Origin of the sequence: Methanobrevibacter sp., from assembly GCA_022775905.1 — an archaeon.
Classification (GTDB): Archaea; Methanobacteriota; Methanobacteria; order Methanobacteriales; family Methanobacteriaceae; genus Methanocatella.
Window position 1 is genome coordinate 57,672 of record JALFJX010000027.1, and the last position, 44,982, is coordinate 102,653.

53 protein-coding genes (1 of these 53 cut by a window edge) are annotated in these 44,982 nt (G+C 30.9%); 8 read left to right on the plus strand and 45 right to left on the minus strand.

Annotation, left to right across the window (positions count from 1 at the left end; translation table 11 throughout):
* Together MR875_08295 and MR875_08300 are read left to right on the plus strand one after the other, a co-directional pair.
* Nucleotides 1-290: the end of a hypothetical protein gene (locus MR875_08295; protein MCI6994834.1), read on the plus strand. It extends 361 nt beyond the left edge of the window; only the last 290 of its 651 coding nucleotides appear in the window; its start codon lies off the left edge, out of view; it ends in the stop codon at nucleotides 288-290.
* A gap of 51 nt (nucleotides 291-341) precedes the next feature.
* Nucleotides 342-1,139: an amidohydrolase family protein gene (locus MR875_08300; protein ID MCI6994835.1), complete on the plus strand. Its 798-nt coding sequence runs from the start codon at nucleotides 342-344 to the stop codon at nucleotides 1,137-1,139.
* Nucleotides 1,140-1,161: 22 nt separating this feature from the next.
* On the opposite strand, the gene MR875_08305 is transcribed toward MR875_08300, so the two are convergent.
* Genes MR875_08305 through MR875_08315 form a run of 3 tightly spaced genes read right to left on the minus strand, consistent with a single transcriptional unit; the run spans nucleotide 1,162 to nucleotide 3,315 of the window.
* The gene (locus MR875_08305) at nucleotides 1,162-1,578 is read right to left on the minus strand and encodes an NUDIX domain-containing protein (protein ID MCI6994836.1); all 417 of its coding nucleotides are present in this window, start codon (nucleotides 1,576-1,578) and stop codon (nucleotides 1,162-1,164) included.
* A 40-nt stretch (nucleotides 1,579-1,618) separates the two neighbouring features.
* A complete protein-coding gene (locus tag MR875_08310) occupies nucleotides 1,619-2,620 on the minus strand; it encodes a GGGtGRT protein (GenBank protein ID MCI6994837.1) in 1,002 nt (333 codons plus the stop codon).
* A 2-nt stretch (nucleotides 2,621-2,622) separates the two neighbouring features.
* Nucleotides 2,623-3,315 carry a hypothetical protein gene (locus tag MR875_08315; GenBank protein ID MCI6994838.1) on the minus strand — a complete coding sequence of 231 codons (693 nt, stop codon included), beginning with the start codon at nucleotides 3,313-3,315 and terminating at the stop codon, nucleotides 2,623-2,625.
* Between the two features lie 120 nt (nucleotides 3,316-3,435).
* Between MR875_08315 and MR875_08320 the strand changes: the two genes are divergently transcribed.
* Nucleotides 3,436-3,732 (plus strand): antibiotic biosynthesis monooxygenase, encoded by a 297-nt coding sequence (locus MR875_08320; protein ID MCI6994839.1) that lies wholly within the window; start codon nucleotides 3,436-3,438, stop codon nucleotides 3,730-3,732.
* A gap of 157 nt (nucleotides 3,733-3,889) precedes the next feature.
* Here MR875_08320 and MR875_08325 read toward each other — a convergent pair whose 3' ends face one another.
* Both MR875_08325 and MR875_08330 read right to left on the minus strand, forming a co-directional pair.
* Complete coding sequence (locus tag MR875_08325; GenBank protein ID MCI6994840.1) at nucleotides 3,890-4,117, minus strand: 4Fe-4S binding protein; 228 nt, start codon at nucleotides 4,115-4,117, stop codon at nucleotides 3,890-3,892.
* A 59-nt stretch (nucleotides 4,118-4,176) separates the two neighbouring features.
* The gene (locus tag MR875_08330) at nucleotides 4,177-4,719 is read right to left on the minus strand and encodes a flavodoxin family protein (protein ID MCI6994841.1); all 543 of its coding nucleotides are present in this window, start codon (nucleotides 4,717-4,719) and stop codon (nucleotides 4,177-4,179) included.
* Nucleotides 4,720-4,859: 140 nt separating this feature from the next.
* Between MR875_08330 and MR875_08335 the strand changes: the two genes are divergently transcribed.
* Nucleotides 4,860-5,567, plus strand: a complete 708-nt coding sequence (locus MR875_08335; protein MCI6994842.1) for a PD-(D/E)XK nuclease family protein — start codon at nucleotides 4,860-4,862, stop codon at nucleotides 5,565-5,567.
* On the opposite strand, the gene MR875_08340 is transcribed toward MR875_08335, so the two are convergent.
* The 9 genes from MR875_08340 to MR875_08380 all read right to left on the minus strand — a co-directional run bounded on the left by MR875_08340 (nucleotide 5,568) and on the right by MR875_08380 (nucleotide 14,562).
* Nucleotides 5,568-5,720 (minus strand): hypothetical protein, encoded by a 153-nt coding sequence (locus tag MR875_08340; protein MCI6994843.1) that lies wholly within the window; start codon nucleotides 5,718-5,720, stop codon nucleotides 5,568-5,570.
* A 3-nt stretch (nucleotides 5,721-5,723) separates the two neighbouring features.
* Nucleotides 5,724-6,050: a hypothetical protein gene (locus MR875_08345; GenBank protein MCI6994844.1), complete on the minus strand. Its 327-nt coding sequence runs from the start codon at nucleotides 6,048-6,050 to the stop codon at nucleotides 5,724-5,726.
* Nucleotides 6,051-6,122: 72 nt separating this feature from the next.
* On the minus strand, nucleotides 6,123-7,856 hold the full coding sequence (locus MR875_08350) for a Na+/H+ antiporter NhaC family protein (GenBank protein ID MCI6994845.1): 1,734 nt from the start codon (nucleotides 7,854-7,856) through the stop codon (nucleotides 6,123-6,125).
* Between the two features lie 334 nt (nucleotides 7,857-8,190).
* Nucleotides 8,191-8,469 carry a hypothetical protein gene (locus MR875_08355; protein MCI6994846.1) on the minus strand — a complete coding sequence of 93 codons (279 nt, stop codon included), beginning with the start codon at nucleotides 8,467-8,469 and terminating at the stop codon, nucleotides 8,191-8,193.
* The gene (locus tag MR875_08360; protein ID MCI6994847.1) at nucleotides 8,470-8,913 is read right to left on the minus strand and encodes a hypothetical protein; all 444 of its coding nucleotides are present in this window, start codon (nucleotides 8,911-8,913) and stop codon (nucleotides 8,470-8,472) included.
* A 2-nt stretch (nucleotides 8,914-8,915) separates the two neighbouring features.
* A complete protein-coding gene (locus MR875_08365; GenBank protein ID MCI6994848.1) occupies nucleotides 8,916-9,404 on the minus strand; it encodes a hypothetical protein in 489 nt (162 codons plus the stop codon).
* A gap of 192 nt (nucleotides 9,405-9,596) precedes the next feature.
* Nucleotides 9,597-10,547, minus strand: coding sequence for a ketopantoate reductase family protein (locus tag MR875_08370; GenBank protein MCI6994849.1), 951 nt, complete (start codon nucleotides 10,545-10,547; stop codon nucleotides 9,597-9,599).
* 51 nt (nucleotides 10,548-10,598) lie between these two features.
* On the minus strand, nucleotides 10,599-14,051 hold the full coding sequence (locus tag MR875_08375) for a hypothetical protein (protein ID MCI6994850.1): 3,453 nt from the start codon (nucleotides 14,049-14,051) through the stop codon (nucleotides 10,599-10,601).
* A gap of 256 nt (nucleotides 14,052-14,307) precedes the next feature.
* Nucleotides 14,308-14,562 (minus strand): transcriptional regulator, encoded by a 255-nt coding sequence (locus MR875_08380; GenBank protein MCI6994851.1) that lies wholly within the window; start codon nucleotides 14,560-14,562, stop codon nucleotides 14,308-14,310.
* A gap of 129 nt (nucleotides 14,563-14,691) precedes the next feature.
* On the opposite strand from MR875_08380, the gene MR875_08385 reads away from it, so the two are divergent.
* Complete coding sequence (locus MR875_08385; GenBank protein MCI6994852.1) at nucleotides 14,692-14,976, plus strand: transcriptional regulator; 285 nt, start codon at nucleotides 14,692-14,694, stop codon at nucleotides 14,974-14,976.
* 254 nt (nucleotides 14,977-15,230) lie between these two features.
* Here MR875_08385 and MR875_08390 read toward each other — a convergent pair whose 3' ends face one another.
* The 8 genes from MR875_08390 to MR875_08425 all read right to left on the minus strand — a co-directional run bounded on the left by MR875_08390 (nucleotide 15,231) and on the right by MR875_08425 (nucleotide 24,686).
* Nucleotides 15,231-17,876, minus strand: coding sequence for a PEP/pyruvate-binding domain-containing protein (locus MR875_08390; GenBank protein ID MCI6994853.1), 2,646 nt, complete (start codon nucleotides 17,874-17,876; stop codon nucleotides 15,231-15,233).
* 23 nt (nucleotides 17,877-17,899) lie between these two features.
* On the minus strand, nucleotides 17,900-19,387 hold the full coding sequence (locus MR875_08395; GenBank protein ID MCI6994854.1) for a glutamate synthase-related protein: 1,488 nt from the start codon (nucleotides 19,385-19,387) through the stop codon (nucleotides 17,900-17,902).
* Entirely contained in the window at nucleotides 19,388-20,461 is a 1,074-nt protein-coding gene (locus tag MR875_08400) for a Coenzyme F420 hydrogenase/dehydrogenase, beta subunit C-terminal domain (GenBank protein MCI6994855.1), read from the minus strand.
* Nucleotides 20,462-20,472: 11 nt separating this feature from the next.
* Nucleotides 20,473-21,126, minus strand: a complete 654-nt coding sequence (locus MR875_08405; protein MCI6994856.1) for a tributyrin esterase — start codon at nucleotides 21,124-21,126, stop codon at nucleotides 20,473-20,475.
* A 13-nt stretch (nucleotides 21,127-21,139) separates the two neighbouring features.
* Nucleotides 21,140-22,057: a glutamine amidotransferase gene (locus MR875_08410; protein MCI6994857.1), complete on the minus strand. Its 918-nt coding sequence runs from the start codon at nucleotides 22,055-22,057 to the stop codon at nucleotides 21,140-21,142.
* Nucleotides 22,058-22,431: 374 nt separating this feature from the next.
* Nucleotides 22,432-23,769: a type I glutamate--ammonia ligase gene (glnA, locus tag MR875_08415; GenBank protein MCI6994858.1), complete on the minus strand. Its 1,338-nt coding sequence runs from the start codon at nucleotides 23,767-23,769 to the stop codon at nucleotides 22,432-22,434.
* Nucleotides 23,770-24,218: 449 nt separating this feature from the next.
* Nucleotides 24,219-24,488, minus strand: a complete 270-nt coding sequence (locus MR875_08420; protein ID MCI6994859.1) for a hypothetical protein — start codon at nucleotides 24,486-24,488, stop codon at nucleotides 24,219-24,221.
* 9 nt (nucleotides 24,489-24,497) lie between these two features.
* A complete protein-coding gene (locus MR875_08425) occupies nucleotides 24,498-24,686 on the minus strand; it encodes a hypothetical protein (protein MCI6994860.1) in 189 nt (62 codons plus the stop codon).
* Between the two features lie 78 nt (nucleotides 24,687-24,764).
* On the opposite strand from MR875_08425, the gene msrA reads away from it, so the two are divergent.
* Together msrA and MR875_08435 are read left to right on the plus strand one after the other, a co-directional pair.
* Entirely contained in the window at nucleotides 24,765-25,646 is an 882-nt protein-coding gene (gene msrA / locus MR875_08430) for a peptide-methionine (S)-S-oxide reductase MsrA (protein ID MCI6994861.1), read from the plus strand.
* Between the two features lie 12 nt (nucleotides 25,647-25,658).
* Entirely contained in the window at nucleotides 25,659-26,054 is a 396-nt protein-coding gene (locus tag MR875_08435; protein MCI6994862.1) for a hypothetical protein, read from the plus strand.
* Here MR875_08435 and MR875_08440 read toward each other — a convergent pair.
* Together MR875_08440 and MR875_08445 are read right to left on the minus strand one after the other, a co-directional pair.
* Nucleotides 26,041-27,021, minus strand: coding sequence for an Mrp/NBP35 family ATP-binding protein (locus MR875_08440; protein ID MCI6994863.1), 981 nt, complete (start codon nucleotides 27,019-27,021; stop codon nucleotides 26,041-26,043). The genes MR875_08435 and MR875_08440 overlap by 14 nt on opposite strands.
* A gap of 23 nt (nucleotides 27,022-27,044) precedes the next feature.
* Nucleotides 27,045-28,376, minus strand: coding sequence for an FAD-dependent oxidoreductase (locus tag MR875_08445; GenBank protein MCI6994864.1), 1,332 nt, complete (start codon nucleotides 28,374-28,376; stop codon nucleotides 27,045-27,047).
* A gap of 74 nt (nucleotides 28,377-28,450) precedes the next feature.
* Here MR875_08445 and MR875_08450 point away from each other — a divergent pair, with 74 nt between their 5' ends.
* Nucleotides 28,451-29,074, plus strand: coding sequence for a CatA-like O-acetyltransferase (locus MR875_08450; GenBank protein MCI6994865.1), 624 nt, complete (start codon nucleotides 28,451-28,453; stop codon nucleotides 29,072-29,074).
* 5 nt (nucleotides 29,075-29,079) lie between these two features.
* On the opposite strand, the gene MR875_08455 is transcribed toward MR875_08450, so the two are convergent.
* From MR875_08455 to MR875_08555, 21 genes are all read right to left on the minus strand, one after another.
* The gene (locus tag MR875_08455; GenBank protein MCI6994866.1) at nucleotides 29,080-29,334 is read right to left on the minus strand and encodes a hypothetical protein; all 255 of its coding nucleotides are present in this window, start codon (nucleotides 29,332-29,334) and stop codon (nucleotides 29,080-29,082) included.
* Nucleotides 29,335-29,342: 8 nt separating this feature from the next.
* Nucleotides 29,343-29,828, minus strand: coding sequence for a hypothetical protein (locus MR875_08460; protein MCI6994867.1), 486 nt, complete (start codon nucleotides 29,826-29,828; stop codon nucleotides 29,343-29,345).
* A gap of 9 nt (nucleotides 29,829-29,837) precedes the next feature.
* A complete protein-coding gene (npdG, locus tag MR875_08465) occupies nucleotides 29,838-30,524 on the minus strand; it encodes an NADPH-dependent F420 reductase (protein ID MCI6994868.1) in 687 nt (228 codons plus the stop codon).
* Between the two features lie 8 nt (nucleotides 30,525-30,532).
* Nucleotides 30,533-31,084 (minus strand): DUF2284 domain-containing protein, encoded by a 552-nt coding sequence (locus tag MR875_08470; GenBank protein ID MCI6994869.1) that lies wholly within the window; start codon nucleotides 31,082-31,084, stop codon nucleotides 30,533-30,535.
* Nucleotides 31,085-31,257: 173 nt separating this feature from the next.
* Entirely contained in the window at nucleotides 31,258-32,625 is a 1,368-nt protein-coding gene (locus MR875_08475; protein MCI6994870.1) for an MATE family efflux transporter, read from the minus strand.
* Nucleotides 32,626-32,629: 4 nt separating this feature from the next.
* Nucleotides 32,630-33,985 (minus strand): CCA tRNA nucleotidyltransferase, encoded by a 1,356-nt coding sequence (cca, locus tag MR875_08480; protein ID MCI6994871.1) that lies wholly within the window; start codon nucleotides 33,983-33,985, stop codon nucleotides 32,630-32,632.
* A 4-nt stretch (nucleotides 33,986-33,989) separates the two neighbouring features.
* Nucleotides 33,990-34,547 (minus strand): RNA 2',3'-cyclic phosphodiesterase, encoded by a 558-nt coding sequence (gene thpR, locus MR875_08485; protein MCI6994872.1) that lies wholly within the window; start codon nucleotides 34,545-34,547, stop codon nucleotides 33,990-33,992.
* 9 nt (nucleotides 34,548-34,556) lie between these two features.
* Nucleotides 34,557-35,687 (minus strand): 3-dehydroquinate synthase II, encoded by a 1,131-nt coding sequence (locus tag MR875_08490; GenBank protein MCI6994873.1) that lies wholly within the window; start codon nucleotides 35,685-35,687, stop codon nucleotides 34,557-34,559.
* Nucleotides 35,688-35,697: 10 nt separating this feature from the next.
* The gene (locus MR875_08495; GenBank protein MCI6994874.1) at nucleotides 35,698-36,492 is read right to left on the minus strand and encodes a 2-amino-3,7-dideoxy-D-threo-hept-6-ulosonate synthase; all 795 of its coding nucleotides are present in this window, start codon (nucleotides 36,490-36,492) and stop codon (nucleotides 35,698-35,700) included.
* Nucleotides 36,493-36,695: 203 nt separating this feature from the next.
* Nucleotides 36,696-37,226: a class I SAM-dependent methyltransferase gene (locus MR875_08500; GenBank protein MCI6994875.1), complete on the minus strand. Its 531-nt coding sequence runs from the start codon at nucleotides 37,224-37,226 to the stop codon at nucleotides 36,696-36,698.
* Nucleotides 37,219-38,061 (minus strand): pantoate kinase, encoded by an 843-nt coding sequence (locus MR875_08505; GenBank protein ID MCI6994876.1) that lies wholly within the window; start codon nucleotides 38,059-38,061, stop codon nucleotides 37,219-37,221. Before MR875_08505 ends, MR875_08500 begins: the two co-directional genes overlap by 8 nt.
* A 35-nt stretch (nucleotides 38,062-38,096) precedes the next feature.
* Nucleotides 38,097-38,471 carry a hypothetical protein gene (locus tag MR875_08510; GenBank protein ID MCI6994877.1) on the minus strand — a complete coding sequence of 125 codons (375 nt, stop codon included), beginning with the start codon at nucleotides 38,469-38,471 and terminating at the stop codon, nucleotides 38,097-38,099.
* Nucleotides 38,472-38,798: 327 nt separating this feature from the next.
* Nucleotides 38,799-39,284 carry a hypothetical protein gene (locus tag MR875_08515; protein ID MCI6994878.1) on the minus strand — a complete coding sequence of 162 codons (486 nt, stop codon included), beginning with the start codon at nucleotides 39,282-39,284 and terminating at the stop codon, nucleotides 38,799-38,801.
* Nucleotides 39,285-39,677: 393 nt separating this feature from the next.
* Entirely contained in the window at nucleotides 39,678-40,055 is a 378-nt protein-coding gene (locus MR875_08520) for a response regulator (GenBank protein MCI6994879.1), read from the minus strand.
* Between the two features lie 21 nt (nucleotides 40,056-40,076).
* Complete coding sequence (locus tag MR875_08525) at nucleotides 40,077-40,361, minus strand: hypothetical protein (protein ID MCI6994880.1); 285 nt, start codon at nucleotides 40,359-40,361, stop codon at nucleotides 40,077-40,079.
* A gap of 167 nt (nucleotides 40,362-40,528) precedes the next feature.
* A complete protein-coding gene (locus MR875_08530) occupies nucleotides 40,529-41,662 on the minus strand; it encodes a hypothetical protein (GenBank protein MCI6994881.1) in 1,134 nt (377 codons plus the stop codon).
* Nucleotides 41,659-41,925, minus strand: coding sequence for a hypothetical protein (locus MR875_08535; GenBank protein MCI6994882.1), 267 nt, complete (start codon nucleotides 41,923-41,925; stop codon nucleotides 41,659-41,661). The genes MR875_08530 and MR875_08535 overlap by 4 nt, the downstream gene beginning before the upstream one ends.
* 459 nt (nucleotides 41,926-42,384) lie before the next feature.
* Complete coding sequence (locus tag MR875_08540; protein ID MCI6994883.1) at nucleotides 42,385-42,720, minus strand: hypothetical protein; 336 nt, start codon at nucleotides 42,718-42,720, stop codon at nucleotides 42,385-42,387.
* A 29-nt stretch (nucleotides 42,721-42,749) separates the two neighbouring features.
* Entirely contained in the window at nucleotides 42,750-43,112 is a 363-nt protein-coding gene (locus tag MR875_08545; protein ID MCI6994884.1) for a hypothetical protein, read from the minus strand.
* Between the two features lie 31 nt (nucleotides 43,113-43,143).
* Nucleotides 43,144-43,545: a hypothetical protein gene (locus MR875_08550; protein MCI6994885.1), complete on the minus strand. Its 402-nt coding sequence runs from the start codon at nucleotides 43,543-43,545 to the stop codon at nucleotides 43,144-43,146.
* 585 nt (nucleotides 43,546-44,130) lie between these two features.
* Nucleotides 44,131-44,982, minus strand: an 852-nt coding sequence (locus tag MR875_08555) for an AMP-binding protein (protein ID MCI6994886.1), incomplete at its 5' end; no start/stop codon positions are given.

Here is a 44,982-nt window from a genome sequence, read left to right on the forward strand (position 1 = left end):
CAGAACAAGACTTAAGCAGATTGGCTGTTCATTCAACAAAAATGTACGACCCTAAAGATAGCTTTAAAAATGGTTCAGAAAATGGTGAAGGTGAACTGTTCATATACACACCTCATGGAATGTGGTATATCATAAACAATTCGGGCGAATTTTCTGACAAATCATTAAATAATGTTCAAACTACACAAGGAGGTGCTGTAGGCCATAGATTAATGTATGACGATTTAGTTGACAGATTAATTAGAATCTACACAGAAGAAAATTTATACACTGGTGCAAAATTATATTAAGTTTATTGAACAAATCATTATATTTATTATATTAAATAGAAGGTTAATTTTATGCAAAAGATTATAAATTCACATTGTCACATTTATCCAGAAAAAATAGCTTCAAGAGCTGTTGTTGGAATTAAAGACTTTTATGATTTAGATATGTCATTAAACGGAAAGGTCAGCGGTTTAATAGAAGATGGTAATAAAGTTGGTGTTACCCATTATCTAGTTCATTCTGTTGCAACAACTCCAAAGCAAGTAAAATCAATTAATGAATTTATTGCAGAATCCGTAAATACCAATCCAGAATTATTCACAGGATTTGGAACATTACACCCAGACAGTGAAGATATACAAGCTGATTTCGATTATTTAATTGAACTTGGTCTTAAAGGAGTCAAATTACATCCCGATTTCCAATTATTTTCAATGGATGGAGAGAAAGCATTTAAAATTGGAGAAATTGTAAACGAAGGAAATGTACCTTTAATGGTCCATTGTGGTGATTTTAGATACAATTATTCAAATCCTGATCAAATTAAACCATTTTTAGAAAAATTCCCAGATTTAACTGTAATAGGCGCTCATTTTGCAGGTTGGAGTGTATGGGAAGAAGCTACCGAAAAATTAGCTGGAGCACCTAACTTATATGTTGACTTAAGTTCAAGCTTATATGGATTAAGTCCTGAAAAAGCTGTAGAATTAATTCACGCATATGGTGCAGATAAAGTTTTATGGGGAACAGATTATCCTATGTGGGAATCAGTTAGTGAAATGGAATATTTCAACAAACTTGATTTAACCGAAAAGGAAAGATCCCAAATCCTATATGACAATGCTGCAAAATTATTAGGTTTAATTTAAAAAAAAGTTATAAAAAAAGCATTTAATTTTTAAATGCTTCAATTGCTGGTTGAGTTAATAATTCATCAGCAATCATTTTATCTATTTCCTCTAAAGAAAACCAACCATAATCATCATGTTCCCTGCTTATTTTCACTACATCACTATCGCAGGTAACATTCATAACTAATTGAATTGATTTAATTTCTTCTTTTGTCTTACATGTAGTGTAATCTTTTCTAACTACTGCATGAAGTTCTTTAATATCAATTTCAAGACCAGTTTCTTCTGCATATTCTCTTTTTAGAGCATCATCAAAGAATTCTGATTTTTTAACTTTACCACCAGGAATCTCCCATTTTTCAGCATCATGTGATGAATGAGATCTGATTTTTAAAAGTAGAATTTTATCATTGAATTCACAGATTCCTCTTATGGTTAATCCCCATTTAGTACTCATAATAGTACCTCCAAAAAATAGTTAAAAGGGAAATATTCCCTTATTGTTTCATTGCTTTTTCAACAGCTACTGCAACTGCAACAGATGCACCAACCATTGGATTGTTACCCATACCGATTAATCCCATCATTTCTACGTGAGCAGGAACTGATGATGAACCAGCAAATTGAGCATCAGAGTGCATACGTCCTAAAGTATCGGTCATACCATAGGAAGCAGGACCTGCTGCCATGTTATCTGGGTGTAAAGTTCTTCCTGTTCCTCCACCAGATGCAACAGAGAAGTATTTTTTACCTTGCAAGATGCATTCTTTTTTATATGTTCCAGCTACGGGGTGTTGGAAACGTGTTGGGTTGGTTGAGTTACCAGTGATGGATACATCAACTCCTTCCAAATGCATAATAGCTACACCTTCACGCACATCATCAGCACCATAACATCTAACTTTTGCTCTTTCACCGTCAGAGTATGCTTTTTCTTTAACTACTTTCACTTCACCTGTAAAATAGTCAAATTCAGTTTCAACATGAGTGAATCCGTTGATTCTTGAAATGATTAATGCAGCATCTTTTCCAAGACCATTTAAGATTACTCTTAAAGGTTTTTCACGTACTTCATTTGCAGAATTTGCAATACCTATTGCCCCTTCAGCTGCAGCGAAACTTTCGTGACCTGCAAGGAATGCGAAACATTCACTTTCATCGCTTAAAAGCATTGATGCTAAGTTACCATGACCTAAACCTACTTGTCTGTCATCTGCTACACTTCCAGGAATACAAAATGCTTGTAAACCTTCACCAATTGCTTTTGCAGCTTCAGATGCTTTTACACATCCTTGTTTTATAGCAATTGCAGCACCAAGAGTATATGCCCAGCATGCATTTTCAAAACAGATTGGTTGAACACCTTTTACGATTTCATATGGGTCAAAATCTTTGTCAAGACAGATTTGTTTTGCTTCTTCAAAGTCTTTGATTCCATATTTTTCTAAAACTGGAGTGATTTGGTCGATTCTTCTTTCATAACTTTCAAATAAACTCATAATTATTCACTCCTCGGATCTATTTTTTTAACTGCATCATCAAATCTTCCGTATTGCCCAGTAGCTTTTTCTATTGCTTCTAATGGATCAACACCATCTTTAATGGAATCCAACATAACTCCAAGATTGATGTATTTGTAACCGATGATTTCATTATCTTCATCAAGGCCTATTTCAGTGATGTAACCTTCAGTTAATTCCAAGTATCTTGGACCTTTTTCTTTTGTAGAATAAATTGTTCCGACTTGGCTTCTGTGGCCTTTTCCTAAGTCTTCAAGTCCAGCACCAATTTGAAGACCTCCTTCTGAAAATGCAGATTGAGTTCTTCCGTAAACAATTTGTAAGAATAATTCACGCATTGCGGTGTTGATAGCATCACAAACAAGATCAGTGTTTAATGCTTCAAGGATTGTTTTTCCAACTAATATTTCACCAGCCATAGCTGCTGAGTGAGTCATACCAGAACATCCTAAAGTTTCAACTAATGCTTCTTCAATGATTCCATCTTTAACATTCAAAGTTAATTTACAACAACCTTGTTGCGGTGCACACCAACCAATACCGTGTGTAAAACCAGAAATATCACTTATTTCTTTTGCTTTAACCCATCTACCCTCTTCAGGGATTGGAGCAGGGTCGTGATTTGCACCTTTGCGAACAAGACACATATTTTCAATTTCTGTTGAATATATCATCTTTTTTCTCCAATATTTTACTAATTTAATATATTTCTTTTTTTATTAATGTATTTTATGAAAAATCAATTAAAATAATTTAAGTATAATAAGAATTAAATTTCTAATTGGTGTTTATCTATGGATTTCATAGTTGTTTTAGCAAAAATCCAACCTAAAGAAGGTTGCCAAGACAGTATATTAGAACTTTCCGAAGAGTTAATTTTTGAAACTTTACAGGAAGAAGGAAACATCGATTATCAATTATTAAAATCAAATGAAGATGATTCATTAACTTTTGTTGAAAAATGGGAAAGTCCAGAAGCTCTTAAAAAACACATGGCTTCACCACATTTCTTAAACTTCCATGATGAATCTGGCGAATTTGTTGAAAGTAATGATATTCAAGTTCTAAAAGCTAGTGAAGTCAAATTTTAATTAACTTGTAGTAGATTACTAACTTTAAAATCACTGCTTTTTTTATTACTTTTTATTATTTTAAAAAAATAAATAATTAAACTAACTATTTTTATAATAACTATAAGAATAATTAATCCTATTTTTAATATATTAAATATGAATTTTCTCATCAAAACTAGTTAACTGTTATACAGTCATTAGGACAAATTGCCATACAGACTTTGCAGCTTTTGCAGACTTGAGAGTCACGCACAGTAGCGACATCATCCACCATCACAAAAACATTGTTTGGACATGCAATGCCACATTTTTCACAGCCATCACAGCTATCCTCGTTAATGTCAATATGACATTCTTCAACTATCTCTTTCTTATCTCTCTTAAAAAATGAAAATAATCCCATAAATGATTATCTATAAAAATAGTTATTAAAAGTTATCTAAAAAAATAAAAAAAGTTGGTTTAGAATTTTAAACCAAGTTCGTAAGCTTCTTTCAATTTGTTTTCTTGTTCTTCAGCAACGATACCTGCAGGACCAGCACTACCTGCGTCAACATGACCAATTACTTCATATCCCATGAATCCGAATGGAGATGCTTTGGTAAGTTCAATGTATGTGTCATATGTGTGTTCAGGTTGGTTTTCAGTAAAGATTAATGCTGCTTTACCAGATAAGCTTTTATCTGGGTTTTGACCAATGCTGTAGAAACGGTCAATGATTAATTTACCTTGAGCAGACATTTGTCCGTAGTAGATAGGAGTTGCAAATATTACACCATCAGCTTCAATCATTTCATCCAAAATTTTGTGTCCATCATCTGCACGTACACATTCAGGATTTTCAGCACAGTACATACATGCTTTACATGGAGCGATTTCTTGATCTTCTAAATAGTATTTGACAACTTCTCCACCGTTTTCTTCAATACCTTTAATCATTTCATCCATTAATACATCACAATTTCCGCCTTTACGTGGACTTCCTTGAAGTGCTACAATTTTCATTATATAATCCTCCAAAATAATTAATTATCATAAATTTTTACAAAAAAATAGCTAATTAAATAGCTATTGTATAATTATAATCTTTAAAGTATTTAAAACAATAATAATTTATTTAAAAAAGTTTCAATAAAATGATACATATGAAATTATCAAAGTCAAAAGTCAACACATATCTAAAATGCCCCCTTGAATTTAAATTTCAATATATTGATGAAATTGAAGTTCCTCAAAACAAGTACATGGCTCTTGGAAGCGATGTTCATTTAGTAGCTGAAAAATTCGCTGAAAAATTTGGTGATGACCTAGATGATATAAATATCGACAATGAACTCCTAAAAATCGCCCATGATGAAGATATTGGATATGACTTGACTGAACATCTTGATAATTTAGGATCTTTTTTTAAAAGAATATTTGTTGAAAACAAATATAAGCTATTTTCACAGGAAGAATACTTAATTGATGAAGACCATCGTTTTTCTGGAATCTGCGACATAATTCTAGAAGATGAAAATGGAGAACTAATTGTTATTGATTATAAAACTTCAAAATCCAGTTCTTTTTCAAAATATCGCCGTGAACTATGCTATTACAAATTGCTTGTTGAAAATGTATATGGAAAAACAGTTTCACAAGTTGGAGTATACTTTACAAAAAATGATAAATTAAGACTGCTCGAAATTTGCGATGAAGAAAACAAGCGCAAATACTTAAATGACGATGAAATAAAAGAAGCAGTTGAAACAATGTATAAAGTTAGAAGAGAAATTAATAATGAAAATTTCCCTGCAAAAAGACAATATTTATGCAGATTCTGCACTTACAGACATATCTGCAAAGGATATTGACTACCTGAACATTCTTGGAATGAACCTATTTACATTCTGAGAATAAATCTTATAATCTTCACCATACAATTCAATCAACCATTTCTCCTCTGTGTTTTTAATAACTACTGTCAAAACAATCCAGTAAATTACAGGCAAAACAAATAAGTACACATTTTAAGAGAATAGTATTGCACCAGTTGAAATGTAAAGTGATGGTGCATAAATAGGATGTCTAACCAATGCATAGACTCCAGTTGTTTCAAGTTTATTTTCTCTAATTTTCCCATATATTCCTGATTTAACAGCTAAAAACCAAAATAGAATTCCATTAATTACAACCAATACACCTAAAATCATCAAAAGAAAATTTAAAGCATCAACAGAATATATGGGCATTGCATTATAAAAAGTTAATATGACACCAATCATAGAAATTATGAGAATTGGAGCAATTAAAAACGGCCCAATACCAAAAACGGGCAAATGATTATTTTCTTTCATATCTTATAATATATGAAAATTAATATAAAATAGTTTTTAACTAAAAATAAAAAAAGATATGAAGTTAAGAGGCTATGCCTCAACTTCATCAAAGTCTACTTTTTCACCTAATACTTTAAGTCCGATGTACATTACAACTACACCTATAGGAACTGAAATGAACCAAGGGATTCCTAAACCAGCTGGGATGTAACCAATGAAGATTGCTACACATGCAACGAATACTGCATAATAGATTTGTGTTTGAACATGATCAATGTGGTTACAACTGGTTCCCATAGAGGATAAAATAGTTGTATCTGAAATTGGAGAACAGTGGTCCCCAAAGATTGCACCAGTTAATACCCCACTGGTACATACGATAGTAAATGACATGTCACCAGAACTTACTGCCCAAGCTAATGGAATTGCTAAAGGCATTAATATACTCATGGTACCATATGCTGTACCTGTTGCAAAGGAAATTAAAGCTCCTAAGATAAAGATTAATGTAGGTACGATGAATTGTGGTAATGTGTTTTTAAGAACACCTACTAAGTAAGCAGCAGTTCCAACATCACCGATTACTCCACCTAAAGACCATGCAAGAAGTAAGATTACACCAGTGATAACAATGGTTTTCATACCTCCAATCCATTCGGAGATTGCATCTTCAATAGTGAGTATTTTTTCACCAACAGCCATTACAATAGCTACAATAGATGCGAGAAGTGCTGCTTGGAAGAGGGCAACAGATGCATCAGATTGAGATAATGCTTGGAAAATACCATCAAATGATAAAGGAGCAGTATTCATTAAAGTAATGAGAGCTTGATCTTCTCCACCTAAAATGGTTGTGTATCCACTCCAGTAGAATGCAATAAGAGCACCTACAATTAATGTACCGATAGGAATGATTGCATTCCATACGGATAATTTAATTCCTTCAACTGGTTTAACTTCATCAAAACCAGGAGCACTAGGAACAATGATTTCTTCATCTTCTTTTCTAGCACGTGCTTTTTGTTCTGCTTTTTTCATTGGACCGAATTCATATAATGTTATTGCTGAAACAACAATAAAGAGTAAAATGAAAATGTTATAGAATCTGTATGGAATAGTTTGTAAAAAGATACCAAAACCAGTAACGTTAGTTACACCAACTGATTCAAATCCAGCAGCGATTAAACTGATTTCTAAACCAATCCAAGTTGAAATAATAGCAATACCTGCTACAGGAGCAGCAGTTGCATCAACTACAAATGCTAATTTTTCCCTAGATACTTTGAGTTTGTCCATAACTGGTCTCATAATAGGACCAACAATTAAGGAGTTTGCGTAGTCATCAAAGAATACACATAATCCTAAAAACCAAGTGAATAATTGAGCTTTTCTTGGAGTATCTGCTCTTTTAGCAAATGATTCTGCAAGAGCTTTTGCCCCACCCATTTTTGTTACCAATTGGATGATACCTCCAATAAGTAAACATTGAAGGACAATACCAGCGTTCCAAGGATCAGCCATACAGGAGATAATTTGAGAACCCATTTGTAAAAATGCGTTGATTGCAGTGGAAACAATGTTTAAATCATTTACACATAACATAAATTCTCCTACGAATACACCCATAAACAATGATAAAATTGTTTCTTTAGTGATGAATGCTAAACCAATAGCAACTAAAGGTGGTAAAAGTGTTAATATACCAAAACGAATTGAATTATCATCATTTGCAGGTGTTTGAGAGATCCATAAGGATAAAATGAAAAGAGCTATAATAGATACAGCTGCAATTATTCCTAATTTCATATTATCATTAATATTCATTATTACACCATTTTCCTATACATTTATTAAAATAAACTAAAAAAGTTAATTTAATACATTATGTTAATGTCAACCATAATTAACTTAAAATGTACATATTTATTTTAGTTTTAATAATATAAAAGATTTAACATTTAATTTTGAAAATAATTAAAAATTTTATAAAAAATAGTGAATTTAAACATGATTATTCATAAAAAGGAACAATAATTAAAATATTTTTAAATACAATATAAAAAGCAATATTTTTTTAATCAAATTTTAGTAAAATTAAAATTTTTTTAAACAAAATAGAATGTAATGAAGTTTTAATAACTTCATACATTGATAAAAATTATTCAAGCAATTCCTCTTTTGAGATAATTTTATTTTGAGAATGAATGTCTAAAATGATTCCTGAAAATTCATCATCATTTTTTGCAAGTTCCCTAAATAAGTCCATTGAGACTTCACAAGGTTTATAATCTACAAGTTCCAAATGTTTAAAACCTTTTTCATATTCATCAATGTTGGAGAATACAATTATTTTAAAATCTTCAAGACTTCCTGTAACAAGAAAATCTTTTTCATGATCCTCCCCAATTGCAGGGCAAATAAAATTCAAATTGAACACCTAAAAACTTGCATTTCTATCCATATTGAAGTTTTGTGAATGAGGATTTATTACAAAACCTTGGAAATATTCATCTTCATCAGCTATTTCAGATATGTCTTTTGGAGTGAAAACTTTCATTTCCAATTTATCCAAGAACAATTTGGATATTTTTGCGCTTCCAACAGCATATTCTCTAATATCTGTAAAAATAGGAATAATATACTCTTTACTTTTTTCAGTTAAGGTTAGCTTAACTGGCTTTTCAGCTTCATCCACTAATGTAAAATAGATTTCCTCAGGAAATGCTTTTTTGATATTTTTTTTAATAGCTTCAAGTTCAAGAGCATCTTCGCTCTTGAGCTTTTTTGCCATGTCAGCATATATTTGAATATACTCTTTTAGTTGGCTTTTTGAAGCTTTAACATTATTTTTTTGATAATCTTCATAATCTTTAAGATTCATATCTATTCACAACATTCGTGAACATCTTCGCCGCCGATTACAAAGTCCCATTGTGGTGCGTTAATAGCAAGTCCAATGAATTCTTCATCTTCAGCATAATCAGCAACAATTTCATTACCGATTTTTTTATCACATACAAATTCATTTTCTTCAAATTGTTCTTTAAATACTTCAATAGCTTTGTTTGCTTCTTCCTCATCAGTGAATACAGGAATAACAAATTCTTCTGCTTCATCTTCTTCATCACTGATAATTAATGCAACGATTTCTTTTTCTTCACTGTTAGCGTTGGATACTATGATAAATTCTTCATCAAATACACTGTGTTCGATGTCATGATAGATTTCACCTAATTCTTCGATTTGTTCTTTGTTTTCTTCTTCGAAGGATTCAGGAATTTCTTCATTTTCATCTAATACTGCTTCGATTTTTTCGTTTAAGTCATCGTCAAGTTCAATAAATTTTTTAACTAATTCTTTAAGTTCGCTCATTTTATCACCGTAATATAATAATCATTAAAATAAGTTTTTTTAAAACAAATGAACATTCTCTTCCTAAACACCACTAAAGGAATGCAAACGAATGCTCATTTCAACCATCACCATTGTTCATATTATAAAAAAATAGTATATAACAATATGAACAATAATATTTTTATTTTCAACCTATATAAAGGTTAAGGTTCAAAATTCGCTTTCAATAGCTTTTATTAAGTTATAGATAATTTTATTTGTACTAACATCAATATTGTTTTTCTCACCTAGTTGGATAACTTTACCAGTCAGTGAATCAATTTCTGTTTTTATTTTCCTTTGAATATCCTGATGTGTTGATGAATAATGATTATAAGTATCGGGAACAAGTTTAGAGTAGAAAATATCCTTATATTCATCGGAATTATTCCAAAGAGTAGAATAACTTGATGCTTTTATTACATTGAAAATCTCATCAATCAAATTATTCATTATTTCAAGAGTGTATTCATTTTCAGTTAGTTTACCATAATTGACATCAAGAACTGCACCCAATGGATTTAATGTGCAATTGTAAAGCATTTTAGCCCAAAGATATTTATCAATTTCATCTGTAAGTTCACATTTAATTCCTGATGCAGTTATCATATCTGCTATTATCTGCAGTTCTTTTGGATCCTCTTTTTGAAGTGATCCAATAAGTATAGGTTCAGTGTATACAGTTACTTCACTAATATACTTTTTAGGTCTTGTAAAACCAGTGATGACTCTTGCTGAGAATACATATTTCTTATCAAAAAATCTTAAATACGGTTCATCATTTCCAAATCCATTCTGGAAAATTATAATTTTGGAATTTTCTTTTAGAATATCTCTGTTTTCACTTAATTTTTGTGAAATATCATCGTTAGCAGTTGTTTTTGTTGCAATGAATACATAATCAATTGTATTCTTAGGAATTTTAGAGTAATCTTCATATACATTCACTTCATCTTTTGAAAATGAGTAATTTGTAAAAAGCCCTGTTCTTCTTATCCCATTTGTTTGAATTTCACAAGCTGTTTTGCCTCTTGCAAAAATTGAAACATTCACTCCCTGTGACAACATTGATGCTGCAAGACCAATTCCTACAGCCCCTGAACCTATTACTAGAATATTCATTTTAAAAATCCCTTGATATTAATAAAAAATTATAGATGTAAAATAATACATCTATTTTGCGGTAAGTTTAACTTTTTTAGTTACTGCATAATAATAGTTGCTACCAGCATAACTAACATCAACAGTGTAAATACCTCTTTTAACCAAGTTAGTAATCTTAAATGTAGCGATACCTTTACTGTTAGTATATGCTGTGTAAGTTACCCCATATGCTTTTACAGTAATTTTTGTATTTTTCATAACTTTATAGTTCTCATTTTTTAAAGTAACAGTGTATACTTTAGTCTTAGTAGACAATTTGAATGTTTTTGCATAAGCATACATTTTTGGAGATCCTTTAGAGTATATATAAACTGATTTGGATACCTTATTGTAATAGCTGGAACCAGCATATGTAATAACTGCAGTAAATTTTCCTTTTGAAGTCAATTTTGTAATTTTGAATGTGGCTACACCATTTGAGTTTGTTGTACCATAATAATATCTTCCGTTTACTTTCAAAGTAACTTTTTTACTTTTCATCACTGAACCTTTTTTATCTTTTAAAGTGATATAGAAATATTTAGTGTATGTTTTTACATTGAAAGTTTTTGAGCTTGCAGTAATTGAAGGGGTTGCTTTAACAACCGTAATTTTAACAATTTTTTGTGGTGCTGCATTATAATAGCTGCTATCACCTTTATAAATCATAGTTACAGTGTATGTTTTAAGAGACCAACCATTAGTAGAAATTTTAATTTTACCATTACTGTCAGTTGTATAAGTCTGTGTGGTTTTACCAGTAATTGAAACAGTTACTTTAGCATTTTTAACTGCTCTTCCAGCACCATCTTTTAAAGTAATGTACAAATAGGTATTACTGTTATATTGAGCAGACATTGAACTGGCATCTATACTTGTAGACAATTTGTTAATTGATATTTTAGCTGTAACAGATGAGATTTTATAAGAAGAATCCCTAACACTGAAAACAACATCATAAGATCCAGGATTTAAATTTAAAGTCAAATAGCTGCCTGATGAAAGGGTAGTGCTTTTGACTAATTTGCCACTTTGATAAATATTAACATCAATTGGAACACCTATTTCATAACCATTAAGATTGCTGAAACTGACTAAAACTTTATCACCATAATTATAGCTAGTTGATTTAACTGCACTGATAGTAGGATTTAAAATTACAGTATTGTAGTAATCCACACCTCCATCAGAAACTACAATCGCATTATGAATAATTCCATTGTAAGCTATTGAACCACCATTAGTTGCATGGTTATTTATGAAAGTACAGTTTATAGCTGTTCCCTCATACATGGCTCCACCGTTTCCAGATGCAGTATTTAAAATGAAAGTAGATTTTTCTGCATCAACACTGTAAATAGCACCACCATTATTGACAGCATAGTTATTTATAAAAGTACAGTTAGTAGCAGAACCCCCATACATTGCACCACCATCAACACTAGCAGAGTTATTAATAAAAGTGGAATCTGTTGCATCAATCCAACTAATAGCTCCAGCAATTGTACTTGCATAGTTATTGATGAATGTGCAATTTTGTATTGATCCAAAACCTGAAATAGCACCGGAATCACCTGCAGAATTGTTTATGAAAGTACAATCTTTAATAAATTCACCCATGAGCATTATTGCACCTCCCCATGAAGCATAGTTATGGATGAAAGTACAGTTTAAAGCGGAAGTCATATCTATCGCACCAGCACTATTTGAAGCAGAATTATAATAGAATATACAATTTTCAGCAACACCATTAGTCATTGCACCGGCACTTCCAGTTGCATAATTGTTATTGAATGTGCAGTTTATAGCATCAACATCATCAATAGCTCCACCATAATCAGCAGTGTTACCAATAAATGTGCAGTTGATTACTTTTGATTTACCTGTTTTTGGAATATTTGTTCCAGAAGGTTTACCGTTAATTGCACCTGCCCAACCAGATATTCTACCATTAATAAAAACAACATCATGGAATATTACTGTACTGTTTATTAAATTAAATATACGGGAGAAATAATCACCATTAATTGTAAATCCATTACCATAGATGTTTAAAACACGATTGGTAATGTTGATACCACCTTCAAATTTGGAATCTCGAACGAAATTAAAAGTATAATTTGAAGTTAAATAAATATTTGCATTGGAATTTCCATTGATAATTTTATTTAAATCTGAAAATGTTTTCATATTTTCAGAATCAAAATATACAACATTATCAATTGCATTATCCCCATTATTGCCAAATATAGAATTATCTGAAACTTTTGCATTTGAAACTGCACTACCAGTACTAGCGGAATTATTATTGAAAGTACAATTGATTACTTCCATACCATATACTGCTCCACCATTATATGCATTATTTTCTTCAAACAATGAATTTCCAACAAATGAATTATAAGCAGCTCCACCAAAATTGTCTGCAGTATTCATAGTAAATGTACAATCAATTGCAGTTGCACTGCTAATAGCTCCACCATTATCTGCTGAATTATCATTGAAAGTACAGTTAGTTGCAGAACCATCAAACATTGCTCCACCATTTTCAGTAGCATGATTATTTACAAAGATGGAATTTACAACATTAGATTCATATGTTGCACCACCTGATTTAGCTGAGTTACTGTTAAAAGTACAGTTATCTGCTGAACCTTGATAAATAGCACCACCATTTCCAGTTGCATGATTGTTGATGAAAGTACAATTAATTGCATTACCACTGTTAATAGCTGCACCATCTGTACCTGCAGAGTTACTGTCAAAAATACAATTACGAGCAGTACCACCGACCATTGTACCACTATATTTTGCGGAATTTTCAGTAAATATACAATTAGTTGCATCACCGTCGGAAATAGCACTACCATCATGTGCATAATTGCCTGTGAAAGTACAGTCAATTGCAGAACCTCCAAACATAGCTCCACCAAATGAACCTGCAGAATTTTTAATAAATGTACAGTTTATTGCAGTGCAACTTCCATATACACCATCATAATTTTCATCATAAAGGTCGCATTTAATAGTTGCACCCATGTCATCATAACGATCACAGTTTGTTGTTGAAGCATTTACAAATATAATATCTTTAAATACAACTTTGGTTGCAGTAACTGAAAATATACGGGCAGATTTACTTGCATCAATTGTATGTCCATTACCATATATAGTTACTTGACGGTCAATTACTATTCCTGAAACAAATGCTGTATCTGAATCACTATTGAAAGTATAATCGGAATCCAAATAAATATTAGAATTACTGTTACCATTAATCGCTTTATTTAGATCAGAGAAGGTCTTTGAACTGCTAGTCTCTAATTTGGTAAAATTTCCACTATCCAAATCTGCGTTAACAATATCATTAGCATCATCCACACTAACAATATCATTTGCAATATCATCACTAGCACTGACTGTAGATACAGCCAACAAAATTATACTAAATATTGACAAAATAATTAATTTTTTGTTTAGCAAATTTTTCCCTCCTCTATTAATAGTATGTTATATTTATATTAAACAATAATATATAATATTTACTTAAAATTATCAAAAAATACAAAAAATTAATAAAAAATTTAATTTGAATAAATAAAATTACATCATATAATTTACAAGAAACATGATTAATTTTAAATTAAATTGAACATCTGTTTAATGAAGACATTATTAAAAAAAAGAATTATGGAAATTTAAAACTAAAAAATAACTGATTTTAACCTATACTACAAAATTATTTTTCATTAATATTATCCAATACCATTAAACCACAATTAGTGAGCCTGTATAATCGTCCGCAGCGCATTTCTGGATTAATTAGTTCAATCAATCCATGTTCACGCAATTGCCTTAATGTTCTGCTGATATGATTATTCAATACATTACTTTGCTTTGCAATTTGAGACGGCATTTTTACATCATTTCCAATAGCATTTAGTACACGAACACGATAAGATGATCTTAAAACATATTTTACTAAATTATCCATAATACACCTCATTTAGATATATATTTAAAAAAACAAACGATAAGTGTAATATATAGTTGTTATTAGTGTACTATTTATGAATAATACAATATATATCAATGCCTTTAAAGTAGAACAAAACTATAGTATATGTGTAGTAATGAAGAATTATTGGAAAAAATAGCATTCGTTCAAGGATCAGGACATAGGACAAATATTGTTTTATATATGAAATATGACTTATACACACCAACACAAATAGGAGAAGCAATAGGCATTCGTACAAATCACGTAAGCAATTTATTATCTCAATTAAAAAAGAAGAATATTGTTTACTGTGCAACACCTAACATTCACAAAGGAAAACTTTATTCATTAACAGACGAAGGTAAGAAAGTTTTTGAATATATATCTTCAAAACAAAATAAACAATAATATCCTTTAATTAACTCAAATTCTATTTTTATCACTGATTCTGTAATAAATTTTAAAAAGATGTGAAAAATAACCCTATTGTAAAAATAAACCAAAAAAACAAATAAGGTCATTAATCACATCAGATTTGTCATACGTTTTTGCTTTTATTTGAAAAATCTTTTTTATTCAAAAAGAATTACTACAAATAAAAAAGGCATATATCCCACCCACCCAACCAAAATTATGAAATAGTTTCCACTATAATCATATAATTATTTGAAAATACACAATGTTTCATCTTTATTCATGTCATGATATAACTCCGCTTTATCTTTATCAAAGTCTATAACCTGTACCATATCATATATATCATCATTTAGATTAGGATTGATATTGTTTAAGATATTCGGATAATCGAAAATCATTTCTTTGTTGAATTCAAGTTTTTTCTCATTTTCAAATAATGCACCATAGTATATTTCTGCTTCTACCAAATCCTGGAACATATGGCTTCCAAAAGATAATTCCGGCATATATCCAACTTCACTATATGCTTCCTCTAAAATTGCTGAGAAATGACTGATATCAGCAAATACCACAGGAATACCCAATTCTGGAGATGATGTGCCAATTCTTCCAGGAACTATTAATATAGCAGTTTTGGCATTATCCTTACAATATGTATTCACATCACTGATTACTCTTGATATTGAACTTTTTTGAGCATAAGGATACTCATAATATTTATGTGGATCAACATAACATATTGTATCAATTGTATTTTTCCTGGACATTCCCATAGAGGATTCCTTGATATGGAAGAAAACATTTTTATCTTCAGGCATTTCAATAGCTTCATCATTAACTGAAACTTGAAGTGGACGGCATTGCAATAGGTTTATGTTGAATGAATTGTCCTCACCAACGTTAACTGTATATTCAATATCAACAGGATAGTCATATGCATTTTGCAAGGTATTTAAAATTTCTTTCATTACATTAATAAATTCAGAATTTTTAACAATTCCCTCACAGTTAACAAATACTATTTCGCGACGTTGCCCACGGTCACGGAACATTCTCTCTGCCTCACGATCATGTTCAACTAGAAGTTTTTTTGCATACCTTTGAATTATACCCAAACCTTCATCAACTGGAATGTCATGTAAACTGATATTCTTCAAATCAATTACATCCAGATAATGCTGTGAATATCTATGTTTTTCTTTAATATCATTTACAAGAGTTACTTCCGGTTTATCAAGATTGATAATTCTTGGATAATCCTTTTTAGTCCTGTCAACAGCTTTTGTACCTAAACCCATTACAAGTCTTAACATACCTTTGCTGTTATCCATATCTGGAAGAGGTGAATATGGACTATATGAAAATCCTACACCGGCTGCAGTCGGGAAGAAATAATCCTCATGATAAGAACCTGAGACTCTTTGAACTAAAAGAGCCATTTGCTCATCAGCATCATCCAAATCATTTAATTTCCTGTATTCCAAAGCAGAAATATTCATAGTACTTGAATATACAATCTTTACCGCTTCTTCAAATGCTTCTAGACGCTCTTCAAGTGTACCTCTGTTTACACAGAATACAGATTCATATTTGCCTGCAAATGCATTACCAAATCCATCTTCAAGAAAACTACTTGACCTGACAATAATAGGGTTTTGTCCAAAGTAATCCAATATACGGATGAATTTTTTCTTGATTTCATCTGAAAATACGCCATTTTTAAGGCTTTCCTCTAATTCCATACCATATTTGTAATAACCTTCAGGAGTTCTTTGCTTTACACGAAGATCCCATAAATCATTTGATACAATATAGGTATAGAATAAATCTGAACCAATGTAAAATGAATCATCAGGCTCAAATATGTTGTTGTAGATTTCTGGACAATTTTTTTCAATGATTTTTCTTGCAAGAAGCATACCGCATGATTTACCACCTACAAGTCCAGTACCTACACGACGGTCATAAATTGTGAGATAATCCTCAAAAGTGAAGTATTCTTTAACTTTAGAAAGCATCTTTTCATCTTTTGTCATCATGAGCTCACAAATCTTATCACAATCATCATCTATGTTCTCGCCTTCATCATATCTCCTCTTGACTTGATGCATATACCTTTCCCAGCTATCTAAAGTCTGGCCGTTTTGATATTTATTTGAATCATTGATGATTTTATAATATCTGCTAACTTCCTGACCATCCTGCAGAACTTTAACAATACCAGTTCTTGGATTGAATTTATGACCTAAAAACATGGTTTGAGAGTATCTGTTCCATACTTTCAATGGAGAAACATAAACCTCTTCTGAGGATTTAGAATATACATTTAGGAATAACTGTGTTGTTTCACGAATTTTAGCGATAGCATCATATGAATGTCTTCCACGAATAATTGGGAAAAATGCTACTGTATCAAGTTGAAATAAGAATGGACAAGTAACTTGAAAGAAGTTACCCATCATCAAATCTGTTGACCATACTGCTTGAAGATCACTTAAGCAATCAAAGACATAAAATGCATCATATCCTTCTTTTTCAATGATTCTGTGAACTTCCAAAGTGAAAGTTTCAAACTGATTGTATGGATTTACGTGATATATTTTAATTCCATCACGTTCAATCATACAGAATTCTGTGTCAGGATTGTTCTGTTCAATTTCGAGCAATCTGAAATCTTCTTCATTCATTTCTATTAATGGAGGATGATTAGCAAACCTAATGTAAATCAAGTTTCTATTATCTTCTTTGGCCTGTTTTACATATGGATTGACAAAATATGAAAATTCATTTAAATTCTTAACATTCCATACAACATTATCCCCTAAACGAATATTGTCTAAAGCTTTATCAAGTCCAGGAATTCCTGATTTGATTCTTTCAAATGCAGCCATAATAATATCTCCTAATTTTTATTTTATGATTGTCTGCTCACCATTGGCACTCCAGTTAATTGTGAAGCTTCCATAGTTAATGCAACAAGATCTTGACGTTCAAGTTTTTCAACGTCAGTATTACCCGCTTGCTGAGTTAATGATTTTACCTCTTGAGTCATTGCTTCTATGTAATTTGCAACTTGTTCTCCTTTTCTGATAGGATCCAATCTTCTTCTAAGTACTCTTTCCTGTGTTGCAATTCCTTTAGGACAAGTACCATCTGAACAGTTTTGACAAACTTTACATCCTATTGAAATCAATGCAGAGGTAGCAATATACACTGCATCAGCACCTAATGCTATTGCTTTTGCAACATCTGCTCCAGACCTTATTCCTCCAGCAGCAATGAGACTAACTTCATCTCTTAAATTAATGTCTTTAAGAGCATCATCCGCTTTTACAATAGCTTCAATAGTAGGAATACCAGCATGTTCTGTAACTACTTCAGGTCCAGCACCAGTTCCTCCTTGCATACCATCAATTACAATAATATCTGCACCTGCTTTTGCTGCAATTTTCACATCTTGCTCTACCCTACCAGCTGCAAATTTTACAATAATTGGTATTTTCCAGTCAGTGATTTCCCTTAACTGATTGATTTTCATACTTAAATCTTCAGGACCTACAATATCCATGTGTCTTGCAGGACTTAATGCGGAGGTTCCTTCAGGAATGTTACGAACTCTAGCTACTTCAGCAGTTACTTTATGAGCAAGTAAATGCCCACCCATACCTGATTTTGCACCTTGACCAATTTTTATTTCAACTGCTTCTGCATTGTTTAAATAACTTGAAGATACTCCAAAACGACCAGATGCATACTGTGCAATCAATTTATCAGCATAATGTCTTTCTTCAGGAAGCATTCCTCCTTCACCAGTGTTTGCAATTGATCCCACTTTACTACTTCCAATAGCAAGTGCGATTTTTGCTTCTTTACTTAATGCTCCAAATGACATTGCTCCAATCATAATAGGTGTGTCTATTTTAATTGGATTTTCTGCAAATCTGTCTCCAAGAACAACTGAAGTGTTACATGGCTCCCTATATGAATCAATTGGAGGTCTTGACACTTGTGCAGGTAATATACTTAAATCATCAAATGTTGGGATTTTTCTAGTCAATCCACATCCACGTAATTTATATGACCCGGTTTGACTTTTACGTTTAATTTCAACCATTGTTGAATTGGACCATATTCCTCTGCCTTCATCAGCAAGAGGTCTAACGTATATTGCATGTGTTGGACACATTTCTTCACATATTTTACATCCTACACAATTTTCCTGATGTATTGGTTGAGGTTCATCATTGATTACTTCATATACATTGTGAGGGCAGTTTGAATAGCAGCTGTAACAGTTTTTACATGAAGATTTTCTTGGATTATCACATAAATACCAGCAGCAGCCTGGCCTATCATTGTTCTGTTTACATATTTCTGTTTTTCTCTCAACAGTGAATGGCATTTAATTCACCCCCTCGTTAATATTTTTTAATGGTTTGAATACTGGACAAACTGAATATTTTGTTCCTCCAGATTTAACAACTTCATCAATATCATTTGTTATTTTTGCATAAGGTTTCCAAGCCAAGTGATCTTCTTTATCAACAATGAGAGCTTCTGTTATAATCTCATTAGTCAATAAATAATCGAGTAATGTTGTAACAATTGAACCGTCTTGACCTCTAGTGTGTTTTAAAGATTTAACTGATAATATTTTTATGAAGTTACCGATAGCTTTTGTATTGTCGTTTCTTAAATCTTCAGGTATGAAAGTCCTTGGACAAACTGCAAAACATGCATGACAGTCATCAGGACATTCACTATCCATTCTTGGTTTTGTATCATTAATTGTTATCAAATCCTCAGGACATGCATATTCACATGCTCCACAGAGAACACATGCTCCAATATCAATAACATTAGTTTTCAAATCAAAGAAATTAGATTCTGAGATTTCTTTATTGATGGATTTGTCTGATTTGTTTCTTTGGTATAACACAGGTCTTGCAATGAATTCTCTTTCTTCAATAGTTTCCAGATTTTTGCTTGTTTTTGATGCTGCAATTCTGTTTAATAATTTGAATTGTGATTCAGTGAGTTCTTTAGATTTAATGAATTTTTGTTTTATTGCTCCATTGACTATGTCTTCACCTTTTTTGGTTCTGATTATCAATGTTGACCATCCTTTCTCTGATCCAATGGATCCAATTGAAATGTCAGATGTTTCTGATGTCAATTCAACACAGATATTACAGTTTTTTCTAAGCATCCTTTTAGCTTCGGATAAAGAAATTTTAACTGTTTCTTTTGTTTTTAATAATAAAAATACGAATCCTTTTTCGATTTGGAATTTTTCAATATCATTCATTGTCAAATCGTACTCTTTCAAGAGATTTCCAAAGTATTTGTATGAAAAATTCTCCATACAGAATAGTCCAATTTTAATATCAATAGGGCTATCTGTATAATGTTGTAATTTTGATGCAGCCATAATTTCACATGGTGTTCCAACCATAGCTATTTTATGTTCACTCATTTTCTTAGCTCCTATTGTATATTAACGATTTTTTTAAAATTTGTATAATCTATATCAGTTAGTTCAAAACCATATTTTGTTAAAATTTCTTTTAGTTCTTCTTGATCTTCAAGAGGGGTTTTTTCCATAACAGCATTTTTTCCCAGGCTTTTTACATCTCCAAGAACATATATTGTTCCCCTCATGATTGATTCACCAACATCATCAGTTACATCACCAAGGATTATGAGTTTTCCCCCCATCATAAGAAGTCCTGTCATATATCCACTGTTTCCACCAATTATTACAGTTCCTCCTTTCATGATTTCTCCGGTTCTTGAACCTGCACTTCCTTTCACTATTACAGTTCCACCATAGATTCCCTGTCCTGCACCATCACCTGCGGTACCTTCAATTATTAATTCTCCTTTGGTCATATTATCTCCAGCAAACCAACCTGCATTTCCAGTGATATGTATCCTTGGTTCATTAACCATTGTTCCAACGAAATAACCTGCAGAACCATTGATTTCTATTTCAACATCTTCAGTTAAACCAGCACAGATATTGTGTTTGGAGTCAGGGTTGTTAATAATGAGTTTATCATGATAGATTGCCTGTTCTTTTATAGTACGGTTTAATTCTTTCTCAGTCATGTTTTTTGCATCAATAACATATTCTTTCATAGATAAAACCCCATTAGATAGTATAAGCTCTTGTTTCTCCAGGTGCTATTTGTTCTATTTTGTCAGAATCAGTAACATTATGCAATGCCATTTCTTCAGAAGCTATTGCAAAAATATCATCAGTTTCAACCATCACACCTGGTCTGAGACCAAGTTTGTCTTTTGCAATACCAATACCATTAGGTGTTCCGACCAATATTGAAAATGGACCATCCAAATCAATAACTGCCTGATCTAATGCTTCTTCAAGTTTGTAACCTTGATTAAGTTTGTCTGCCATGTAATGAACAATGCACTCAGTATCATTGAATGACTCAAAAGCATGTCCTTTTCTTTCCAATGAATCTCTAATTTTCCAATAATTAGTGATTTGTCCATTGTGCACTACAGTAATGTCCGGTATAATGTAGCTTTGGTAAGGGTGTGCATGATAGCGATCTACGCCACTTTCTGTTGCAAAACGAGTATGTCCTATCCCATGAGTTCCCATCCTACTTTGAACATCAAATCTTTCTGCAATATCTTTTACTTTTCCAGTGTCTTTAATCATTTCAAAGGAATGTGAACCATTAATAACTTTTACATTCTCTAATTCATCAATTTCTCTTATGCATGGTTTTAAAAGAGAATATTCATCCAATGCTATTTTACATTTATATACATCTGAGTCCCCTACAGACTCGATTAATTGATCTTCAAATATTGGACTTATTTGAGTTAATAGTGATTTTAAATTCTCTAATGCTCCTCTCCTTCTTCTTACTTCAATGTTTAATTGATAGTAATTTTCAGGAAAATTTAAACTACCATAGATTGCATAACCTGCTGAATCTGGTCCCCTATGTTGTAAAGATTCAAGCATTGATGTTAATGCATCTCCTACGGGATAACTTTTTTTATCTTTGTATATTACACCTGCGATTCCACACATTTTTCTTCCTCCAAAAAAATAATCGGCGAATACACGTATAAGTTAATGAAACAAATTCCAATCAATAACTTAGGTTTATTTTATTTTAAATAAGAAATCTTAGTTTCAATCCATCATATGCCAAATAACACTAAGATCCATTCCTATAAAATAACAATCATAAAATTTTGATTCTAATTCATCATACGTCTAATAAGTATTAATAATTCTAAAATTACACAATATGCCTTAAATAATAATTCTAAAATTTCAAAAACGATTTAACCTTAATATACATATATTCATCACTTTTCGATTTTTTTAATAATAAAAACCTCCAAAAAAATTAAAAATTATTGACAGTCAAAGTGACCGCCAAATCAAATAGGGATAATCTATACGTTTAGATATTCATCTCTTTCATAATCGAATACTTGTATTCTGTAAGCATCCCATTCAGCTCTTTTAATGTTATAGAATTGATTGAATACTTTATCACCAAGAGCGTTTTTAACTACATCGTCTTTTTCTAATGCATGATATGCTTCCCATAAGCTGGTTGGTAAGTTATTAATTCCTTTTTGAGCAATTTCATCTTCAGAAAGTGCGAATAAGTTTTCTTCAGTAGGTTCACCAGGGTCAATTTTATTGTTAAGACCATCTAAACCTGCTTCAAGTAATGCTGCAAATGCTAAGTAAGGATTACATGAAGGGTCAGCGGATCTGCATTCAATTCTGGTACCTAATCCACGAGATGCAGGGATTCTAAGTAAAGTTGATCTGTTTTTGAAACCATAAGCAATGTAGCATGGTGCTTCATAACCTGGTACTAAACGTTTGTAAGAGTTAACTGTTGGAGATAATATAGCTGATAAAGCTTGTGCATGTTTTAATAATCCTCCTATGAAGTATAATGCTTCTTGTGAAATTTGGTTTTCAGCATCTGGATCATAAAAGATGTTTTCTCCGTTTTTGAATAAACTTTGGTTACAATGCATTCCACTACCATTAATTCCTAAGAATGGTTTTGGCATGAAAGTCGCTTTGAAACCTAAATTGTGAACAACAGCTTTAACTGCTTCTTTGAAAGTGATAACTGCATCTGCTGTTTTTAAAGCATCTGCGTATTTAAAGTCAACTTCATGTTGTCCTGCTGCCACTTCGTGGTGGCTTACTTCTACATTGAAATCTAATTTTTCTAAACCGAATACAATTTCTCTTCTGATATCAGTACCTTGATCTAATGGTTCTACATCAAAGTATTCAGCTTCATCTGCTGGAACATAATTTCCATTTTCATCTTTTCTTATGATGAAGAATTCTGGTTCAGGACCCATATTGTATTGGTATCCTTTTTTCTCTGCTAATTCTAATGATTTTTTAAGAACTCCTCTTGGATCTCCATCATATGGTTTTCCTTCTGTAGTGAAGATATCACATATGAATCTACTACTACCTTTTTGTTCAGGCCTCCATGGAATTGTTGAAAAAGTATCAATATCCGGTTTTGCAAGTAAGTCACTGTCATTGATTGAAGCTAATCCTGCGATTGAAGAACCGTCAAATAATAATCCATCATTTACAATGTCTTCAACATCATCAGCTTTTTTAAGTGGTACTGCCATACTTTTTGGTAATCCATGTATATCTACTAATTCCAATTTTAGGAATTTTATATCGTTTGCTTCTATTGTTTTAATAATTTGGTCTAATTTTTTATCGTTTGCTGACATTCTTTCACATCATTTTTTTAGTATATTATCCATTATTTTGAATAATACCAAAAGTGGAAAACCTTTGATTAAATGAATTTAATTAAATACATTATCGGAAGGAATATTCCTTCCGACTAATTATATATTAATAGTAGTATATAAACATTATTGACAAAAAAATATTACATTGTACAAAAAATAACATTTTACTAATGGAAAAACACTTTTTCAGCAATGTAGAACATAAAAATAAAGAAGAAACAATCAGTAAATGATTAAATCAATACGAATAATTCCAATATTTAATTATTATTTGAAAAAAAAACATATATGTAATTTAATAAGAATTATTTAAAGTATATTAAATTAAAAAAAAAGAATTAAAAAGAGATTATTTATCTTTTACAACATAAAAGTAAAATAATCCCCAATTGGTTAACACACCACTCATGGGATGCAGTTTGAGACTATTCAGATTTTTCATCTGAATCTTCTTCTACAATATCATTATTGTAATATTTATATCTATAAGACATCTTAAATCCATCAATAGCTTCACGTTTAGGTCTTCTTTTACGTTTTATGTTAGGACCATTCATGTCTTTAAACTTATTTTGATGGGGTTTAGCGAGACTTTTATTTTCACGATGATAAGTAGCATTCTTATTACGCTTATGCGGTGCCTTATACATCCTTTTTCTAAGTAATCGTCTGCCACTTGTTACACGTCTTATCACAGGAATCACTTATCTGTTTCTGTTTTTAGTTGCAGATTTATCTAAAGTAGATTGAATTTCGTCAATTCTTTCAACAACGACTTTAATTGCTTGTTCACCTTGACGAGTAGGGTTAATACCTTGTTCAACAAGTAATGCATCCCTAATATCTCTTAATCTATCAATTGAATCAATTTTCATAATTGTACTATAAAACATAGGATTTCCTCCAATTCTAATAATAGTTATGAATTACATGATAAAAATATTTTATGTTTGAAAATAAAAATTATAATTATGTTCACAATACAAAAAGTTATTTATCTAGCAGGAGGATGCTTTTGGGGTGTTGAAGCATTTATTTCCAGATTAAAAGGAGTGAATCAAACAGAGGTAGGATATGCCAACGGTATGGACTTAGCACCAACTTATGAAAAGGTTTGCTCTGGAAAAACAGGGCATGCCGAAACTGTAAAAGTAACATACAATCCAGAAATAATATCCCTAGAGGAAATTTTAGAAAATTTCTATAACATAATTGATCCCTTCACCAAAAATCGTCAAGGTGCAGATATAGGAACCCAATATCGTACAGGAATCTATTGGCAGGAACATTTTCAAAAAGAGATTGTTATCAATTTTTTAAAAACAAAACAAAAAGAGACAAACAAAAGAATTGCAATTGAGAAATCACAGATCCTTTGTTTTTATCCTGCTGAAGAGTATCATCAAAAATATCTTGAAAAAAATCCACATGGATACTGCCATGTTGATTTAAATTTAATAGAGGATAAAGAATTTGACCACCTAACTAAAAAAGAGTATGAAATAACACAGCTTGCTATGACAGAACCACCATACAGTGGTAAATATGATAACTTTTTTGAAGAAGGTGTATATGTAGATGTAGTAAATGGAGAAGTTCTCTTTTCTTCAGAAGATAAATTTGACTCAGGATGCGGTTGGCCAGCATTTTCAAAACCAATATCTGATGAAGTAATTACAAAAAATAGAGACTTTTCATATGGAACAACACGCATTGAAGTTAGAAGTGCAAAATCAAACTCCCATTTAGGTCATTTATTTCATGATGGTCCCGGAGGGTCTCCAAGATACTGTATAAATTCCTCTGCATTGAAATTTATACCAAAAAATAAACTATTTAATGATAAAAAATAAAAATATGATACAATGAAATTAGAAGAAATTAAACATCCTGAGTTAAAAAATCATATCAATATGATTTATATGCATGGTGAAAACCAAAATCAAAAAGCTATTGATAAAACTGAAGCTGAAATCAAAGAATATATTCAAAATAAAGAATTTATAATATCTGTTGAAGATGAAAAACCACTAAAAATTCCTTATGCTAATGATGGTGAATATTTAGTTCCTATTTTCACTGATGAGAAAGAGTATCTCATCGCAATGGATTATTTTTCATTAAATGATATGTCTGAAAATAATGAATATATAATAGAAAAATTAGATTATTTTAAAAAATTAAAAGAAGACCCTAATTTCTTAGGGTATATCGTAAATATAGCAAGAGTAAGTTATATTATTAACTCTACTCTTTTGTAAACTCTTTTTGAATATCTTTGACGATTTCAACAAATCTTTTTGAAACTTCGTCATCAGGATCAATTACAGAAATTGCTCCTTCTTTATTTGGTGCATCAGAAACTTTTTCTTCAATAGGTAAGTCACCTAAGTAAGTAATTTCCATTTCTTCTGCAAATGCTTCTCCATTGCCTTTACCGAAAATGTGTAATTTTTCGTCACAGTGTGGGCACATGTAGTATGCCATGTTTTCAATAAGACCAATGTTTTTGATATTCATCATTTCAACCATTTTTACACATTTTAAAACATCTTCTTGAGATACAACGTTAGGAGTGGTTACCATAATAACTGCATCTGCATCAGGAATAGTTTGTAAAACTGTTAATGGTTCATCTCCAGTTCCAGGTGGGTTATCAATGATTAAATAATCAAGTGATCCCCAATGTGCATCAGAGATTAATTGTTTAATAGCACCGGTTTTTTGAGGTCCTCTCCATATGATTGGTCTGTCAATACCATCCAATAAAAATGCCATAGACATTACTTTAAGACCACTTGGAGTTTGTACAGGAAACATGGAATGTTTGTATTCTTCTTTTTTAGCTTCGATGAATGCTAATTTTTCTTCATCATTTGCAAAGTTTTCTTTTTCCATTCCGGATTCTGTGATTTCCTTAAATACATTGAATTGGTAATCTTGGAATTGTTCACCGTATAAATCCACACCTAACATTTTAGGTATGTTTGGACCGTGAATATCAGCATCCAATATACCGGTTTTGAATCCTAATTTTTGTAAGGTTTCAGCAATGTTTGCTGCAACAGTAGATTTTCCTACCCCACCTTTTCCACTCATAACAACAATTTTATGTTTGATTTGGCCTAAGTTTTTAGCAAGTCTTAAATCTTGTTCTATCATTTGTCTTTGTTGTTCTGGGGTCATTTGGCCTCCGTGACCGTGATGACCGTGTCCGTGTCCAGCCATTTTATATCATCTCCAATTATAATTTAGTGAAATTTTTTACTTACTTCTTCTACAGCAAGGATTAATGGATCAGTAACCATTGAAACTGGTGGTGCATAAGCAAATTCCATATTACTTAAATCAAAGCAGGTTAAACCTTCAGTAATAGCTAAAGTCATAGTATCAATTCTTTCAGCTACTCTTTCTTCTGCTATGATTTGACAACCAATAATAGTTCCATTTCCATCACAAATAACTTTAATATCCATTGGTTTAGCATTTGGATAGTAACGAGCTCTTGTGAGTGCTTGTACTTTCTGTACAACAGGTCTAATTCTGTTTTGTTGTGCGAAACTGGTTGTGTATCCAACTGCACCGAATTCCAATTTACCAACTTTGGAAACCATTGAGTTTAAAACAGGATTAAATTTAGATTTTTTATCACAAATTGTGCGAGCTAAAGTTTTTGCTTCACGTACAGCAGTAGTACCTAATTGGGAAATTGTGTTTGATCCTAAAATCAAGTCTTTAGATTCAACACAGTCACCAACAGCATATACATCTTCTACTGAAGTTTCCATTCTATCATTTACAAGAATAGCCCATCTTCCGATTTCACAACCTGCCATTTTAGCTAATTCTAATTCAGCTCTAACACCAGTTGCCATGATAACCATGTCTGCATCGTATAAGTCTTCATCTCCAAAGCATGCTTTTTCAACTTTACCATCACCAAGTAATTTGGTAATTGGTTTACCTAATACAACTTGAATTCCTTCAATTTCAAGGTATTCAACTAAAATATCAGACATGTCCTTATCAAGAGATCTAGGGACAATTTGAGGTAACATTTCACTTAAGATAACATTTAAACCTTGTTGTTTAAGTGCAAATGCAATTTCAATACCAATCAAACCAGCACCAGTAACAATTGCACTTTTTGCATCTTTAATTGCTTCCTGTACTCTCATACCATCGTCAATGTTACGGATTCTGAATACACCATCCAAATCAACACCTTGCATTGGTGGGATAAATGGATTACCACCAGTTGCAAGAACCAATTTATCATAATCTAAGACGGTTTCTTCACCATCTTTTTGGTAAGTAACAGTTTTAACTTTAGAATCAACAGCAGTAACTTCTGCTTCAACAATAACATCAATATTTTTATTTTTATAATCATCAGGAGTTCTCATTACAATATCATCAAAAGATTCGATTGCACCAGACAATACGTAAGGAATAGCACATGGAGAATATGCTACTTTATTATCTCTTGTAATTACTGTAATTTCAATATCCTTATCAAGTTTACGAATATTTGAAGCTGTGGACATACCTCCAGCTCCTCCGCCTACAATAACAACTTTCATTTTATCAAAACCACATATGATTTATACAGTATAATATATATAATTGAATAATATAAAAAGATTAAGGTTATACAATGAAAGAAATTGAATTTAATTTAGATGAAAATCCATTTATTAATTTTTTATCCGCAAGATATGCAATGAATGCCAGAATAAACGTTGAAAAATTGTGGAATTGGTGTCATGAAAATGATAAATCCTTTTTTGTTATGAGTCTCGGCTGTCTGATGAATTCTGTAAACTCTGTACCAGAACTTAAAAGAAGAATAATTGATGGAAAGGTTATTGAACATGATTCTCTTGATGGAGTAAGTCCAATAATGGATGAAGGAAATAAGATCTATAGAGAAATGAGAGTCAAAACACCACAGGAATTTACTGATATACTAGAATGGCATGATTATGTAAAAAACCTATCAGGAAAGATATTAAGTGGAAAAGAAGAAGGGTTCACTATTGAAATGGAAAGAAGAGATTTTGAAAATATAGCAAACTTCTCATGCATTCCTTGGGTTGACTTTGATATGATTACAAACTGTGCTGTAAATGGTCAGGCAATACAACCTTTGATAACTTGGGGAAAAGTTAACGAAAAATATGAAATGAGCATATCAATTACTGTAAGCCATATTTTTGTTAATGGACGTGAACTTGGATATTTCTATGAAAATGCTCAAAAAGAATTTAATAAATTCTAATACTTCTATTTTTTTATATTGTCCAAATATTCATGCGCCAAAATATCTTTTAAAACCAACATTGCGTCTTCTTGTGAATAATCATAATTATCCTGCAATTCATCAAGCATTTGTCTGATTCTTTTTGCATATGATTCAATATCCACTTCCTTTTGATATTTAGTTAATATTGGATATTTACTGCTCCAAACTTCAGTCCAATCAACATCTTTTTGATTTTCATCAGTTACATCATTAATTATTTTAGTAATTTTATCCATAATCACACCTAAATTCTACACTTAAAATCCATTTCATCAATAATTTTTTGCAAATATTTCTTTTTCAAGACGAATTCCCTTCTATTAACCAATCTATCAGAATTTGGTTGAGAAACTTTTTCATTTAATCGCGAAGCGCCCAAATATTGAGTATCCCCTTCAGTCAATTTATGCAATTCATCTGAATCAATGGCTTTTTTAATATAGTAATAATCATTAAACAATACATCAAAGTCATTGCTTAGATAATAGAATTCCAAATCTGTTATAATCCCATCTTTATACCAGATGATTAAAATTGATTCATATTTAAATAATTCAGAAAAAGAAATCAAATTAAAATAGTCAATATCGGCAAGTTTAAATTTAGATGCAGGATATCTTTTGCCACAATGTTTAGTATAATACTCCAAAGGAGCTATAAAAAAAGAAAATGAATCATTTAAAGGAATATCAGAAATATTTTTACCCAATAATTCCTCAAATGAATTCATATTAACCAGTTATTCTTTATCGAGTGCAGGAATTCCGGTAATTCTTAAACCACCATAGTGGGATTTGTATTTGATATTTAATCCTATTAACAATGGAGTTATTTTTTCGATAATTCTTGCTTTTTCTAAAATACCACAATCAACTGTTTTGATTCCAGGTATTTTATCGATGATTTCAGCTGCAATTACTTTAGACTCATTATCGTCACCTGCAATTAAGCAGTCACATTCAATGTCTTCAGGGATGTTTGCAAGGTGAGAGTTTGAGATGTTACAGAATGCACAGATTACTTTTGCACCAGTTCCTTCTAAAATGGAGGCAGTTCTTTCAGCAGCAGATCCTTCCATCAAATCAATAAATCTGGATGGTTTTCCACCAATAGCTGTTTCAAGAGGTACAGTTGCATCCATGACAATTTTATCTTTACAGAATTCTTTGATTCCTTCAATAGTAGGTTTTTGAGCAACTAATGGGACGGTGATAATTAATACATTGCCTGCTTTTGCAGCATCTTCATTTGCCATACCAGTCATGTTTAAGTCATAATCAGCCAATTCTTCTTTAGTATTTGCAACTATATCTAATGCTTTTTCTTCTTTTCTGGAACCAACGATAACTTCAACGCCTTCAATTGCTAATCTTTTAGCAATTCCAAGTCCCTGAGGTCCAGTTCCTCCAATTATACTAACAATCATATTATCACCTATTTTTTATCATAAAGTAATCCACCAACAAATATTAAATATTCAGGTAGCTTACCATCATGAGCATAAAGTATTTTATACCCAAATAAGTCTTCAATAGTTTTATCTACATCAGCACCTAATCCTTCAATTGCATATCTCATTTTTACAGGCATTTTACAAGGCATTCCAAATTCCCTTGTACATCTCATACAAAGATTACATTTACCCATATACAAACCTAGAGCATCTTCATTTTCAAGCACATAAATGTCATTCATTAATCTGCCTTTTACACGTTCAAATCTTTTTAAAATAAACTCCAATTCTTGCTCTTCAAAAGTATGATCAAGTTCTTCTTGGGAAAATTCAATTTTAAAAGCAATAATCTTAAGTTTGTTATATGATTTCCAGAATTCATCTACATCAAAGTCATATGGAGGATAATTCCAGTTATATCCTACTTTCTCCTGTTCATCAATGCAGAGTTTTGAAAATTTTTCAAAATCAACATACTTCTCAAAGTATTCATCGACATCAACATCTGCAGTCAACTTTATAATCTCAGACATGATTAATAATATGAAAAAAATATATTATAAAAGTTTCTAATTTATTTATATTGAAACTTTATTTTTGTTCAAATAAATTCAAATAAAGTCTAAAAAAATAAGTAAAATAACATTTTTTGTAAAAAATATATATACAAAAAAATAGAATGATAAAAATTATAAAAAAGTAGAGATTAATTAAAATAATCCCTGTGTTTTCTTAAATAGTAATTAACATATATGTATCCAATAACAGAACCGACAGCCATTCCACAAACAATACCTGCGTAAATTCCAACATCTAACATGTGGAAACCAAATGCAAACAATGCTGCAAATAGTATTTCCAGAATAAATGATCTTAAAACTGTTAATAATAATGACAATCCGCCTTTACCCATTGATTGGAATATGTTTCCTGCAAGTACACCCAAAGGCATAAGCAACAAGAAGAAACTTAATATACGTAATGCCTCAACAAGTCTTGGCCCTAAAACTGAACTGTCTGCGGAATATGAGAATATAAATGATAAAGGTTCTGCAAATATAAACAAACATGCACAGATAATAGTTGATGCAATCAACCCTAATTTAGCACCATAAGTAAGTGCAGTTTTTAGATTTTCATAGTTTTTAGCACCATAAGCTGCACCACCTACAGTCAGTGCTGCAATACCAATACCTAATGATGGAGATATTCCCAAAGCAATCAATCTCCATGTAGCAGTATATGCTGCAACTGCGATTGTACCAGACAATAAAGTCAACCAGTAGTTCATTAATATTGAAACAAAAGATATAATGAACTGTTCCAAACTGGCAGGAATACCTACAATCAAAATATCCTTATATATGGTTAGATTGGTCTTATATTCACTCATTTTCACTTCTAAAAAGCTATCCCTTTTTACAAACATCCAATATATCATCAAAAGCATTGGAATTGTTCCGGCAATAACAGTAGCAAGTGCTGCTCCTGCAACACCCCAATTGAGTACATAAATGAAAATAGGATCTAAAATCATATTTATGATACCGGTAAACATTAATGGATATGATGCACGTTTGATTTCACCCTGTGATCTGAATATAGCAGACATCATTGCAGGCAAAAATATTGAAAATATACCTAAAATAACAATACTACCATATGCCATTGATGCATCAATAACATCTCCTGCACCAATCATCAATAACAATGGTTTTAATATTATCAAAATAACGATTGTTGCAATGATAGTTACAATAATACTTAGCATTATGGAATGAATTGCACTGTTTCCAGCACCATGATAATCCTCAGCACCAATACACCTTGCAATTAGACTATTTGAACCAGCACCCAAACCGTTTGCAAGCCCAACCATCGCTAAAAACAATGGAGTCATGAATCCAACAGCAGCAAGAGGTCCAGGACCTAAACCTGAAACCCAAATACCATCAATAATATTGTTAAGCATTAAAAATAAGTTACTTATAATGATAGGTAATGCTAACTTATTAATTGCCTTTTTTGGATGGTTTACAATTAAATCAATATCTTCAGTTTTGTTATCGTTCATAGAATCATCTTATAATGTGCTGTCCAGGATGGATAAAATCATCTAAAAATTCATCACTTGCAATATCTTTGAGTTCAATGAATTCATAAGTGTTAATAATGTTCTTTTTAAGGTTTTTACCAACTTTAATAAGTCCAATATGTTCCTGAGTAAAAATATGCTCAATTAAGCCTACAGCATTATTGAAATCTCTTTTTTGCATGTGAACCAAGAAATCATCCTGAATATAACAGTTTTCACGGCCATACTTTTTGACAAAATTTTCACATGCCTTATTGAAAAATACTTTAGGACCTACATTAACTTTAACATCATTTAAAGTTGATGACGCCATTTCCAGTAATATTACACATGTTAAAAGTTCATCACTCCAATAGTCTGCCTTAAAAACATTGAATTCATCGTCATTTAATTTGCGTTCAAGAGCTTCAGTTGTCTTTTTAAGCTGAGGATGAAGAGTATCAAGAGGGATATCCGGAATATTAAATTTAATAGCTATTATATCACTGTTTCTTCTATTGAATTCCTCAATTAAATCATCTTTATTTAAATTTCTGGTTAATGGATAAAAATAGTCTTTTTTATTATCTGAAAATATATAATTGCGTGCAGATTGAATAAATTCAGACAACTTATTAAGTCTAAGAGCAGCCCCAACATTACGGTTCATATCTGTTGGATCAATGACAATCAACGGATCATTGAACAATTTGGAAGTTCCATAATTCATTAAATCAATGCTATGACCATATTGCCATTTGATAGCTTCTTTTAAAGTGTTTTCAAAAGTTCCATAATGAATAATTAGCAATTCGCAAAGATAACCTGCAAAACCACCAACCTTAAATTCAGACCCATATGTCCCAGTCATTGCCATGAAACGTTTGAGGAGTAAAACTTCGTCTTCCTGACCTTCTTTTAAGTTAGCCTTAACAAAACGAGTATGGAGAATTGTCCTATCAACTGCAGACTTGAGTTGACTTCCATCTTCAATTGCATAACATGGAACGATATCAACTTCACATCCTTCAATATGAGTGGTTACATAAGGATGTGATGCAAAATGATGCTCAGGAATACTTTTAAATTCTTCGCAGCATTTGTGAGCCAAATCAAGGCCAATTTCCTTTAAAAATTTCTTATCAGTATCCAGTGGAAATGCTATAAAAATATCAATATCAGATTTGCCCTTAAGAACTGTGTGCTTAGCAACAGAACCTACCAAATTAACTTTAGCACCAATGTCGCTTTCATCACATAATAATTGTAAAAAAGTAATTATCCTTGATGAAACGTTATCAATTTCTTTTGTTTCAACAGGAGTTGGTTTTATATCTTTTAATATTAAACTATAATCCATGAAATCACAATTCAAATACTTTTAAATCTTCATAAATTGGTCCAGAAGGAGTTAAGGTAGATTTCTTTAAAGTAATGTTTGCAACTGTCATCTCACCAATTTCAATATTACTAAATTCTTCAATAGCTGATTTAACTTGATTTTTGTTTTTAGCGGATTTCATACGTCCAATAGTCAAGTGTGTTGAGAATCGTTTATCTTTATCAAAACCTAATTTAACAAACTCGCTGTCAAGTTTGTCATGCAATTCCTTGATAATTGAATCCTCATCAATTCCCACCCAAATCACTTTTATGTGATTATTATTTGGAAATGCACCGCAACCTTTAATTTTTACATTAAAAGGTTTAAATTCAGATACAACATTTGCTATTTTGCTTTCTAATAATTTCAAACCTTCAGTATCGATTTCTCCAAAGAATTTCAAGGTCAAATGGAGATTCAATAATTCGACATACTTTATATTAGTATCAATTTGTTTAAATTGTTTAATTACCTTATTAATTTTTGGTTTTAAATCATCATCCAAATCTATAGCCAAGAATGCTCGTATCTGTGACATATTATAACCTCATTGTTCAATAATTGTTTCATCAATAGCTATCCCAAAGTGACGTGCGTTGGTCTCAATATAGACTTTAACTTTATCACCAGGTTTAACATCAGCTACTGATAATGGATCATTGTTTTCATCAACTATTCTAATAGTTTCTGCATTTTGCAAGAGTGTTCTGATAGTTTTACCTTCATATTCTGCTTCAAGCAATAACAAAGGTCTTCTTTCGATTTTGCTTCTTCCGACATATGCAGTTCTGGTTTCACCTTCAGTATTGACAATCAATACTTCATCACCAGCTACAAGTTCAGCCAAATACCTAGTTTTATTTCCAGGAACCATCACATATGCTTGAACTGGACCTGCATTTACTCTAAATGGTCTTGAAGCTACATATTCACTTTCCAGTGATTCTGAATGGACTAAAAACATTGATTTAGAGTAAGAACCAATTAACATACCTTCGCCAGGTTTCATCATGTCAGTTGTGTCCACACATACTCTATCGCCTGAACCTAATGGTTTTACTTTAGTTACAGTAGCTAATTTTAGTTCATATTTGACTTGTGATGCTTCAACAACGTTTTGTGCAATTTTTTTAATGTTATTGAAGTCATTTGCTTCAAATATTACTCCATCAGTTCCATGTTCCAATGTTTCAAGTGCAACACGAGCACCATCTACATCACGGACTGCTGCGATAATTTCTACATCAAATTTTTGTAAATCAGCAATAATGTTTTCAAGTGGAATAATTGTCCAGTCAGTACCAATCAAGATAATGTAATCAACAATAGAACCTAATTTTACAGCTAATTGTTCATGAGCTTTATCAGTGATTTTTATATAGGCACATACAGTTTTCCCTTCGCTTTTTGCTTTTTTTGCATTAGCAATATCAGTTGAATCAGTGAAATCATCATTTAATTCAACAAAGCCATCTCCTTCACCGTTAATACCTACGAGATAAATGTCTGCATCATCAGTGTTTGCAATGATTTTTACATTACCGAGTTTTCTGATTTCTTCAATGTCATCAAAGTCCAAAACATGGTCAATTCCAGATTCCATTGCAGTAGTAATCATTTCTTTTTTATCTTCCCATAATTCATCAGGAGTGCTTATCCAAGCGAATTTGTTTTGCATTTTAATACACCTATTTTAAGAATTTTAAAGCTTCGTCAACTTCTAAATCGTTGTGAACAACTTCGGAAATAGCTCTTGTGATTTTACCAGGGTTTTCAGATTGGAACAAATTACGTCCGAATGCAACACCTGCTCCACCAACATCAAGAGAATCTTTTACCATTTGTAATAACTCTTCATCGGTTTCTACTTTTGGACCGCCTGCAATAACTACAGGTACAATTGCACCTTCAACAACTTCTTTGAAGGAATCTGGATCTCCAGTATAATTAGTTTTTACAATATCTACTCCAAGTTCAGAACCTACACGTGCAGCATGTTTTACGAATTCTACATCATGTTCATTGTCTACTTTTTGTCCTCTTGGGTACATCATTGCAAGAAGAGGCATTCCCCAGTATGCACAAGTTTCAGCAACTTCACCTAATTCTTGTAACATTTGACTTTCTGTTTCACTTCCAAGGTTTACATGGATAGATACAGCGTCAGCACCAAGTTGGATTGCTTTTTCTACGCTTGTTACGGTTACTTTATCGTTTGGGTCTGGTGCAAGTGAAGTACTTGCAGACAAGTGTACGATTAAACCAATATCTTTACCGTAACCACGGTGTCCTTGTTGTACAATACCTTTGTGCATTAAGATTGCATCTGCTCCACCTTGAGAGATTTCTTCTACTGTTTTATCTATATCAATAATACCTGGAATTGGACCGCTAGATACACCGTGATCCATAGGTGCGATAACAGTTCTACCAGTATTTCTATTGATGATTCTTTCTAAACGAATCTTTTTACCTATCATTATTATAACCTCTTTATAGTTATGAATAGTATATATCTTTATTAAAGTATATAAATATTAATTGTACAATAATATACAATTAAATGACTCTTTTTGAATAAAATATTAAATTTTATTTGTAAAAAATGAATAAAAATAAATATTTACACTATGAATTATTTAAACATGATATTTAACTAGATTAAAGTGTAAAGTTTATAATCCCATTATTTTTTAATAGAAGGAGTCCATAATTCAAATTCCTTGATTTGTGGTGGAATTCCTGAATCATGATAGGAATCAAGATAACCTTCACATGACATATAATCCTCACCGCTACTAACTGATGAGTTAAAGAACTCCAAAATACCTCTATTCCTAATAAAAGTATGTTTTGGTTTGAATGTTGATGACCAAATATAAAATACCTTAAAAACAGTATCCGGATGATATCCTCCACCTAAATCAATAGACAATATATCACATTTTTGAATTTTCTTAAAAACTTCAAGCAATGTTTCATGAAGACGCACATCAGCATTAATGAATTCCAGATTATCATTAGCCAGTTCATTCATTTTAGATATTGCCTCAGGAGAATTATCCAAAGCAATAATCTGTGAATCTTTGAAGTTATCCAATAGAATTCTTGTTGTATTTCCGACATGGCATCCAAGTTCTATGATTGTATCGCCATTTTGGGTTAAATCCAAGATTTGATTTCTATAATTTTTAACATCATAGCTAAGTTTAATCATAAATTATACCATTGTTGTTTAGTTTATCTACATGTAATTCTTCAATATTTAATGTTTTGAAAACATCTTCATTATATGATAATGCAAATACAGTATTTCCAAGCATAGCCATTGAACTACCCAAAATATCATCCATTGATTCAAAATACTCAATTTGTTTTTTCACTTCATCAGACATCAGGTTGGTTTCCCGTGAAAATTTATTTGAAAACTCCAAGAAATTATCCAAAGTAGGCTCCTCTTCAAATAATTCAAGATATTTCAAGGCAACTTCTGAAATAATTTTTTTATGATTTGGATCAGTTATTATTTCAGATGTCTCAATTGGACCAAAAGTTTTGTATGCAATATAGACATCATGATTAAATGATTTGATTTCACCAATTCCCGGTGCACCTGGTTTTGTTCTTAAAACCAAACCATTACCTGTTTGTGCTATCACATCACCTAAACCAGCACCTAAATTGACTTCAGCCATATGTGCAATTTGACCGCACAATTCATTGGAATATCCTAAATTTAAAAAATCGTTTAAAGCAAGTGTTAAACTTAATGCTGAAGCAGCAGATGTTCCAAATCCCGCACCTATTGGAAGTTGAATATCTTGAATAATTTTAAAATTAGTATCATTTAAATTCAGAATACCTAAAACTTCACGAATTATAGTGTCATCACCAAGATTAACTTCATATTCAAATCTATCTGAATCTATTATTGTGGTTTTAACACCTTTTGTGAGTAAAAATCCTACTCCACATGAACCATTTTTCAATTTGGATTCATGATTTTCAATATTAAAAAAACCAGTAACATGGCCTGGAACAAAAACGCTCATAATTAGTAATTGTCAATTAAAATAATTAAAATTTATTATTTTTTAAATTTTCTCAAATCCAGTTTCCAGTTTTTATAGGCAAGTTCATTATCTGTTTCTCTCCACTCAAGATTTTCACTTAAAACTTTTTTCTTTAACACTTCAAGACTGTGGGATTTTAAATCAGATCCACGATAATGCCAGAAATCATCTTTTTTATAGACATTTAAAAAACCAGTAACATTATTCTTGTCTATTTCAAGAGATTTTTCTGCTAGATTATTATCCAAAACTCTCCATTTCAGACCATAAAGACTAACAAGTACTTCCAATTCTTTCAATGTTTGAGCTTTAATTGATTTATCCCCAAACTGATATTCCCAGCTCATATCATCCAATTGATATACGTTCATAAATCCTGAAAACTTCATGATTATAACTATATTTTAAAGAAATATAAATTTTTATAGTTCTGTTTATTTTATAAAAAAAGAAGAAAAAGATATGTAATTAACATATCCTATATTATTTTTAGTTTTTTAGCTGTTTTTTCGTCAACTTCACCAGTTATTTTTAATCCTTTTGCTTTTTGGAATTGTTTTACCACTTTGCCTTATTACCTGTAAAATTACATCTGGAAATTAATCCATTTGAACCTCTAAAAGAAACAGCACCAACAGAAATACCCATCATCTGTTTCTCTAACATTAAGTTTCACATTATTATTAGTGAAAGTGGAGTTAATTAATTTACCATTATTACCTTTTCCAATCAATAGCTCCAGCATATTCAATTGCATAATTTGAATTGAAAGTAGAATTAACTATATAAAAACTATCTGCAGCTGAATCAACATATACTGCACCTCCAGTTCCACCGTAATATCCATTAAGTCTATCTGCAATACAATTAGTAAAAGTACAATTTATTACAGAACCATTATTAGCAGCACACCAGATTGCTCCACCATAACCTAAACTTACCTGATCGTTTTCAAATGTACAGTTTATTATTTGACAATTATCTACACCGGATTCCCAGTGAACAGCTCCACCAGACCAGGTTCTAACAATCTCAGGATCTGCATTGATTAATTTCATATTTTTAAGAACAATATTTTTTGCTTGGAAACAGAATATCCTATTCTTATTCCCTGCATCAACAGTATGACCATTACCATTGATGATAGTTCCCTCATTTTTAATATAAATTACATTATCCAATGTAATATCATTTATCCACATCTATTGTTCCACCAACATTTTCAACAGCATTCTCAAATTCACTGAAAGTTTTTACATGAACAGAATCACTTGTCAAAAACATCATCAGTATCAGTTGATAAAACCTCAACATGTTCTAATGAATTATCATCAACACTATTTACAACATCATCAGTAACATTATCTGAGGCATTAACTGTGGAAACACATAAAAATATGAATTAAAATTAAACCATAAATTCTATATTTCATCATTTAATAATTATATGATACGTAATATATAACGATTAATTAAAAAAAGTAGATTTTTAATTAAAATAAAAAAAGTGTAATAGTTATTACTACACATATACATTATACAAATGATAGATTATTTTGGAAATATTCTTGAATGGAAAAAATGAATGAAGAATATTATGAATTATTAATTTTATCAAATGCATTACCAATATATTCTTCAATAACTTCTTCTCCAAATGGTTTAGGTATAAAACCAACGAAAGAAGAATTTTCTAAAACCTTTTCTTTAGTACCTTCATCGGTGTTAGCAGAAGCAAAAATAATCGGAATGTTAAACTTTGAAATCTCCTCTGCTGCAACAATACCATTAATTTCCCCTTTTAATTTAATATCCATAATAACTAAATCTGGAGATAACTCCTTTGCTGAGTCAATAGCATCTTGACCATTATCCACAACATCAACAACATCATATCCTAATCCCATTAGAATAAATTTTAAATCCAAAGCAGTAATTGCTTCATCCTCAACAACTAAAATCTTTTCATTCATAACTAACCATCTTTATTTCAATTATTTAATGGGAAATGTTAAAACAACTCCCAAACCATTCTCATTTATTATTTCATATTCAGCATCCATTTGACTAATAAGTGAAGTGATTATTTGCCAACCTAATCCTTTAGATTTTAAAGCAGTATTATCATCCACACCAATACCATTATCATTGTATTCAAAGCAACAGAACATCTCACCATCTTTTTCAATTAATTTTAATGATTTATAAATAGTTTTATTGATCGAATTATCATCAAATGCATAATTAAATGTATTTACTGTCAATTCATTGATAATCAAAGATAATGGAGTTATAACATTAATAAAGTGAAATTAATCATCAATTTCACGAATAAAATTAATTCCATCAACTAATGATCTATTATACAACTGTTTATCCAAATCTTCTAAGAATATTGGAACATTCATATTGTTCATGTTTTCATCTTTATAAATTCTCTCATGAATTAAAGCAAGTGATCCAATACGTCTTTCTGTAATATCAATAATTTTTTCATATTCACCTTATGGAATCTTTTCTCCAAATTAATGAAACTCATAATTATTTGAAGATTATTTCTCACACGATGATGAACCTCCTGAAGTAAAACAGTTTTTTCATGATCTGTTTTGATTAAATTATTGGTATATTCTTTTTCTTTTGTAATATCCTGAGCAGACATGTTAAGACGAAGGAAATTGCCATCATCATAAATATTCCTTGCAGTAGCCCTTATGAACTTAGTCTTTCCTGATTCAGTAGTTAATACAAAATCATCAATTATAAACTCATCATCTTCTATGTTATTCAACATATTTTCTATTTTAATGTGATCATCATAGTCCATTAATGGAATGAATATGTTTGTATCCTCATCCCCTTTCCTTGGTCCACGATCAATGAGTTTATAAGTTTCAGGAGACCAATAATACTTACCATCAGCATCCATATAATGAATAGCAAGAGATGTAGACTCCAGAATATCTTCTACAACAGAAGATAATAATTTTAAGGATTCATTCTGTTTTATTAATTTCTCTTCCCTTTTTACATCTGTTGTAATATCCTGATTTCCAGCAACAAAGTAAACTTCACCATCAATAATATCTTTTTGAAGAATGAAATGCAATCTACGGATATCGTTATCATCATATTGATAATCAAAAGTATAATCCATTTTATCCAATTCATCTGAAAGAACTTTATTATATAACTTTTCATATGTTCCATCATCAAGAACTCTTGAATTGAATTCTTTCATAATCTCTTCTTCACTGACACCATTGAAATCTTTATGGAATCCCAATTCAGAAACATAATCCTTACAGTAATGGAGATTAGCTACTTTTTCCGCTTCTTTAGTGAACATGGTTCCCCTTTCAGGACTAACTACATAATTACCTGTTTCGAATTGCATATTCATTTTAGATACAATCTTATCAAAAATTGCGTTATCAGCACGAGTATTGTACTCATCAGTTAAATCCTTGATTCCCCCTAAATAGAATTGTTTACCATTAATAATTCTTTTAGTGAATAAAACCTGTATTTTTAAAATTTTTCCAGTTTTAGGATCTTTATAATCATAAACATCAATCATTTTATCAAGATCCCCAGAATAAACTTTACTTCAGCAACATTATTATTCAAATATCTTTGAATATCATCAAATGTTGATCCTGAAAGATCATGGGTTGTACTTAAGATATCACCAGTTTGAGAATTATCCAATAAACTACCTTCATTTACTGAAGCCACATCAGATGAATCTGAAGTAGTACCTAAAACATCATCAATACCATTTGTAGCATCATTGTTTAAACTAACATCTTCTGCTGCACAAGCAGCACCAACTAAGGACATACATAAGAATAAAGTAAAAATAATTAATAAACTATTAATTATATTTCTCTTAATACATATTCCTCCTAGATATACAATTTTTCACATACACATATAATAAATCAAATTTATTATACCACTAGAAAACTTCTAGATTTCATACATAAAAGACATTAGTTAAATGGTGTGGTGTACTTTACTAATTTATTGATATAGAGAGAATTAGATAACCAAAACCTTTTACAATAAATAAATCTATTTTATGATTATATATATACATTTCTAAATAAGTTATAATAATTATTTCATATAACTAATAAATTAAATTAATTTAATAATTAAATATTGAACAAAAAAAAGTAAAATAAATTTTACAACATTAATTTATTAGAATAATGTTAAATTTTTAATTAAAATGAAAAAATAAGTGGAAAAATTAATCAAATAAACAATTTTAATCTTATTAAACACATGAAATTACTAAATCAAATTAATATCCATTTCTTCAAATCGAACATGAGATTCATCACAAATGCTTTTAAAATCACCAATTGTATTTTTTAGATTGCAAAAATCATTTGCAAAATAATATACCACAGGAGTACTATTATCCTTGAGTTGTATTGCAACAAAATCTCTGTAAACCAATACCCTTTCCACTTCATTAAATCCACCTGTGGAATTAAACAATTCAATATCCTTTTTAAATGATTCAAAAACAATTCTTTCATTATTTAAATTAAATATCTTAATTCCAGGCACACGTGAATAATATCCTAAAATTCTGTTAATTCTTGCATAATCTTCCAAATTCATAAAATTCCCCCCCTAAAAAAAGTAATGGTTTAGTAACCATTATAATCAAGCAATTTTTCAGCCAAATATTCATCAAACACATACCAAATTCGATTATCTCTTAAAACCAGTTCTTTCAAATCATTTAATGAATTAGCTTTAATTACATGTCCAAATTCCCTATAGTAAAATATACCATCAGAATATTGAACTCTAAAAATCCCAGTATTGTTTTCAAAATAGTTTACCTTTAATTCCAAAGTAAGCAGTTCTTCAAAAAAGTAAAATACTTCCTTTAAATCCAAATCTTCAATATTTGACAAATTTAAGATACCATAATCAATTGCCTCAAGTGTTTCAACACTTAAGAAATCAACAATTTCTTCATTAAACCTATGTGAATTAAATCTCATTCAAACCTCAAAAATCATAAACAAAAAGTTATCACTCTTCAAAAATCATTTTCTCCATGATTGAAATAATATATTGATTTAAAGGATTATCAAGAGACAGAAACTCTTTGTTACCCTTAGTCGATCCAAATTCTGCAAAGTATGGAGTATGATGACAACCCCCTTCAACAGTTGTTCCCAATGTTATTTCATCTCCTTTGACTTTAACTCCAAAGTCAGCAAATTCGAATTCCAAAATATTACCAAAATCATCAGTTTCAAAAGTTTCACGAAATCCATTGAATTCCAATTCAAAAATAGCATTTAAATTTGATGAACACATACATGATGCATAAATTAATCTTATGTAAATTCCATCTTGTGAAGCTTTATCATATAAAAATTTAAAAAATTCATCATTCATCTCTTCAAATGAATATTTTTCATCAGCCATGCCAACATAAGTAGGCATATAATTTTCTTATGTTAATTCATCAACAAAGAAATGAAAATCATCATTTTTACCAACAGAGTTTTCAACAGTTTTTTTAATGTCTATTTTGATTTTTCTTGTAATTTGCATTTTCTACCTCTAAAATGGTGAATGGTTATGAAAGTTATGAAAATAAAGTAGCTGTTTAGAACATATAGGAAGCAAAGGTGAAAGAAATGATATATGAACTAAGTGAATGAAGAAATGAATAAACAATTTCTAAACAGCTACTGGTCAATTTAATCAATGAAAAGTTACCTAACTAAATCAAATAACAAATAATAGTTAAAAGAACACTATACTCCAGGAATAGTGAATTTTTGCAACTTGGAACATTATTATCAACCTCTTTTAAGATAATAAATTCGTATAGAGTCAAATTACAATTTCGATATAATGGTGTGGTTAACTTATATCAATTTTTAAAATGTATAAATATATTAATTTCAATTAATATATAAAGATTTCGATTTTTTGCAATAATTTTGAAAAATAGTGTTAAAAAATAAATTTTGAAATAAAATAAAAAAAGTAATTTTTGAGGAGTTATAATTCTCCTCTTTCACGTCTTTGGTCTAATAATTCAAGACCTAAGTCACCTAATTTGTATTTTTGGATTTTACCACTGGTTGTGAGTGGGAATTCATCAACAAAGAATACGTATTTAGGTACTTTGTATCTTGCAATAGATCCAATACAGAAGTCACGAATATCTGCTTCAGTAATATCCTCAAAGCCAGGTTCTTTAATAATAAATGCTCCAACAATTTCACCGTATTTTTCATCAGGAATACCAGCAACTTGAACGTCCTGTACACATTCATGAGTGAATAAAAACTCTTCAATTTCACGTGGATAGATATTTTCCCCACCTCTGATAATCATATCTTTGATACGGCCTACAATGGAATAATATCCATCTTCATCAATTGTTGCGAGATCTCCGGAGTGTAACCATCCATCTGGTTCAATTGTTTCAGCAGTTTTTTCAGGCATGTTATAATATCCTTTCATAACATTGAAACCTCTGCACATAATCTCACCGGTTTCTCCAACACCCACTTCTTCACCAGTTTCAGGATCTACAATTTTTACTTCAATGTTTGGGAATTTACGTCCAACAGTATTGATTTTTTTCTCAAATGAATCTGCAGCATTAGTTTGTGTAAAACCAGGTGCTGCTTCAGTAAGTCCATATACACTGGTAATTTCTTTCATGTTCATTTTTTCGATTGCATCTTTCATGGTTTCAACAGGACAAGTGGAACCTGCCATAATACCAGTACGTAATGATGACATATCAAACATTTCAAACATTGGGTGATTCATCATACCAATGAACATTGTAGGTACCCCATAAATGGAAGTACATTTTTCTTTTTGGATGGATGAAATAGC

Coding starts and splice junctions, on each gene's coding strand:
- MR875_08370 (MCI6994849.1), bottom strand. CDS start 10,547: ATGAATATTCTAGTAATAGGTTCAGGGGCTGTAGGAATTGGTCTTGCA.
- MR875_08435 (MCI6994862.1), top strand. CDS start 25,659: ATGAAATTAGAAGAAATTAAACATCCTGAGTTAAAAAATCATATCAAT.
- MR875_08545 (MCI6994884.1), bottom strand. CDS start 43,112: ATGAGATTTAATTCACATAGGTTTAATGAAGAAATTGTTGATTTCTTA.
- MR875_08470 (MCI6994869.1), bottom strand. CDS start 31,084: ATGTCTGAGATTATAAAGTTGACTGCAGATGTTGATGTCGATGAATAC.
- MR875_08350 (MCI6994845.1), bottom strand. CDS start 7,856: ATGAATATTAATGATAATATGAAATTAGGAATAATTGCAGCTGTATCT.
- MR875_08510 (MCI6994877.1), bottom strand. CDS start 38,471: ATGAAGTTTTCAGGATTTATGAACGTATATCAATTGGATGATATGAGC.
- MR875_08390 (MCI6994853.1), bottom strand. CDS start 17,876: ATGGCTGCATTTGAAAGAATCAAATCAGGAATTCCTGGACTTGATAAA.
- MR875_08400 (MCI6994855.1), bottom strand. CDS start 20,461: ATGAGTGAACATAAAATAGCTATGGTTGGAACACCATGTGAAATTATG.
- MR875_08490 (MCI6994873.1), bottom strand. CDS start 35,687: ATGCAAAACAAATTCGCTTGGATAAGCACTCCTGATGAATTATGGGAA.
- MR875_08475 (MCI6994870.1), bottom strand. CDS start 32,625: ATGAACGATAACAAAACTGAAGATATTGATTTAATTGTAAACCATCCA.
- MR875_08540 (MCI6994883.1), bottom strand. CDS start 42,720: ATGAATTTGGAAGATTATGCAAGAATTAACAGAATTTTAGGATATTAT.
- MR875_08535 (MCI6994882.1), bottom strand. CDS start 41,925: ATGTCCTTAGTTGGTGCTGCTTGTGCAGCAGAAGATGTTAGTTTAAAC.
- MR875_08550 (MCI6994885.1), bottom strand. CDS start 43,545: ATGGCTGATGAAAAATATTCATTTGAAGAGATGAATGATGAATTTTTT.
- MR875_08455 (MCI6994866.1), bottom strand. CDS start 29,334: ATGGATAAAATTACTAAAATAATTAATGATGTAACTGATGAAAATCAA.
- thpR (MCI6994872.1), bottom strand. CDS start 34,547: ATGTCACAGATACGAGCATTCTTGGCTATAGATTTGGATGATGATTTA.
- MR875_08385 (MCI6994852.1), top strand. CDS start 14,692: ATGTGTAGTAATGAAGAATTATTGGAAAAAATAGCATTCGTTCAAGGA.
- MR875_08450 (MCI6994865.1), top strand. CDS start 28,451: ATGAAAGAAATTGAATTTAATTTAGATGAAAATCCATTTATTAATTTT.
- MR875_08300 (MCI6994835.1), top strand. CDS start 342: ATGCAAAAGATTATAAATTCACATTGTCACATTTATCCAGAAAAAATA.
- MR875_08335 (MCI6994842.1), top strand. CDS start 4,860: ATGAAATTATCAAAGTCAAAAGTCAACACATATCTAAAATGCCCCCTT.
- MR875_08530 (MCI6994881.1), bottom strand. CDS start 41,662: ATGATTGATGTTTATGATTATAAAGATCCTAAAACTGGAAAAATTTTA.
- MR875_08325 (MCI6994840.1), bottom strand. CDS start 4,117: ATGGGATTATTTTCATTTTTTAAGAGAGATAAGAAAGAGATAGTTGAA.
- MR875_08330 (MCI6994841.1), bottom strand. CDS start 4,719: ATGAAAATTGTAGCACTTCAAGGAAGTCCACGTAAAGGCGGAAATTGT.
- MR875_08360 (MCI6994847.1), bottom strand. CDS start 8,913: ATGAATCTTAAAGATTATGAAGATTATCAAAAAAATAATGTTAAAGCT.
- MR875_08305 (MCI6994836.1), bottom strand. CDS start 1,578: ATGAGTACTAAATGGGGATTAACCATAAGAGGAATCTGTGAATTCAAT.
- MR875_08440 (MCI6994863.1), bottom strand. CDS start 27,021: ATGGCTGGACACGGACACGGTCATCACGGTCACGGAGGCCAAATGACC.
- MR875_08365 (MCI6994848.1), bottom strand. CDS start 9,404: ATGAGCGAACTTAAAGAATTAGTTAAAAAATTTATTGAACTTGACGAT.
- MR875_08380 (MCI6994851.1), bottom strand. CDS start 14,562: ATGGATAATTTAGTAAAATATGTTTTAAGATCATCTTATCGTGTTCGT.
- msrA (MCI6994861.1), top strand. CDS start 24,765: ATGTTCACAATACAAAAAGTTATTTATCTAGCAGGAGGATGCTTTTGG.
- MR875_08310 (MCI6994837.1), bottom strand. CDS start 2,620: ATGAGTTTATTTGAAAGTTATGAAAGAAGAATCGACCAAATCACTCCA.
- MR875_08460 (MCI6994867.1), bottom strand. CDS start 29,828: ATGAATTCATTTGAGGAATTATTGGGTAAAAATATTTCTGATATTCCT.
- MR875_08520 (MCI6994879.1), bottom strand. CDS start 40,055: ATGAATGAAAAGATTTTAGTTGTTGAGGATGAAGCAATTACTGCTTTG.
- MR875_08500 (MCI6994875.1), bottom strand. CDS start 37,226: ATGATTAAACTTAGCTATGATGTTAAAAATTATAGAAATCAAATCTTG.
- MR875_08425 (MCI6994860.1), bottom strand. CDS start 24,686: ATGTTTTATAGTACAATTATGAAAATTGATTCAATTGATAGATTAAGA.
- MR875_08410 (MCI6994857.1), bottom strand. CDS start 22,057: ATGTGTGGAATCGCAGGTGTAATATACAAAGATAAAAAAAGTTATCCC.
- MR875_08505 (MCI6994876.1), bottom strand. CDS start 38,061: ATGAGCGTTTTTGTTCCAGGCCATGTTACTGGTTTTTTTAATATTGAA.
- MR875_08315 (MCI6994838.1), bottom strand. CDS start 3,315: ATGATATATTCAACAGAAATTGAAAATATGTGTCTTGTTCGCAAAGGT.
- glnA (MCI6994858.1), bottom strand. CDS start 23,769: ATGTCAGCAAACGATAAAAAATTAGACCAAATTATTAAAACAATAGAA.
- cca (MCI6994871.1), bottom strand. CDS start 33,985: ATGGATTATAGTTTAATATTAAAAGATATAAAACCAACTCCTGTTGAA.
- MR875_08395 (MCI6994854.1), bottom strand. CDS start 19,387: ATGCCATTCACTGTTGAGAGAAAAACAGAAATATGTAAACAGAACAAT.
- npdG (MCI6994868.1), bottom strand. CDS start 30,524: ATGATTGTTAGTATAATTGGAGGAACTGGACCTCAGGGACTTGGAATT.
- MR875_08515 (MCI6994878.1), bottom strand. CDS start 39,284: ATGTGGATAAATGATATTACATTGGATAATGTAATTTATATTAAAAAT.
- MR875_08405 (MCI6994856.1), bottom strand. CDS start 21,126: ATGAAAGAATATGTTATTGATGCAAAAAACATGACTGAGAAAGAATTA.
- MR875_08320 (MCI6994839.1), top strand. CDS start 3,436: ATGGATTTCATAGTTGTTTTAGCAAAAATCCAACCTAAAGAAGGTTGC.
- MR875_08345 (MCI6994844.1), bottom strand. CDS start 6,050: ATGAAAGAAAATAATCATTTGCCCGTTTTTGGTATTGGGCCGTTTTTA.
- MR875_08445 (MCI6994864.1), bottom strand. CDS start 28,376: ATGAAAGTTGTTATTGTAGGCGGAGGAGCTGGAGGTATGTCCACAGCT.